The organism is Kitasatospora sp. NPDC054795 (genome assembly GCF_053611565.1).
On sequence record NZ_JBSHAP010000055.1, the window covers coordinates 1 to 57,671 of the forward strand.

Genomic DNA, 57,671 nt, shown 5'->3' on the forward strand with positions numbered 1-57,671 from the left:
AGGCTCAGGCTCAGGGCCTCAGGCATGGTGCGGCGCCGCCGGGGTGCCGTCGGGGCGGACTCCGGCGAACTCGTCCAGGACGGCGACCCGCAGCTCGTGGGCGCCGTCCGGCCGGCTCTGCTCGTAGTAGAGGTACCAGCGGCCGCGGGCCGGGACGAGGTCGGCGTACCGGATGTCCAGCCAGGGGCCGTCCGGGGTGAGGCGGTGCCAGCCGCGCAGGTCGGTGGAGGCGGCCAGGCCGCAGCGCTCCTCGTAGTTGCCGGCGGCGTCCGCCGAGCCGTCGTAGAGCGCGAGCCAGCCGCCCCGGCCGTCGGGCAGGACGGTGGTGATCCGGGACTCGTAGCCGTCCCAGGCGCCGGCCGGGCCGACGTCCAGGGCCTCGGCGGCGCGGCCCGGCGGGGCGGTGAAGCGCAGCCCGTCCGGGGACACCGCGAGCGCGGTGGGCTGGACGGTGAGGCCGGTGGTGTGGATGTCGGCGTCGGCGTGGGCGCGGTCCTGCTCCTCGGGGGTGAACGGCCGGGCGCGGGAGACGGTGGCGAACAGGTGGACGCCGGCGTCGGTTTCGAGCAGGTACGGGTCCTTGACGCCCTCGGTGCCGGTGGTCGCGGCGGTGAGGACGGGGGTGCGGGTGGCGAGGTCGAAGGACTCGGGGGCGTCGGCGCGCAGGGCGTCGACGCGCCAGCGGTTGTCGGCCGGGTCGACGTGGCTGAGGTGGAGCAGGTAGCCGCCGTCGCGGCGCAGCAGGGCGAGGCGTTCCATCGAGGGGGAGTCCAGTTCGTCGCGCCGGACGGACCACAGGTCGCGGAAGGCGATGCCGTCGGTGCTCTCGGCGACGGCGCAGCGCCAGCCCCGGTCGGGCCCGTGCGTCGCGCCGCGCGGGCGGCGCTCGCGGTAGGTGAGCAGGAAGCGGTCGAGGTCCGGCTCGTACCGGACGCCCGGGCAGCCGGCCCAGTAGCCGGGTTCGGGGCGCTCGGGGGCGCGGACGAGGTGGGAGGCGCCGAGGTCGGGCGCGGCGGGCAGGGCGGGGTGCGGCATGGATCCGTCCTTCGGGGGAGGAGTGTCGCGAAGTTTCTATCAGATCAATCAAAAGTCCGGGGCGGGCACGATGGGTCGTCGTCGACCGGCTGACCAGCGAGGTGGCCAGCTTCACCAGCAGGTCTTCTATGAAGGCGATGTTTCGCCCGATGGCGATCGCACGACACCGAACGGCCGAGCCTTGACCGTCCCCCGGAGATCGCGGCTACCTTCTTCTCAGAGTCGATCAAACATGGCCGACCAGGACCCGAGGAAGCCCCGCCCCGATGACCGCCCCCAGCACCGACGCACCCGGCTACGCCGGCCTGGGCCTGTACGTCGGCGACCTCCACAACCACTGCGGCATCAGCTACGGCCACGGGAGCATCGAGGACGCCTACGCCAACGCCCGGCTCCAACTCGACTTCGCCAGCGTCACCGGCCACGGCTGGTGGCCCGACCTGCCCGAGCGCACCCCCGAACTGGCGAGCCTGGTCGACTACCACACCGAGGGCTTCGCCCGGCTGGCCCGGGTCTGGGACCACGTCCAGGACGTCACCGCCGCCGCCCACGAGGACGGCCGCTTCGTCACCTTCCAGTCCTTCGAGTGGCACAGCCTCGCCCACGGCGACCACTGCGTGTACTTCGACGGCCCGCGCGGCGAGATCATCCGGGCGGCGGACCTGGACGAACTGCGCGCCCGGCTGCGGGTGCTCGCCGCCCAGGGCGTGCGCACCTGGGCGCTGCCGCACCACATCGGCTACGGGCCGGCCCGCCGCGGCATCGACTGGGCCTCCTACACCGAGGAGTTCGCCCCGGTGGTGGAGATGATGTCGATGCACGGCTGCGCCGAGTCCGACGAGGCGCCGCGCAGCTACCTGCACACCATGGGCCCGCGCGCCGGCGCCGCCACGGCCGTCCACGGCCTGCGCCTGGGCCACCGCTTCGGGCTGATCGGCTCCACCGACCACCACAGCGCCTTCCCCGGCAGCCACGGGCACGGCCGGGTGGCGGTCTGGGCCCCGGAACTGACCCGGGACGGCATCTGGAACGCCGTCCAGCAGCGCCGCACGTACGCGATCACCGGAGACCGCATCCTGCTCGCCACCTCCGTCAACGGCGCCCCGATGGGCGCCGAGGCCGCCTCCGCCGACCGGCGCCGGATCCACGTCACCGTCCAGGGCCGGGACGCGCTCGACCACGTGGAACTGCTCCGCAACGGCGTACCCGTCCACCGGGTCAGCCGGCCCGAACTCCTCGCCGGTGCCGGCGGATCGGACGCCTTCTCCGGCACCCTGGGCTTCGCCGTCGGCTGGGGCCGGCGCGGCGAACCCGTGCACTGGGACGTCGTGCTGCGGATCGAGGGCGGGCGGCTGCTGGACGTCCAGCCCCGGTTGCGCGGCCCGGAGACCGTCGCGCCGGCCGAGGCCGAGCCGGACACCTACCGGCCGTCCTGGTGGGAACGCACCGGGCCGGGCGAGCTCCGGCTGCGGACGGTCACCGACGGCAACCCCAACACCGCCACCGACAGCACCCAGGGCTTCTCGCTGCGGATCGAGGGCGACACGCGCACCCGGCTGGTCGCCGTCGTCAACGGCGTCGAGAGCGCCCACGCCGTCGGCGAACTCCTCGCCGGCACGCGGACCGGATTCACCGGCGGGTTCGTCTCCGGCGCCTACCGCTTCGACCGGGCCGTGCCCGACCGGGAGACGACCGCCGAATTCGAGCTGACCGACGAACGCCCCGGCGGCGACGGGGACTTCTACCACGTTCGGGTCCGGCAGCTGAACGACCAGTGGGCCTGGTCCAGCCCGACCTGGGTGGGACCGGCCGACTCCTGTCGCCGGGCCGGCTGACCCCGGGCGGGTCAACCGGCCCGGATCACCGGTCGCCCGTCCCCGAACCTCCAGAAGGAGAAGAACCATGTCCCGCCTCCCCGGCCGCCTCGCCGGCGCCGTGCTCACCGCCGCCCTGGCCGTGACCGCCGCCGCCCCGGCCCACGCCGCCGTCCCCGCCCCTGCCGCTCCCACCGCTCCCGCCCCGGCGTCCGGTACCGACGTCTTCGCCGACGACTTCGAATCCGGCACCGTCTCCGCCTGGACCCGCCAGCGCGTCGACGGCAACGGCAGCATCACCGTGGCCGGCGCCCCCGCCGGCGCCCCCGCCGGCGGCAGCGGCCGGGCCGCCCGCTTCGCCGTGCCGAACGACGGCGTCTCCTACCGCTCCGAGGTCGCCGTCAACTCCCTCGGCTGGGGCAGCTACCGCTTCGCCCTCGCCGACTACCTGCCCGCCGACTGGGTGCCGACCCCCACCGAGACGATCGTCGCCCAGTGGCACGGCTACCCGCTCGCGGACGGCAGCGACACCAAGCCGCCGATCGCCCTGACCGTCAAGGACGGCAGCTGGCGGCTCAAGGTGCACTGGCTGTCCGACCCCAGCACCGTCCAGGAGGCGGTGATCCCGCTCGGCGACGTGCAGTTCGGCCACTGGAACCAGTGGGCCTTCGACATCACCTGGTCCACCGACACCACCCCCGGCGCCGTCACCGTGTTCCGGGACGGCGCGCAGGTCGGCGCGTACAGCGGCCTCAACAACTACCACCAGAACCAGTCGCCGTACTTCAAGACCGGCATCTACCGGGCCAACTGGAACCCGGCCAAGAACATCCCCTACCCGACCGGCGGCCCCGACGTGGTGGCCTGGAGCGACAGCGTCGTCGTGACCAGGTACTGACCCGCGCGCACGGACCCCGGACCCCGAGAACCGAAGAGGTAGCACCACCATGAGCGACGCAGCCCGTCACCGCGGCCTGCCCCGAAGAGGCTTCCTCGGCCTGAGCGCCGGAGCGGCCCTGCTGGCGGCGGGCTGCCGCTCGGCCACCGAGGACGCCGCCGGCGGGGCCGCGGCCTCCGCCACCGCCTCCGCGCCGGACCTCCAGATCGTCTACGGCGCCGCCCCCGACCCCACCCAGCTGCTCCACCGCGGCCCGGACACCCCGGTGTTCGTCAACCTGGTGCTGGACCGGCTGGTCGACCTCGACCCGCAGACGCTGCAGCCCGTGCCCTGGCTCGCCACCTCCTGGGAGTGGAGCGCCGACCGCACCCGGCTGGTGCTCAAGCTGCGCGAGGACGTCACCTTCCACGACGGCCGCCCGCTCGACCCGGACGACGTCGTCTTCTCGCTCACCGGCGCCGCCAAGTCCTCCCAGGTCAAGCCGCTGCTGGAACGGCTCGCCGACATCAGGGCGAGCGCCCGCAACGAGGTCACGCTCACCCTCGCCAGGCCCACCAGCAACCTGTTCGACGCGCTCGCCTTCAACCCCGTGGTGGACGCCCGCAGTTACGTCGACGGCAAGGCCGCCGAGAAGGTCAACGGCACCGGGCCGTTCACCTGGCAGTCGTTCAAGGGCGGCAACCAGCTCGACCTGGCCCGCCACGACCACTACTGGCAGAGCGGGCGGCCCCGCTTCGAGCGGATCACCGTCCGGTCGGTGACCAGCAGCCAGGCCGCGCTGTCCGCCCTCCAGTCGGGGCAGTCCCACCTGATCGGCGCGGTGCCCGGACGCGACCTCAAGGTGCTGGGCGGGAACCCGGGCTTCGCCGTGCAGTCCGCCAAGTCCTCCTACCAGCAGGCGTTCCTCGGCGTGAACACCACCAGCAGGCCCTTCGACGACCGCCGGGTGCGCCAGGCCCTGCAGTACGCGGTGGACCGCGAGCGCATCGTCGCCCAGGTGTACGGCGGCCACGCCGAGGCGAGCAGCCTGCCCTGGCCGTCCAACACCCCCGGCGTCACCCCCGACCAGGTCACCCGCTACCCGCACGACCCCGAGAAGGCCCGCGGGCTGCTCCGGGAAGCCGGCGCCGAGGGCGCACGGGTGCCGCTCACCGCCGCCAACTCGCCGGTGTTCGCCTCCCTCGTGGAACTGGTCAAGTACGACCTGGAGCAGGCCGGCTTCGGCGTCGACGTGCAGCTGCTCGACAACGCCGCACTCCAGCCGAAGATCCAACAGGGCACGCTGGACGGACTGTTCATCGCCAACCACGGCATGGTCAGCGTCTCCCCGCTGAGCGGGATCACCGTCTCCGGCCCGCTCCAGGTCGGCCGGAACACCTCGCACGTCACCGACCCCGCCTACGCCGAACTCCAGTCCCGCGCCTTCGCCGCCGCCGACGAGCGGGCCCGGGCCGACGTCAACCACGAACTGTCCGAGTACCTGCTGGCCGAGTCCTTCCACATCACCCTCGCGCACGCCTGGGAGACCTACGCCTTCGCCTCCTCGGTCCACGGCGTGGCCACCAGCGCGCTCGGCTACCTGCGGCTCGACGACACCCGCCGCACCGCCTGACGCGCCGCAACGCGACCGCCGTCCCAGGGCGACCCCCACCGTCCTGGGACGGCGGCCCCCGCCCGCCCGACCATCCGGAGTACCCCCGTGCCCTACTGGACCAGAAAGGCGGCCGGCGCGCTGGCCACGCTCTGGCTCGCCTCCGTCGCCGTCTTCCTGCTGCTCCGCCTCGCCCCCGGCGACCCGGTGTCCGCCGCGCTCGGCGCCGAGGCCGACCAGGAGCAGCGCGACCGGCTCGCCGACAGCCTCGGCATGGACCGGCCGATGCCCGTCCAGTACCTGGGCTGGCTGCACGGGCTGCTCACCGGCGATCCCGGCAGCTCCTTCCACTACCGGGAACCGGTCACCCGCCTGATCGGCCAGAGCGTCGGCAGCACCGTTCAGCTCGCCCTCGCCGCCGGCCTGCTGATGCTGGTCCTCGGCCTGCTGCTGGGCGTCGCCCTGGCCTCCGAGCGGCGCGGCCGGCTCGCCCGGGTGCTCGACCCGGCGGCCACCGCCCTGCTGGCGCTGCCCGTGTACGTCACCGCCGTGCTGTTCGTCTTCGTCTTCGCGGTGCTGCTGCGCCTGCTGCCCGCCGGCGGCGAGCGGGACCTGTTCGCCGCGCCGGACCTCGCCGTCCAGTACCTCGCCCTGCCCGCGGTGGCGCTCGCGCTGCCGGGCTCGGCGGTGCTGGCCCGGCTGCTCGCCACCGAGCTGCGCCGCACCCGCCAGGAGGAGTTCGTGCTGACCGCCGTCGCCAAGGGGGCCTCGCCCCGGCGGGTCCTGGCCCGCCATGTGCTGCCCAACAGCCTGGCGCCGTTCTTCGTCGAGTTCGGCCTGCACCTGGGCGAGCTGCTCGGCGGCGCGGTGGTCGCCGAACAGCTCTTCGCCCGGCACGGCCTCGGCCAGCTGCTGCTGGACGCCATCAACCAGCGGGACTACCCGGTCGCCCAGACCCTGATCATGCTCGCCGTCGCCGTCGCCGTGCTCGTCCAGCTCGGCTCGGAGCTGCTGGTCGGCCGGCTCGACCCGCGGATCGCCCGCGCCGGCACCGGGGAGGACCGGTGACCGCCACGACCACCCCCGCAGTGCGCCGCCGGCGGCTCGCCCCGCCCGCCCTCCCGGCCGCACTGCGCACCCGGCGCGGCCGCACCGGCGCGCTGCTCGTCCTCCTGGTGGTGCTGCTGGGGCTGCTCGGCCCGCTGCTGGCCGCGGACCCCTACCGGCAGGGCCCGGACGCCCTGGCCGGACCGTCGGCGGCCCATCTGCTGGGCACCGACGAGGTCGGGCGCGACCTGCTCGCCCGGGCGCTGGCCGGGATCCGCACCGAGCTGCTGGTCTGCCTGCTGGCCGTCCCGGCGGCCGCCGTACTCGGCACCGCGCTGGGCCTGCTCGGCGGGCTGAACCGGCTGCTGGGCGAGGCCGTCCAGCGGCTGTTCGACCTGCTGCTCGGCCTGCACGGCGTCCTGCTCGGACTCGCGCTCGCCCTGCTGGTGCGCCCCGGAACCGGAACCGTGGTGGCCACCATCGTGCTCAGCGCGCTGCCCTCCTTCGGACGCCAGGCACGGGCGGCGCTGCTCGCCCAGCTGGCCCGCGACCACGTGGTGGCGGCCCGGGTGCTCGGTGTGCCGCGCGGCCGGATCCTGCGCCGCCACGTGCTGCCGAACGTCGTCGACGCCACCACCGCGCTGCTGGCCGTGGCGATGGCGCACGCCGTCAAGACCGAGGGTGGCCTGAGCGTGCTGGGCCTCGGCATCCAGCCGCCCGCCCCCTCGCTCGGCACGATGATCAACACGGGCTCCAAGTACCTCTTCCTCCACCCGGGTTACGCGCTGGCGCCGGTCCTCCTGCTCGGCCTGCTGGTGTTCGGCCTGACCCTGCTCGCCGACTCGTTCAACCGGGAGAGACTGCGTTGACCACGACTGATCCGGTGACCACGACCGATGCGATGGCCACGACCGATGCGCCGACGACGACCGGTGCGGTGGCCACGACCGGGACCGACCGGGCCCCGACCGCCGCCGCGGTGCCGGGCCCGCCGCTGCTGGAGGTGCGCGGCCTGCGCGTCACGGCGGGCGGCGGCGAGGCGGTGCGCGGGGTGGACTTCACCGTGCGGCCGGGCGAGATCCTCGGCCTGGTCGGCGAGTCCGGCTCGGGCAAGACCCTCACCGCGCTGGCCGTCAACCGGATGCTGCCGCCGGGCTGCCGCACCACCGGCGGCACCGTCCGGTTCGACGGCACCGACCTGCTCGCCCTGCCCGAACCCGCCGTGCGCGCGGTGCGCGGCCGACGCATCGGCATGGTCTTCCAGGACCCGCTGGCCCACCTCAACCCCCGGATGCCGGTCGGCCGCCAGCTCGCCGAGGCGGCCCTGGTGCACGGCGCGAGCCGCCGGGCCGCCCGCGACCGGGCGCTCGAACTCCTCGACCTGGTCGGCATCGCCGAGCCCGCGCGCCGTTACCGCGACCGGCCGCACGAGTTCTCCGGCGGCATGCGCCAGCGCGTGCTGATCGCCATGGCGATGGCCAACCGCCCGGACCTGCTGATCGCCGACGAGCCGACCACGGCGCTCGACCCGAGCACCCGGGTGGAGATCCTGGACCTGCTGGTCCGGCTTCGCGACGAGACCGGCACGGCCGTCCTGCTGATCACCCACGACCTCGGCGTGGTGGCCCGCAGCTGCGACACCGTCCAGGTGATGTACGCCGGACGGATCGTCGAACGGGCGTCCACCGCACACCTGTTGGCCGCACCCCGGCACCGGTACACCGCCGGGCTGCTGGCCGGCGTGCCCCGGCTGGACGGTCCGCCCGGTGCACCGCTCGCCGTCATCGGCGGACGCCCGCCGGCGGCCGGCCGGGCGCCGGACGGCTGCGCCTTCGCCCCGCGCTGCGCGGCCGCCGACGACCGCTGCACGGCCTCGGCGCCGCAGTGGACCGGCGAGCCGGACTCCGGATTCGCCTGCCACATCCCGGTGTCCCAGGCTGTGATGACGGAACGTCAGGACAGCGGGCGGCGACGGTCGAAGCGGGCCGCCGAGCCCGTCCTGGTCGCCGACCGCCTCACCGTCCGCTACGGCCGCCGCCGACCGCCGGCCCTGGAGGACGTGAGCCTGAGCGCCGCGCCCGGCCGGGCGGTCGGGGTGATCGGCGAGTCCGGCTCCGGGAAGTCCACCCTGGCCCGCGCGCTGCTCGGGCTGGTGCGCCCGCAGGCCGGGACGGTGCGGGTGGACGGCCGGTCCTGGGCCGAGGCCGACCGCGCCGAGGAGCGCGAGCTGCGCCGCCGGGTGCAGTTGGTCTTCCAGGACCCGTACGCCTCGCTCAGCCCCCGGATGACGGTGCGCGAGGCGCTGGCCGAACCGCCGGCCGCCCACGGGCTGCGGGACCGCGACCCGCGCGGGCTGTGCGAGCTGGTCGGCCTGCCGGAGGCGGTGCTCGACGCCCGGCCGCACCGGCTCTCCGGAGGCCAGCGCCAGCGGGTCGCGATCGCGCGGGCCCTGTCCGTCGGCCCGCAGGTGCTGGTCGCCGACGAGCCGACCTCCGCGCTGGACGTCTCGGTCCAGGCGCAGATCCTCAACCTCTTCGCCGAACTGCGCGAACACCACGGCGTCGGGCTGGTGTTCATCTCGCACGACCTCGCGCTGGTCCGGCACCTGTGCGACGACGTGCTGGTGCTGCGGCACGGCCGGGTGGTCGAACGGGCCTCCGCCGCCGAGCTGTTCGCCGCCCCCGCCCACCCGTACACCCGGGAGCTGCTGGCCGCCGCCGGCGCCCCCGGCCTGCCCCGCCCGTGACCGGACTCTGGAGCCCCATGCCTGCCGTGCCCCCTTCCCGTCGCCAACTCCTGCTCGGTACCGGTGCGGTGGCCGCGCTCTCGGTGCTCGGACCGGCCACCGGTGCCGCCGCCGCGCCGACGGGCCGGCCGTCGAACGGACCGGACGTGACCGAACTCGGCCCCGGGAACAGCGACTTCCCGCTGATGAGCGCGACGCTGATCGGCGACACCCTGTGGATCGGTTCGCGCAATCTCGCCCCGGCCCGGGTGATCGGCCACCACCTGCCGACCGGCCGGGTCACCGCCACCGTCGAGCTGCCCACCGGCAACTTCGTCCAGGGCTCGGCCGCCCGGGACGGCGTGCTCCACCTCGGAGTCACCGACGCCCCGGGCGCGGCCAACCTCTACCGCTACGACGGCACACTGACCGCGCTCGGCAACGTCCCCGGCGCCGACGTCCGCGACGTGGCCGTCGCACCGGACGGGACGGTCTACGCGACCGGACGGCAGAAGGGCCGGGCCGCCGGCCCCGGCCTCTACGCCTGGAGCCCGGCCACCGGCGCGGTCACCGAGGTCGCCTCCCCGGCGCCGGGCGCCACCCAGGGCCGCGCCGTGGCGGCCACCGCGACCCACGCCTACCTCGGCGTCGGCAGCAATCTCGCCGGGGGCGGCGGAGCGACCCGGGCGAGCCTGTACGCCGTCGAGCGGGCCACCGGCGCCGTCACCGACATCACCCCGCCCGACCTGCGCGGCGACACGATCATCCGCCGGATCACCGTCCTCGGCGACGACCTGCTGGCCGTCTCCACCGAGGGCGCGCCCGCCCACGTCGCGCTCCTCGACCCGGCCGGCCACCGGGTGCTGTGCTCCTTCGCCGTCCCCGGCACCAAGAGCGTCACCAACTTCCAGCGCCGCGGGGACACCCTCTGGTTCACCTCCACCGAGCACGGCGTGCTGTGGCGCCACGACCTCGCCACCGGCGCCCTCGACCAGTTCGCGGTGCCCGTGCCGGACGGCAACTCCTGGGGCCTCGGACGGCTCGGCGACACCCTGGCGGGCGTCACCGAGGGCGGCACCGTCTGGACCCTGGACCTCGGCACCGGGACCGTCACCACCCGGGACCTGGTCGAGGCCGGCGCGCCCGCGGCCCCCCAGCTCGGCATGTCGGTGGCGGCCCGCGCCGGGCGGGTGTACGTCGGCGGCAACGGCTCGATCGCCCTGCACGACCTGGCCGCCGGCACCGTCCGCAAGCTCCCGGTGCCGGGCGAGGCCAAGGACACCCTGGTCCTCGACGACGGCACCCTCTACCTGGGCGTCTACTCCTCGCAGGGCATCTGGCGCTACCGGCCGGGCGTCGACCGGGCACCGGTCGAGGAGGCGGCGCTGCCCCAGGAGCAGAACCGGCCCCAGGTGATCCGCCGGGACCCCGACAGCGGCCTGCTGCTGCTCGGCGTCCAGGCCGACACCACCGGCGGCGGCTCCTTCGTCACCTACCGCCCGGGCAGCGGCCGGCCCACCGTGCACACCGACCCGCTGGGCCCGGAGCAGATGGTGCGCGCCGTGGCGGCCGGGCGCGGACAGGCCTTCCTCGGGGGCGACAACGCCCGGCCCACCGGCCCGCGCGGCGACCTGGCCGGCTGGGACCCGGTGGCCGGCCGCGAACTGTGGCGCACCGCGACCGACCTGGGCGCGGGCGTCAGCAGCCTGGCCGTGCACGGGCACACCCTGTACGGGCTCACCGTGAACGGCCGGGCGTTCACCGTCGACCTGCGGGGCTCCGGGAGGCGCGGGTTCACCCCCGTGATCGGGCGGCGCGCCGACCTGGGGGCGGTGTCCGGCGCCAACCCGCGGCTGCTGGCCCTCGGCGGGGCCCTGTACGGGGTCAGCGAGCGCACCCTGTTCCGGCTGGACCGCGACACCCTGGCCGCGACCGTGCTGGTCGAGCTGGACGCCGAGTGGTACAGCGGCGCCCGGCTGGCCGCGGACGAGGACGGGGTGCTCTACACGCTGCGCGGGCGCGAACTGATCGCCGTCCGGCCGTAAACGGCGGGGAGCCGTAAACGGCGGGGGAGCCGTAAACGGCGGGGAAGGGGCCGGCCCGGGTGGGCCGGCCCCTTCGCGTCAGTGCGCGGCGTGCTGCTTCCCGGTGGCCCGCGGCTCCCCGGTGGCCGACGGTTCCCCGGCGGCCCGCGGGACGAAGCGCGCGAACGGGTCGGCGACCTCCGCGCAGTGTTCGGACAGCAGGGCCCGGAAGCGGTCGAGCAGTGCCGCGTGCCGGGCGTCGACCGCGAGGTTGACCAGTTCGCCGGGGTCGGCCGCGAGGTCGAAGAGCTGCTCCCGGTGGTCGCCCCAGGCGTAGCACACGTACTTGTGCCGCCCGGCGCGGACCATCCGGCCCAGGGCGTTGTTGAAGCCGGGGATCTCCCAGCGGGTCTCGACCACCACGCTGTCGTGCGGCCGCGAGGCGCGGACGCTGCGGCCGGGCAGCCCGTCGGGCCCCTCGATGCCGGCCAGGTCACAGAGCGTCGGGATGAGGTCCAGCCCGGCCGCGACCAGCCGTTCGTCGACGGCGCCGGCGGCCACCCCGGGCGCGGAGACCACCAGGGGCACCCGCACGCACTCCTCGTACAGGGCCCACTTCTGGTTCCAGCGGTGGGCGCCCGCGCCGTCGCCGTGGTCGGAGCTGAACACCACCACGGTCCCGCGGTCCGTGCCGCGCTCCGCCACGGCCTCCAGCAGCAGTCCGATGTGCCGGTCCACCCGCTCCACCAGGGCGTAGTAGGCGTGCCGGTAGCGGCGCCAGTCGTCCTCCCGCCACCCGGCGGTCGGATGGGTGTGCGGCTGGGCCAGCCGGGCCAGCCGGGGCAGCGCCGGATCGTACGGCCCGACCGGGAAGTTGGCGGGCAGCGGCGGGAGTCGCGGGACGGGCGGCGCGGGCGGGAGCGGACCGGTGCGCGGGTCCTGGCCGCGGGCCCACTCGCAGATGCCGTGCGGCTCCAGGAAGGAGGCGACCAGCAGGAACGGCCGCTCGCGCGGGGCGCGGACGAACTCCGCGGCCGCGCGGGCGAGTCCGGCGTCGTCCCCGCCCGCCGGGTGGATCCGGCGAAAGCCCCGGTCCGCGGGCAGGTCGAGCTCGGGCAGGTGCCACTTGCCGCCGTAGCCGCAGTCGTACCCGGCCCCGGTGAACAGCCGTCCGAGCAGCGGGTCCTCGGGGCCGCCGGTGTTGCCGGTCACCCCGACCGCGCTGGGCAGGCGGCCGGTCATCAGACTGGCCCGGGAGGGCGTGCAGAGCGGCTGGGCGCAGTAGGCGTTGGGGTAGCGGGTGCCGGCGGCGGCCAGCGCGTCCATCGCGGGGGTGCGCAGGTACGGGTTCCCGGCGGCGCTCATCGCGTCGGCGGTCTGCTGGTCGGTCAGGATCAGCACCACGTCCGGGCGGCTCCGGTTCAGGGGGTCGGGCACGGGTCAGGCCATCCGTTCGTAGGTGTGCGGGTCCAGCGCCCGGCGCAGCGGCGCTCCGCGCAGCCAGCGCTCGAACTCGTCGACGACCAGATCGCCGAGCCGGCGGCGCTCCAGCCCGCGGCTGCCCGCCAGGTGCGGGGTGACGACGACGTTGGGCAGGGTGAACAGTGCGGAGCCGGGCAGCGGCGGCTCGGGGTCGGTGACGTCCAGCACGGCGAAGAGGTCCGGTCGTTCGGCGAGGACGGCCAGCAGCGCGGGCTCGTCCAGGACGGCTCCGCGCGAGGTGTTGACCAGGGTGGCGCCGGGCTTCATCGAGGTCAGCAGCCGCCGGCCGACCAGGCCGCGGGTCCCGGGCAGCAGCGGGGTGTGCACGCTCACCACGTCGGCGGTGGCGAAGAGTTCCTCCGGGCCGACGGCCCGGACCCCGGGCGGCGGCGCCGGGGCGTACGGATCGTGCGCGAGGACCTCGACGTCGTAGCCGCGCAGCATCTCGCAGACCAGCCGCCCGGTCGCGCCGAGCGACAGGACGCCGACGGTGGAGCCGTACGCGCCCGGGGTGCGGGCGGCCGGGACGGCGGCGCGGGCGGCCCGGGCGGCGAGGACGTGGCGCCAGCCGCCCTTGAGGGCGTAGACGATCTGGGCCACGGTGAACTCGGCGACCGGGACGGCGTTGGCGTGCGCGGCGGTGACGATCGGGATGCCCGCCGCCCAGAACGCCTCGCCGGCGATCCGGCGCACCGAGCCGGCGGCGTAGAGCACCAGTCGCAGGCGGGGGAGCCGGGCCAGCGCGGCGGCGTCCAGGACGGGGCCGCCCCAGCCGGTGAACAGCACCTCGACGTCGCGCAGCGCCTGCGGTGCGGCGGCCAGCCGTTCGGCGCTCCACACCCCGTCGGGCGAGGCCGGGTCGGCCAGCACCTCGGCCCGGGCGGCGATCCGGGCGCGCGCCCGGGGGCCGTACACGTCGGGGAAGCGCTCCGGGTCCATCGCGAAGGCGGCGGTGGGCATCCGGTTCTCCTCGGGTCGCTGACACACAAGGAGTTTCTATCACAGTGAGAAATAGTGGCGGTTTCGTCGTGCGGGCGTCCTGTGGGCGTCCTGCCGGCGTCGTGCCCGTCACGCCTGGCCCGCGGGCCTCAGCGGGTGATGAAGGTCGCCCCGTCCGCGAGCCGCACCGCCGCCGAGGCCGCGCCGACCAGCTCGGTGGTGGTGCTGTGCACGACCACCAGACGCGGCAGCACCGGCACCCGCCCCTGCAGCCGGCTCTCGATCGCCGCCGGGAGCTCGCCCCCGCTCTCCCAGAACAGCCGCCCGCCCAGGGCGATCAGCTCCGGCGCCAACACCGCGCTCAGGTTGGCCACCACCAGCGCCAGGTCGTCGGTGAGTTCGCCGATCAGCCGGACCGCCGCCGGATCGCCCTCGCGGCCCAGCCGGAACAGGCCCGCCACCCGCTCCGCCGGGGTGCCGGACACCGTCAGGCCGGCCTCGGTGATCCGCCGGTCCACCGCGTGGTCGCCGATCCTCGCCTGGGTGTCGCCGGTCCGTCCGAGCGGCCGGTCCAGCGCCGCGTGGCCGGACATCAGATGGCCCAGCGCCCCGGCCGCGCCCAGCCGGCCGCGGTGCAGCCGGCCGTCCAGCACGATCCCGGCGCCGACCTCGATGCCCACCACGACGGCCGCCAGGTCGCCCACGCCGGCCGCGGCCGGCGACTGCCGCACCGCCAGCGCGACCAGGTTGACGTTGCTCTCGACCGCCACCGGGACGCCGTAGCGCTCCTGGAGCAGCACGCCCAGCCGCAGTCCGGGCCAGTCCAGGGCGGGCGCGAACTCCACCAGCCCGGTGCGGTCCCGGACCACCCCGGGCACGCCCACGACGAGGGCGCGCGGCGCCCCCGCGTGCCGCCCGGCCCAGTTCCGCAGGCCGTCCACCAGCGCGAGCAGGGGGCCGGTCAGGTCGCCGGCCGCGATCTCCCGCGCCCGGTCCGGGCCGGGGAACGCCCAGTGGTGCTCGGCCTCGTGCAGCACCGTGCCGTCCAGGGCGGCCACCACGCCGACGATCCGGCGCGGGCGCATCGCGATCGCCAGCACGGTCTGCGCGCGGGCGTTGTACCGGATCAGCTGCGGCGGCCGGCCCCCGCTGGACGGCGCCCGTTCCGTCTCCACCTCCACCAGCCCCTCGGCGCGCAGCACCTCGACCAGCCGGTGCACGGTCGCGGTGCTCAGCCCGCTCTCGGCGGCCAGTTGCTGCCGGGACAGCGTGCCGTGCCGCCGCAGCACCTCCAGCAGGACGGTCTGGTTCACCTGGGCGACGGTCTGCGTCGTGGCGGTGGCGGGGGTACGGCTCGGGGGCATCGCGGGCTCCTCGGCCCGGGTCGGGCCCGGGCGGTCAGGACTTTGTCTCAGCTTGAATATATCCTTGGCCCGGCCGTCCGGGGCCGCCCGACAAGCCATGGAGCCGCCATGCCGCTCGCCTACTCCACGCTCGGCGTCCCCGGGCTCCCGCTGGCCGAGGCCGCCCGGCTCGGCGCCGACCACGGCTGGGACGGGCTCGAACTGCGCTGCGCCGAGGGCGAGTCCGTCCACCCGGCGATGACCCCCGGGGAGCGCCGCGCCGCCGCCCGCACCCTCCGCGCGCACGGCCTCACGCCCCTCGCGCTCGCCTCCTACGTCGGCGTCGCCGCCCCCGGACCGGACGCCCCGGTGACCGACGCGCTCCGCTCCCACCTGCGGCTCGCCGCCGACCTCGGCGCGGGCGCCGTCCGGGTCTTCCCGCGCGGCGGCGACGGTCCGCGGGCCGAGGCCGACGGCCGGGGCGCCCGACGGCTCGTGGCGGTCGCGCGGGAGGCCCGGGCGCTGGGCGTCCGGGTGCTCGTCGAGACCCACGACTCCCACCGGGGCGGACGGTCGGTGGCCGGGCTGCTGGCCCGCGTCGCCCACCCGGCCGTGGGCGCCCTGTGGGACCTGATGCACACCCACCTCGCGGGCGAGACTCCGGCCGAGACCCGGGCCGCGCTCGCCCCGTACCCCGGCCACGTGCAGGTCAAGGACATCGCCGGCCCGCACGACCGCACCCCGCTCCCGCTGGGCGCCGGCGTCCTGCCGATCACCGACTGCCTGCGCCTGCTGCCGCCCGGCGCCTGGGTCTGCTGGGAGTACGAGGCGCCCTGGCACCCGGCGGCCGCGCCGCTGCCCCCGCTGCTCGCGTCCGGCGCGGCCTTCCTCACGGCAGCGGTCGAAGGAGTGTCGGGGCAGGGAGCTGTGCCTGACGGAGCGTCACCGGTACGAAGCGGTCCGGGCGTTGCCGTTCGGTGACACGGAATGCTCCATTCCGTCGACTGTTCGCACTAGTTTCGAATTGCACCCGGCGCCCGCCCTCCGGCCCACACAGGAGGGACGACCCGCACCGGCTGCTCCTCACCCGTACTGCGCTCAGGAGAACCCGCATGCCCCTCTCGACGATCCGCCGCGTGACCGCCATTCGTACGCTGGCCGGAACCGTCCTGGCCGCGGCCCTGCTGGTTCCCGCCGCGACGGCCTGCTCTCCCACCTCGGACACCCAGGGCTCGGCCGCTCCGACCACCGCCCCGACCGCCGCCACCGCACCGGCCACCACCCCCGCCGCCACGGCACCGGCCACGACGCCCGCCGCGTCCGGCATGCCCGCCACGCACGGCGCCACCGCCCCGACCGCCGCCCCCACCGGGCGCGCCGCGACGACGCCGGCCGCGCCGCCCAAGACGGCCCCGGGCGTCCGCACCGAGACCCTGGTGGACGGCAGCACGGCCGAGATCAAGGACCTCGGCAACATGCACTACGTCGCCAGGATCCTCAACAAGGGTCAGGTCCTCGCCACCATGGAGACGAAGGAGCACGACGACGGACTCGACGCCAACGGCATGTTCGTCATGCTCTCGCTGGACGGCCGGATCCACTCCTGGATGGGCGGGAGCCACCAGGGACCGGGCACCTTCAAGCTGGCGGGCGGCTGGACGGCCAAGGTCACCAAGCTCGGCGAGCTCCGGTACCGGGCGGAGATCCTCGGCAACGACAACGCCGTGTACGGCACGCTGGAGACGGACCAGCACGACGTCGGCGTCGACGCCAACGGCATCTTCATCGTGCTCTCCGCCGGCGGTGAGATCAGCGCCCACGCGTGAGTGTGTGCCGGCGGCGGGTTGGTGGCGCGGGGGAGCCGGTGCATAGGGTGGGGCCGATGTGTCGCCGTACCCGTGGAGAATCCGATGAATTCGACCCCTGTTTCCGACGGCCTTCTCCCGGTCGGGGTGATCGGGCTCGGTGACATCGCGCAGAAGGCGTATCTGCCGGTGCTCACCGCGCTGCCCGGGCTGGACGTCCGGCTGATGACCCGGGACGCGGCGAAGCTGGACAGGATCGGCGAGGCCCACCGGATCGCCCCCGAGCACCGCTTCACCGACCTCGGCGCCCTGATCGGCAGCGGGATCCGGGCGGCGTTCGTGCATGCCGCGACCAGTCAGCACGTGCCGATCGTGGAGCAGCTGCTCACCGCCGGGGTGGACGTCTACGTCGACAAGCCGCTCGACCAGACCCTGGACGGCGCCCGCCGGCTGGTCGACCTCGCCGACCGCACCGGCCGCTCGCTGATGGTCGGCTTCAACCGCCGCCACGCGCCCGGCTACGTCCAGGCCAAGGAGCGCCCGCGCGATCTGATCGTGCTGCAGAAGAACCGCGAGGGCCTGGCCGAGGCGGCACGCCCGCTGGTGTTCGACGACTTCATCCACGTGGTGGACACCCTGCGCTTCCTGGCCCCCGGCGAGATCGAGCACGTGGACGTCCGCTCGCGGGTCCGCGACGGCCTGGTCGAGCACGTCGTCCTCACCCTGGCCGGCGACGGTTTCACCGCCCTGGGCATCATGAACCGGGTCTCCGGCTCCACGGAGGAGGTGCTGGAGGTCTCCGGCGGCGACTCCAAGCGCGAGGTGCGCAACCTGGCCGAGGTGATCGACCACCGCGGCCAGCCGACCGTCCGCCGCCGCGGCGACTGGGTGCCGGTGGCCCGTCAGCGTGGCATCGAGCAGTGCGTGCTGGCCTTCCTGGCGGCCGTCCGCGCCGGGCACACCCTGGACGCCCATGACGCGCTGCGCACCCACGAGCTGTGCGAGCTGGTCGTGGAGCGGATCGGGGCTTCCTGGGAGTCGGCTGGGAGCGGGCTGTGAGGATTCCGGGCTGACCTGGTGTCAAGTCATCTCCGGGGAACCGACAGTTCACCGGCAGGGTCTTGTCGGGGCATTTTCTACGCGCGTATCTTGAGGGGCGCCGCGGGGGGTGGGTGTCCGTCCCCCGCTTCTTCTCTACGCGAGTAGCGCGCGCTCGAAGCGCGCCTCCGCCCGGACCGCCGTGCCACGCCAGTGCCGCACGACGGAGCTAGGAGTCCAGCCCCGGTGACCACCGCCCCCGCACCCCGCCCCCGCAGAGCCCTGCTGCGCGCCGCCCTGATCCCGGCCTCGCTGGCCGCCTCGCTGGTGCTCGTCCCGCTGCCGGTGGCCAACGCCGCCACGCCCGCGACCCCCGCCCCGACCGAGGTCGGCCCGCTGCGGATCCACGACATCCAGGGCGGCACCCGGATATCCCCGCAGACCGGCAAGCCCGTCACCGGCGTGCCCGGCATCGTGACCGGCGTGCGCGCGTACGGCAGTTCCAAGGGCTTCTGGCTCCAGGACCCGAACCCGGACGCCGACCCGGCCACCAGCGAGGGCGTCTTCGTCTTCACCGGCGGCAACCCGACCGTCAAGGTCGGCGACTCGGTGCTGGTCAGCGGCAAGGTCACCGACTACTACCCGAACTTCAGCGGCGGCTCGCAGTCCCTCACCGAGATCTCCGCCCCGGGCGTCACCGTCCTGTCGGCCGGCAACCCGCTGCCCGCCCCGGTGGTCGTCGACACCCGCAACATCCCCGGCACCTACGCCCCGCCGGCCGGTGCGGACGGCTCCGTCGACGGCGTGGCGCTCAACCCGGAGAAGTACACCCTGGACTTCTACGAGTCCCTGGAGGGCATGCTCGTCCAGGTCAAGGACGTCCGGGTGATCCAGGCGACCGACAAGTACAACGAGCTGTGGGTCGCCGCCGACCGCCAGGACCAGCGCAGCAAGCGCGGCGGCGTCCTGTACGAGTCCTACCGCGAGCCCAACGTCGGCCGCCTGATGATCCAGCAGCAGGCCGCGGTCACCCAGCAGCCCTTCCCGGTCGCCAACGTCGGCGACGAGCTGACCGGCACCACCACCGGCCCGCTGGACTACAACAACTTCGGCGGCTACACCCTGGTCGCCGGCACCATGGGCACGCTGAAGGACAACCACCTCCAGCGCGAGGTCACCGCCCAGGCGACCGACCGCGAGCTCACCCTCGCCACCTACAACGTGGAGAACCTGGCCCCGGGCAACCCGGACGCCAAGTTCGCCGAGCTGGCCCAGGGCGTCGTCACCAACCTGCGCTCGCCCGACATCGTCGCCCTGGAGGAGATCCAGGACAACAACGGCGCCAAGAACGACGGCACGGTGGACGCGAGCCAGACCGTGGCCAAGTTCATCGCCGCGATCAAGGCGGCCGGCGGCCCGGCCTACGACTGGCGCTCGGTCGACCCGCAGGACGGCAAGGACGGCGGCGAGCCCGGCGGCAACATCCGCCAGGTGTTCCTGTTCAACCCGCAGCGGGTGTCCTTCACCGACATCCCCGGCGGCGCCGCCACCTCCGCCGTCGGCGTGACCGGCACCGGCGCGAGCACCGCGCTGACCGCCTCGCCCGGCCGGATCGAGCCGAACGACGAGGCCTGGACCAACAGCCGCAAGCCGCTGGTCGGCCAGTTCTCCTTCCGCGGCAAGAAGGTCTTCGTCATCGCCAACCACTTCAACAGCAAGGGCGGCGACCAGGGCATCGACAGCCGCTTCCAGCAGCCGGTCCGCAGCTCCGAGGTGCAGCGGATCAAGCAGGCCACCGTGGAGCAGGCCTTCGTCGCCCAGCTGCTGGCCGCCGACAAGGAGGCCAAGGTCGTCTCCCTCGGCGACTTCAACGACTACCAGTTCTCGCCCGCGCTCGGCGCGCTCACCAAGGACGGCGTGCTGCGCGACCTGGTGAACGAGCTGCCGGAGACCGAGCAGTACTCCTACGTCTACCAGGGCAACTCCCAGGTGCTGGACCACATCCTGGTCAGCCCCGAGGTCGGCTACGCCAAGTACGACGTGGTGCACATCAACGCCGAGTTCGCCCAGCAGGCCAGCGACCACGACCCGCAGGTGGTCCGCATCAAGCCGTAGGGCCGCACGGAGCCGTAGGGCCCCGGGAATCCGGGGGCCCCGGCGCGGCTATCCTGCCTCCGCCGCCGGTGATCACCGGCGGCGGAGGCAGTGTCGTGCGACGGGGAGACCATGGACTACCGGATCGAGCGGATCGGGCGCGCGGACTGGCAGCGCCTGCGGAAGGTGCGGCTGGCCCAACTCCTCGACACGCCCCTGGCCTTCGGCGAGACCCACGAGGACGCGAGCCGCCACGGCGAGGGCGAGTGGATGGCCCGGTGCGGCTGGGTCAACGAGCCCGACCGCCTCGGCCTGGTCGCGGTGGACGCCGCGGGGGAGTGGGTCGCCACCATGCTGTCCGTCCCGAACCGGAGCCAACCCGGCGCGCTCGACCTGATCGGCGTCTGGGTGGACCCGGCGCACCGCGGCCGGGGCCGCGGCGTCGCCGACGCCCTGCTGGACGCGGTGCTCGCCTGGGCGCGGGTCCGGGGCGCCGGGCGGATGCTGCTCGGGGTGCACGAGGCGAACCCCCGCGCCGCCGCCTTCTACCTGCGGCGCGGGTTCGCCTACACGGGACAGGAGACGCCGTACGTGCTGGACGCCTCGGCGCGGATCCTGGAGATGGCGCTCCCGCTCGGCCGGGCGGGAGCGGAGCGGCCCCGGTAGGGCGCGGCTCGGCTACGGCTCGGGTACGGCTCAGCCCAGGTACTGGGCCAGCGCCTCGCCGGTCGGCGTGGAGCGGGCGGCGACCAGGTCGGCCGGGGTGCCCTCGAAGACCACCCGTCCGCCGTCGTGGCCGGCCCCCGGACCGAGGTCGATGATCCAGTCGGCGTGCGCCATCACCGCCGGGTGGTGCTCGATCACGATCACCGACTTGCCGGACTCGACCAGCCGGTCCAGCAGCCCGAGCAACTGCTCGACGTCGGCCAGGTGCAGCCCGGTGGTCGGCTCGTCCAGCACGTAGACGCCGCCCTTGTCCGCCATGTGGGTGGCCAGCTTGAGCCGCTGCCGCTCGCCGCCGGACAGCGTGGTGAGCGGCTGGCCCAGGCTGACGTAGCCGAGTCCGACGTCGGCGAGCCGCTCCAGGACGCGGTGCGCGGCCGGGAGCTTCGCCTCGCCCGAGCCGAAGAACTCCTCCGCCTCCGTCACCGACATCGCCAGCACCTCGGCGATGTCCCGCCCGCCCAGGCGGTACTCCAGCACCGCCGGCTGGTACCGCTTGCCCTCGCAGTCCTCGCAGGTGGTGGCCACCCCGGCCATCATCGCCAGGTCGGTGAAGACCACCCCGGCGCCGTTGCAGGTCGGGCAGGCGCCCTCGGAGTTGGCGCTGAACAGGGCCGGCTTCACGCCGTTGGCCTTGGCGAAGGCCTTGCGGACCGGTTCGAGCAGACCGGTGCAGGTGGCCGGGTTGCTGCGCCGGGAGCCCTTGATCGCCCCCTGGTCGACGGAGACCACGCCCTCCTCGCGCGGGATCGAGCCGTGGATCAGCGAGCTCTTGCCGGAGCCCGCCACCCCGGTCACCACCGTGAGCACCCCGAGCGGGACGTCCACGTCCACGTCCCGCAGGTTGTGGGTGCCCGCGCCGCGGATCTCCAGCTTCCCGGTGGGCTTGCGGACGTCCTCCCGCAGCGCCGTCCGGTCGGAGAGGTGACGGCCGGTCACCGTGCCACTGGTGCGCAGCCCCGGCACGTCGCCCTCGTAGCAGACCGTGCCGCCGGCCGTGCCCGCCCCGGGGCCGAGGTCGACCACGTGGTCGGCGATCGCGATGGTCTGCGGCTTGTGCTCCACCACCAGCACCGTGTTGCCCTTGTCCCGCAGGCGCAGCAGCAGCTGGTTCATCCGGTCGATGTCGTGCGGGTGCAGGCCGGTGGTGGGCTCGTCGAAGACGTAGGTGGTGTCGGTGAGCGAGGAGCCGAGGTGACGGACCATCTTGACCCGTTGGGCCTCGCCGCCGGAGAGGGTGCCGGAGGGGCGGTCGAGCGAGAGGTAGCCGAGGCCGATCTCCACGAAGGAGTCCAGGGCCTGCCGGAGCGTGCCGAGCAGCGGCGCCACCGAGGGCTCGTCGAGGTCGCGGACCCAGGCGGCGAGGTCGCTGATCTGCATCGCGCAGGCGTCGGCGATGCTGATCCCGGCGATCCGGGAGGATCGGGCGGCCGCGCTGAGCCGGGTGCCCTCGCAGTCGGGGCAGGCGGTGAAGGTGACGGCCCGCTCCACGAAGGCCCGGATGTGCGGCTGCAGCGCGTCCTTGTCCTTGGACAGCATCGACTTCTGGATCTTGGGGATCAGGCCCTCGTAGGTGAGGTTGACGCCGTTGACCTTGACCTTGGTCGGCTCCCGGTACAGGAAGTCCCGCATCTCCTGCTCGGTGAACTCGCGGATCGGCTTGTCCGGGTCGAGGAAGCCCGAGTTGGCGTAGACGCCGACCGTCCACCAGCTGTCGGTCTTCCAGCCGGGGATGGTGAACGCGCCCTCGGAGATCGACTTGCCGTCGTCGTACAGCTGGGTGAGGTCGATGTCCGAGACGGTGCCGCGGCCCTCGCAGCGCGGGCACATGCCGCCGGTGATGCTGAAACTGCGCTGCTCCTTGACCGTCTTGCCGGCGCGCTCGACGGTGACGGCGCCGGCGCCGCTGATCGAGGGCACGTTGAAGGAGAAGGCCTTGGGGGAGCCGATGTGCGGGGTGCCGAGACGGCTGAAGAGGATGCGCAGCATCGCGTTGGCGTCGGTGGCGGTGCCGACGGTGGAGCGCGGGTCGGCGCCCATCCGCTGCTGGTCGACGATGATCGCGGTGGTCAGGCCTTCGAGGACGTCCACCTCGGGGCGGGCCAGGGTGGGCATGAAGCCCTGGACGAAGGCGCTGTAGGTCTCGTTGATCAGCCGCTGGGACTCGGCGGCGACGGTGTCGAAGACCAGCGAGCTCTTGCCGGAGCCGGACACCCCGGTGAACACCGTCAGCCGGCGCTTGGGGATGTCGACGCTGACGTCCTTGAGGTTGTTCTCCCGTGCGCCGTGCACGCGGATCAGGTCATGGCTGTCGGCGAGGTGCGGCTGCGCGTCCGTCCGCTTGGGCATCGTTCTCTTCGCTCCCTGGCTCTCGGCGGTCTGTGGAGGGGCCTGCTGGGCGGGCCCGCCCAGCGGCCGCCGTCGGTGTGCTCGAACCGTTCGATCCAACCATCGTTCCGGCCGGGATCGAACGGGTTTCGAGTGCGACGACGACGGGCTGGGCGGGCCCGGCGCCCGTGGGACCGGCTCAGCCCAGTTCGTTGAAGCGGACCATGTTGCCCGCCGGGTCGCGGAACGCGCAGTCGCGGACGCCGTACGGCTGCTTGGTCGGCTCCTGGACCAGCTCGGCGCCGCCCGACTTCAGTCGGTCGTAGACGCCGTCCAGGTCGCGGGTGCCCAGGACGACCCGGGCGAAGGTGCCCTTGGCCATCATCTCGGTGATGGTCCGCTGCTCCTCCTCGGTGCGGCCCGGGTCGGCGGACGCCGGCTCCAGTACCAGGGAGACGTCGGGCTGGCCGGCGGGGCCGACGGTGATCCAGCGCATCGGGCCGCCGCCGACGTCGCTGCGCACCTCGAAGCCCAGCAGATCGCGGTAGAAGGCGAGGGAGGCCTCGGGGTCGGTGTGGGGGAGGAAGGTCCAGTGAATGGTGATGTCGCTCATGACTGCAACGCTAGGCGCGCACCCCGGCCGGGCGCTTCTCGAATCCTGATCGGTCCGGGCGGCCGCGAATCTCGTCGGGTAGAGCGGCCGTGCAAAGCGGCTGTGCCGGCCGCGGGCCCAGGGGGAGGGGCTGCGGCCGGCACGGCCGGAACGGGTCCTGAAAGGGTTCTGAACAGGTCCTAGCAGTCGGGGATGGTGGTGCCGTTGTTGTCCTTGGCCACGTCGTTGCCCCACCGGGACAGGTAGAGCGCGGACACCCACTGGCCGGCGGGGCCGCCGTCCGAGTCGGTCTTCAGCCACCAGTGGTTGTAGCCGGCGCCGCTGGACATCTCGCGGCCCCAGGCCTTGCAGTAGACGTAGTTGGTCCCCTGGTACAGCGTCCCGGTGGCGTTGGTGGAGGTCGGCGAGGCGTAGACGTTCGCGGTGGAGTTGGTGTCCACCCAGTACTTGCCGGTGGCGGGCGGGGTGCCGCCACCCGGGCAGTCGGGGATGGTGGTGCCGTTGTTGTCCTTGGCCACGTCGTTGCCCCACCGGGACAGGTAGAACGCGGACACCCACTGGCCGCCGGGGCCGCTGTCCGGGTCGGTCTTCAGCCACCAGTGGTTGTAGCCGGCGCCGCTGGAGACCTCGCGCCCCCAGGCCTTGCAGTAGACGTAGTTCGTGCCCCGGTACAGCGTTCCCGTGCTCGTGGTGGAGGTCGGGGAACCGTACACCGGCGCGTTGGCGTTGGTGTCCACCCAGTACTGGCCGCTGTTCGACGGAGGCGGGGTGGCGGGCGGCGTCGTCGGGGAGGTGCTGCCGGGGCCGTACAGCCGGATCGCGCCGTAGTAGTCGCCGTGCGAGGAGAGCGCCGCCACCTGGACGTAGCCGCCGGAGTAGGGGGCCTCGACGATCCAGCCCTGCCCGAGGTACATCGCGACGTGGTGGATGGTGGAGGCGGTGTTGCCGAAGTACACCAGGTCGCCGGGGAGCAGCGGCGCGGTCCCGTCCGCCCGGTAGTAGCGGGCGACCGCCCGGGAGGTCGGCCACTGGGTCCGGGTGGTGCCGTTGATGACGTCCGCGCCGACCGCCAGGTCGTAGGCGTAGCGGACCATGCCGGAGCAGTCCAGGCCCCGGACGTTGCAGTCGTTGGGGGCGCCGTTGGCGGGGTCGCAGAGGCCGTACGTCGGACCGGGCTGCGAGCCGTGGCCGCCGCCCCACGAGTACGGGGTGCCTATCAGCCCGCAGGCGGAGCGGACGGCGGCGGTCGCCTGCGGCGCCGCGCCGGTGGAGAGCACCCCGCAGGCGGGTGCCGCCTGAGCGGCTCCGGCCCCGGCGAAGAACACGCCGACCGACACCAGCACCGACAGCAGAGCCGCCCACCGCAGCGGGGCGACCAGCCACCGCGACAGAAGGTTTACGCGCGTAGTCATGGTCGCGAATCCTTCCGGAGGCGCTGACTCCGGGTCAATGGTTCGGCGGCACACGGATCCTGGGGTTCCGGTAGTTGCCGGTTCGCTGGTCACGGGCACGGAAACCGGCAACTGCGCGGCAGGCGGCGAGGGCGTTGCCGGGGTGATCCGCCGAGGGCCGGGGGCCCGTCGCGTCCGCGGAAGTCGCGGGGGAAATACGACAGAGGATGTCGGGTTCTGCGGAGACAGTGGGGTCACCGGCCGGCGCCGTGACGGTGACGGCCGGGACGACACACGGAAAGACGCACGGAACTCGCACGGAAGAAGGACCCCCCATGCGCGAAACACCCGACGAGCTGCGCCGGCTCCAGGCCCTCCTCGACACCTCGCTCTCCCGCTCCACGACGCACCTGCGGTCGATCATCAGCAGCGAGCGCACCCTCACCGCCGGGCAGCTCACCGGCGTGCTGACCGGCATGTGCACGCTCGCGCTGTCCACCGTGACGGCGAAGGGCGAGCCCCGGATCAGCGGCGTGGACGGGCACTTCCTGCACGGCATGTGGCACTTCGGCACCGCCCGGGGCGCCGCCAAGGCGCGGCACCTCGCCGCCCGGCCCGCCGCCAGCGCCGCGCACCTGCGCGGGGAGGACCTGGGCGTGTTCACCCACGGCACCGTGGAGGTCCTCAACCCCCACGACGGCGAGCCGGCCGCGGACTGGCCGGACCTGCTCGCGTACTTCCGGGACTTCTACGGCGCCGACGCCTTCGACTGGGACAATGACGTGGTCTACTACCGGCTGCACCCGCAGTGGATGGCCGTGTTCGCCTCCGACCCCGCCAGGCTCGGCGAGGGCGCCGAGGGCGGCGAGGTCGGCGGGAGGGCGGGGGAGGCGTGACCCCGCTCGCACCGGACCCGCTCGCACCGGACCCGCTCGCGGAGGACCCGCGCGCACCGGACCCGCGCCCGGCGAGAATGGTGCCGGCGCCGCCGTGGGACCACCGGGCGCACGACGGAGACGGACGGGCGAAGGGGGCGACGTGCGGGCGAGCCGGGCCATCGCGCTGCTGCTGCTCCTCCAGTCCCGGCGGGAGATGACCGCCGCGGAACTCGCGGGCGAGCTGGAGGTCTCCGAGCGCACCGTGCAGCGGGACGTCGCCGCCCTGGTCGAGGCCGGGGTGCCGGTGTACGCCGAACGCGGCCGGGGCGGCGGCTACCGGCTGGTCGACGGCTACCGCACCCGCCTCACCGGCCTCGAACGCGCGGAGGCGGAGGTCCTGCACCTGGCCGGCCTCCCGGGCCCGCTGCGCGACATGGGCCTGGCCGGGCGGGCCCTGGCCGCCCGGCTGAAGGTCGCCGCCGCGCTCGGCGACGCCCCCGCGGCGGCCGTCCAGCGGTTCCACCTCGACGCACCGGCCTGGTTCCGTGAGGCGGAGACGCCCGCGCTGCTCGCCGAGGTCTCGCGCGCGGTGTGGGAGGACCGCGTGCTCCACGCCCGCTACGCGGCGCGCGGCGGCACCCGGGACCGGCGGCTGGAGCCGTACGGCCTGGTCCTGAAGGCCGGGCAGTGGTACGCCGTGGCGCGCGGGCCCTCCGGCCGGTTCGGCTCGTACCGCGTGGACCGCTTCGAGACCGCCGAGGCCGGCGAGGAACGGTTCGAGCGCGACCCGGAGTTCGACCTCGCCGAGCACTGGGCCGCGGCGGCACGGGAGTTCACCCGCGCCATGCTGCGCGAGCGGGCCCTGGTGCGCCTGAGCCCGTTCGCCGTGGAGAACCTCGCCGCCCTGCTGGAACCGACCGCCGCCGCCGACGCCCTCGCCACCGCGGGCCCGCCGGACGCCGACGGCTGGGTCACCGTGACCCTGCCGGTCGAGAGCTGGGACATCGGCTGCTTCGAACTCCTCCGCCTCGGCCCGGAGGCCGAGGTCCTCCAGCCGCCCGAATTCCGCGCCCGCCTCGCCGAGGCCACCCGCCGCGCCGCCGCCCTCTACACCTGACGGGCCGCCCCCCCCGGGGAAGCGCCCGGCCGTCCGTGGCCGACCGTGACCGCGGCCGACGGGGGTCCGTTCAGCCGGTCCGTTCAGCCGTCGTTCTTGATGATCTTCATGGTCAGGTGCGAGTCGACCCGGGCGACGGCCGGCAGCCCCATGAGCCGGGCCGTGAGGAAGCCCTCGTAGGCCCCCGGCGGGACGCTCGCCCGTCCCGTTCCACCCCCCGCGCTTGCCGCCGAAACGAACCCCGCCGAAACGAACCCCGCCGAAACGAACGCCGCCGCGCCGACCGCCCGGAACGACCTGGCAGCCGCGCTCCGGGACTCCGGCTCCGTCGGCCTGGGCCTGTTCCCGCTCGGCATCGCGTTCGGCGTGCTCGTCGTCCACGCGGGACTGAGCTGGTGGTGGGCCACCGCCTTCACCGCGCTGGTCTACGCCGGGTCGCTGGAGTTCCTGCTGATCGGGCTCGTCGTCGCGGTCGCCCCGCTCGCGCAGATCGCCCTGACGGCGTTCCTGGTGAACTTCCGGCACGTCTTCTACGCCCTGTCCTTCCCGCTGCACCGGGTCCGCGGCCGGTTCGGCCGGGCGTACAGCACCTTCGCCATGACGGACGAGGCCTACGCCCTGACCACCGGGCGGCAGGCGCGCTCCTGGAGCGGGCGGCGCATCATCTGGCTCCAGGTGCTCTGCCAGCTCTACTGGGTCGGCGGCGCCACCGCCGGCGCGCTGTTCGGGGCGCTGGTGCCCGCCCGGCTGGTCGGCCTGGACTTCGCGCTCACCGCGCTGTTCGTCGTGCTCGCCGTCGATGCCCACCGGGCCCGGCGCGACGTCCCCACCCCCGCGCTGGCCCTGGTCTGCGCACTCGCCGCGCGCTTCCTGTTCCCCGGCCAGATGCTGCTCGCCGCCACCGCGCTGTTCACCGCCGGGCTGCTGGCCCGGCGCGCCCTCGCCCGGCCCCGCACCCCCGCCCCGAAGGAGCCGACCGGTGCCTGACGCGCCCTACCTGCTCGCCGCCATCGGAGTGTCGGCCGCCGTCACCTGGGGCCTGCGCGCGCTGCCCTTCGCCGCCCTCGCCCCGCTGCGGGCCAGCGCCGTGCTGCGCCACCTGAGCGAGCGGATGCCGGTCGGCGTGATGGTGATCCTCACCGTCTACGCCCTGCGCGACCTCCCCCTCTCCAGCCCGCCGCGGGCGGCTCCCACCGTCCTCGCCCTGGCTGCCACTCTCGGTCTGCACCTGTGGCGGCGCAACGCCGTCCTGAGCATCCTGGGCGGCACCGCCGTCCACGTCGCCCTCGCCGGCACGGTCTTCGCCCACCCCTGAGCGCGGCCGCACCACGGCCGCACCCGCCGCAGGAGTGTTCGCGGCGGGCGAGGGAGCGGGTGCCGGGGCGGAACCGCTCGGGCTCGACCCGGGCGGTCCGACCGGCAGGTGTGTCCCGCCGTGGCGAGCACATTCCCAAGAAACAAGCAAGCATGATTGCTTTTTTCTGTCAACGGTGCCACGCTGCTGCCCGGTGGCGCCCGTCCGAGGGCGTGCCCAACTCACCGGCAGGGGAGGCGCCTTGGTGCGCGACGGCACGGTACTGCGGATCGGCAACGCCTCGGGGTTCTACGGGGACCGCTTCGCCGCGATGCGGGAGATGCTCACCGGCGGGCCGCTGGACGTGCTCACCGGGGACTACCTGGCCGAGCTGACGATGCTGATCCTCGCCCGGGACCGGCTGAAGGACCCGTCGCTCGGCTACGCCCGGACCTTCCTGCGCCAGATGGAGGAGTGCCTCGGCCTGGCCCGCGAGCGCGGCGTGAAGATCGTGGTCAACGCGGGCGGCCTCAACCCGGCCCGGCTCGCCGAGGAGCTGCGGGCGCTGGCGGGGCGGCTCGGGGTCGAGACGGCCGTCGGCCATGTCGAGGGCGACGACCTGCTTCCGCGCCGGGCCGAACTCGGCCTGCCGGGCGGTCTGCTGGCCGCCAACGCCTACCTCGGCGGGTTCGGCATCGCCGCCTGCCTGGCCGGTGGCGCCGACGTGGTGGTGACCGGCCGGGTGACCGATGCGGCACTGGTCGCCGGCCCCGGGATCGCCCACTTCGGCTGGACCCCGGAGGACCTGGACGCCCTGGCCGGCGCCGTGGTGGCCGGGCACGTCCTGGAGTGCGGCGCCCAGGCGACCGGCGGCAACTACGCCTTCTTCCGCGAGCACGACGTCACCCGGCCCGGCTTCCCGCTCGCCGAACTGCGCGCCGACGGATCCAGCGTGATCACCAAGCACCCGGGCACCGGCGGCGCCGTCACCACCGGCACCGTCACCGCCCAACTCCTGTACGAGACCGGCGGACCGCATTACCTCGGCCCGGACGTCACGGCCCGGCTGGACAGTGTGCGGCTCACCGTGGAGGGCCCGGACCGGGTCCGGATCGACGGCGTGTGCGGCGAGGCCCCGCCGCCCACCCTGAAGGCGGGCCTCAACCGGCTCGGCGGCCACCTCAACGAGGTGGTGTTCGTCCTCACCGGCCTGGACATCGAGGCCAAGGCCGAGCTGGTGCGGCGGCAGTTCGCCGACGCCCTGCCGCCCGGCGCCCGGCCCGCCGAACTGCGTTGGACCCTGGCCCGCACCGACCACCCGGACGCCCCGACCGAGGAGGGCGCCTCCGCCCTGCTGCGGCTGGCCGCCCGCGACCCGGACCCGGCCAAGGTCGGACGCGAACTCGGCAAGGCAGCCGTCGAGTTGGGTCTCTCCGGGTACCCGGGCTTCCACCTCACCGCCCCGCCCGGACCGGGCGCGCCGTACGGCGTGTTCAGCGCCGCGCACGTCGACGCGAAGGCCGTCGAGCACACCGCCGTGCTGCCGGACGGCCGCCGGATCGCCGTACCGCCGGCGCCCGTCATCACCGGGGCCCAACAGCCCCACCAGGCCCGCTCGGTGGAGGCCGAGCTGCCCGAACCGCTGCCGGCCGGCCCCACCCGGCGGGCCCCGCTCGGCCTGGTGGCCGGCGCCCGCAGCGGCGACAAGGGCGGGGACGCCAACCTCGGCGTCTGGGCCCGCTCCGCGGACGGCTGGCGCTGGCTGGCGCACACCCTCACCGTCGAGCGGCTGCGCGAACTCCTGCCGGAGACCGCCGGGTTGAGCGTCACCCGGCACGTCCTGCCGAACCTGTACGCGGTCAACTTCACCCTCACCGGTCTGCTCGGCGAGGGCGTCGCCGCCCGGCACCGCTTCGACCCGCAGGCCAAGGCCCTCGGGGAGTGGCTGCGCTCGCGCCACCTCGACATCCCGACCCTGCTCCTGGACAGCCCGGAGGCCCCGCTGTGACCGTCCTGACCACCCGTGTCGACCCGGCCGGGCCCGATCACGCCGAGCACCGCGCCGCGATGGTCGCCAAGCTCGCCGAACTCGACGCCGAGCACGCCAAGGCGCTGGCGGGCGGCGGCCCCAGGTACGTGGAGCGCCACCGCAAGCGCGGCAAGCTGCCGGTCCGCGAGCGGATCGAGCTGCTGGTCGACCCGGACTCCCCGTTCCTGGAGCTGTCCCCGCTGGCCGCGTGGGGCAGCGACTACCCGGTGGGCGCGGCCCTGGTCACCGGGATCGGCACGATCGAGGGCGTGGAGTGCGTGATCACCGCCAACGACCCGACGGTGCGCGGTGGCGCCAGCAACCCCTGGACCCTGCGAAAGGCCCTGCGGGCCAACGAGATCGCGCTGAACAACCGCCTCCCGCTGGTCAACCTGGTCGAGTCGGGCGGCGCCGACCTGCCCAGCCAGAAGGAGATCTTCATCCCCGGCGGCGCCCTGTTCCGCGACCTCACCCGGCTGTCCGCCGCCGGAATCCCCACCGTGGCCGTGGTGTTCGGCAACTCGACGGCCGGCGGCGCCTACGTGCCGGGCATGTCCGACCACACCGTGCTGGTCAAGGAGCGCGCCAAGGTGTTCCTCGGCGGCCCGCCGCTGGTGAGGATGGCCACCGGCGAGGAGGCCGACGACGAGTCGCTGGGCGGCGCCGAGATGCACGCCCGCGTCTCCGGCCTGGCCGACCACTTCGCGGTGGACGAGGCGGACGCGCTGCGGATCGCCCGCCGGATCGTCGCCCGGCTCGACCACCGCAAGCCCGGCCCCGGCCCGGACCGGCTCGCCGAACCGCCCGCGTACGACGAGGAGGAACTGCTCGGGATCGTCCCCGGCGACCTCAAGGTGCCCTTCGACCCGCGCGAGGTGATCGCCCGGATCGTCGACGGCTCCGACTTCGACGAGTTCAAGCCGCTCTACGGCACCAGCCTGGCCACCGGCTGGGCCCGCCTCCACGGCTACCCGGTCGGCGTCCTGGCCAACGCCCAGGGCGTGCTGTTCAGCCAGGAGTCCCAGAAGGCCGCCCAGTTCATCCAGCTGGCCAACCAGCGGGACACCCCGCTGCTCTTCCTGCACAACACCACCGGCTACATGGTCGGCAGGGACTACGAGCAGGGCGGCATCATCAAGCACGGCGCGATGATGATCAACGCGGTCGCCAACTCGAAGGTCCCGCACCTGTCGGTCCTGATGGGCGCCTCGTACGGGGCCGGCCACTACGGCATGTGCGGGCGGGCCTTCGAGCCGCGGTTCCTGTTCGCCTGGCCGAGCGCCAAGTCCGCGGTGATGGGCCCGCAGCAGCTCGCCGGAGTGCTGTCGATCGTGGCCCGGCAGTCCGCCGCGGCGAAGGGACAGCCCTACGACGAGGACGCGGACGCGGCGATCCGGGCGATGGTCGAGCAGCAGATCGAGGCCGAGTCGCTGCCGGTGTTCCTCTCCGGCCGGCTGTACGACGACGGCGTGATCGACCCACGCGACACCCGGACGGTGCTCGGCCTGTGCCTGTCCGCGATCCACAACGCGCCGGTCGAGGGCGCGCGCGGCTACGGCGTCTTCCGACTGTAAAGGACCCCCGAGACGATGATCACCAATCTGCTGGTCGCCAACCGGGGTGAGATCGCCCGTCGGGTCTTCCGCACCTGCCGGGAGCTCGGCATCGCGACCACCGCCGTCCACTCCGACCCGGACGCCGGCGCCCCGCACGTTCGCGAGGCCGACGCGGCCGTCCGGCTGCCCGGCGCCGCGCCCGCCGACACCTACCTGCGGGCCGACCTGATCGTCCGGGCCGCGCTCGCCGCCGGGTCCGACGCCGTCCACCCCGGCTACGGATTCCTGTCCGAGAGCGCGGACTTCGCGCGGGCCGTGCTGGACGCGGGACTGCTCTGGGTCGGCCCGCCGCCGGCCGCGATCGCCGCGATGGGCTCCAAGACCGCCGCCAAGGAGCTGATGGCCGCGGCCGGGGTGCCGGTGCTCGGCGCGCTGACCGAGCCCACCGAGGCCGACCTGCCCCTGCTGGTCAAGGCCGCGGCGGGCGGTGGCGGGCGCGGCATGCGGGTCGTCCGGAGCCTGGCGGACCTCCCCGGCGAACTGGCGGCCGCCCGCGCCGAGGCGGCCAAGGCCTTCGGCTCGGACGAGGTGTTCTGCGAGCGCTACCTGCCCGCCGGACGGCACGTCGAGGTCCAGCTGCTGGCCGACGCCCACGGCACCGTCTGGGCGGTCGGCGACCGCGACTGCTCGCTGCAGCGGCGGCACCAGAAGGTGATCGAGGAGGCCCCGGCCCCCGGCCTGCCCGCGGAGGTGCGCGCCGGCCTGCACGCGGCGGCCCGCGACGCGGCCAGGGCGATCGGCTACACGGGCGCCGGCACCGCGGAGTTCCTGCTCACCGGGGACGGCCGGTTCTTCTTCCTGGAGATGAACACCCGCCTGCAGGTCGAACACCCGGTCACCGAGGCCGTCACCGGGCTGGACCTGGTGGCGCTGCAGCTCGCCGTCGCCGAGGGGGAGGCGCTGGCGCCCGAGCCGCCGGTCCCCGCCGGCCACGCGATCGAGGCCCGGCTCTACGCCGAGGACCCGGCCAAGGACTGGCAGCCCGCGACCGGGACCCTGCACCGGCTCGAACTCGCGTTCCCGTACCAGGAGTTCACAGGAGCAGGAGCAGGAGCAGGAGCAGGAGCAGGGGCAGGAGCCGGCGCAGGAACGGGCAGGGGCACCGGACTGCGGCTGGACTCCGGAGTGGAGGCCGGCAGCGAGATCACCCCGCACTACGACGCGATGCTCGCCAAGGTGATCGCCTGGGCGCCCACCCGCGCGGCCGCCGCCCGCCGGCTCGCCGACGCGCTCGCCCGCGCCCGCATCCACGGCCCGGCCACCAACCGGGACCTGCTGGTGCGCGCCCTGCGCCACCCGGCCTTCCTTGCCGCGGAGCTGCACACCGGTTTCCTGGCCGAGCACGCGGCCGAACTCACCGCCCCGGACAGCAAGGGCGTCGACCGCGCCGCGCTGGCCGCCGCCCTCGCCGACGCCGCGGGCCGCCGCGGCGCCCTGCCCTCCGGGTGGCGCAACCTGCCCTCGCAGCCGCAGCTCAAGTGCTACCGGGCCGAGGACGGCACCGAGTCGGCCGTCCGCTACCGGCTGACCCGCGCAGGTCTGCTGGCCGGGGACCACCCGGGCGTCGAGCTCGTCGAGGCCGCGCCGGACCGGGTGGTGCTGTCCGAGGACGGGCTGCGACGCACCTACCGGGTCGCCCGCTACGGCGACCGGGTGCACGTCGACACCCCGGCCGGCGGCACCGTGCTCACCGCCCTGCCGCGCTTCCCCGACCCCACCGTCCGCACCGAGCCCGGCGCGCTGCTCGCCCCGATGCCCGGCACCGTCGTCCGGGTCGTCGCCGCCGTCGGGGACACCGTCACCGCCGGCCAGCCGCTGCTGGTGCTGGAGGCGATGAAGATGGAGCACCGCGTCGCCGCCCCGGCCGACGGCACCCTCGTCGAACTGCGCGCCACCCCCGGCCGGCAGGTCGAAACCGGCACCCTGCTGGCCGTCGTCCAGCCCATCGAAGCCTGAGGAAGGACCCGCATGTCCACCATCGGCAGTCAGCTCCTGGAGACCCCCGAACGCCAGGCCCTGCGCCGGGCCGTCGGCGACCTCGGCCGCCGCTACGGCTCCGCCTACTACCTCGCCAAGGCCCGGGCCGGCGAACCCGCCGACGAGCTGTGGGCGGACGCCGGCAAGGCCGGATACCTCGGCGTCAACCTGCCCGTCGAGTACGGCGGCGGGGGCGGCGGCATCACCGACCTCGCCATCGTCCTGGAGGAGCTCGGCACCGCCGGCTGTCCGCTGCTGCTGCTCATCGTCTCCCCGGCGATCTGCGGCACCGTGATAGCCCGCTACGGCACCGAGGAGCAGAAGCGCCGCTGGCTGCCGGGCCTGGCCGACGGCAGCCGCCGGATGGCCTTCGGCATCACCGAACCGGACGCCGGCTCCAACTCCCACCGGATCTCCACGGTGGCCCGCCGGGACGGCGAGGACTGGCTGCTGACCGGCCGCAAGGTGTTCGTCTCCGGCATCGACCACTGTGACGCGGTGCTGTTCGTGGCCCGTACCGAGACTGTGGACAACGGTGGGGGCCGCACCGGCAAGCTGAAGCCCTGCCTGTTCGTCGTCCCGCGCGAGACCCCCGGCTTCGAGTTCCGGGCGATCCCGATGGAGCTCGTCGCCCCGGAGAAGCAGTTCCAGGTCTTCCTGGACGACGTCCGGCTGCCCGCCGACGCCCTGGTCGGCGACGAGAACGCGGGCCTGCTGCAGCTGTTCGCCGGCCTGAACCCCGAGCGCATCCTCACCGCGGCCTTCTCGCTCGGCCTCGCCCGCCAGGCCCTCGGCAAGGCGGTCGAGTACGCGAAGACCCGCACGGTCTGGTCCACCCCGATCGGTGCCCACCAGGGCCTGGCCCACCCGCTCGCCCAGTGCGCGGTGGAGATCGAGCTGGCCCGGCTGATGACCCAGAAGGCCGGGCTGCTCTACGACGCGGGGGAGGACCTCGCCGCCGGGGAGGCCGCCAACATGGCCAAGTACGCGGCCGGCGAGGCCGCCGCCCGTACCGTCGACCAGGCGGTGCAGACCCTCGGCGGCAACGGCCTGACCCAGGAGTACGGGCTGGGCGCGCTGCTGGCCGCCACCCGGGTCGGCCGGGTCGCCCCGGTCAGCCGCGAGATGGTGCTCAACTACGTGGCCCAGCACACCCTCGGGCTGCCGAAGTCGTACTGATGCACGAGACCTCGCCCAGGTGTGCGAACGGGCCGGTGGTGTCCCCGGTGCGCGGCGGTCGGTCCGAGGGCGGTCGCCGGGGCGTCGGGCGCGAGCGCGGGGAGCCGGATCCCGGGTGAGTGGCGCGGCGGGCGGCGGTGCTCACCCGGACGGTCCATTCGAGCCCGTGGTGCACACCGTCCCGTCGGGCGCCCCCCGGAAGCAACCGCGCCACGCACGGACCGTCATGGGTTCCCCACAATGGCCGAGCCGGACCCCCGACTGTCCGTATGCTCCTGAACGCGCCCCGCACGGAACTGCTCGCCGGTTTTGTTGCTACGTCAACTTCCTTACTGGAGGCTCACCTTGGTGTTCCGCAGCGAGTTCCCCGACGTCTCCGCGGTCGACCGGCCGATCCACGAGGCGGTACTCGGCGCCGCGCACAGGTACGGCGACCGCCCGGCCCTGATCGACGGCGTCACCGGCGAGAGCACCAGCTACGCCCAACTCGCCGCCGCCGTCGAGCGGGTGGCCGCCGGGCTGGCCGAGACAGGCGTGCGCCGCGGTGACGTCGTCGCCCTCTTCAGCCCCAACTCGACCGCCTACCCGATGGCCTTCTACGGCGCGACCAGGGCCGGCGCCACCGTCACCACGGTCTCCTCCTTCGCCAAGCCCGCCGACCTGGCCGGCCAGCTGCGCGACAGCGGCGCCCGCTGGCTGGTCACTGTCTCCGCCTTCCTGTCGACCGCCCGTGCGGCCGCCGAACTCCTCGCCGAACAGGGCCACCCGCTGGCCGGGACCGTCGTCCTGGACGGCGCCGAGGGCCACCGCTCGCTCGCCGACCTGCTGGCCGCCACCGGCCCCGCCCCCGAGGTCGCCATCGACCCGGGCGAGGACATCGCCGTGCTGCCGTACTCCAGCGGCACCACCGGCCTGCCCAAGGGCGTGATGCTCACCCACCGCTCGATCGCCACCAACCTCGCCCAGTGCGACGCCCTCTACCGCCCCGCCGAGGGCGAACGGGTGCTCGCCGTCCTGCCCTTCTTCCACATCTACGGGCTGGCCGCGCTGCTCAACCAGCCGCTGCGCTGCGGCGCCACCGTGGTCGTGCTGCCCCGCTTCGACCTGGAGCAGTTCTGCCGCACCGTCCAGGACCACCGGGTGCAGGCCCTGGTGGTCGCCCCGCCGATCGCCCTCGCACTGGCCCGGCACCCGATCGTGGACCGGTACGACCTCTCCTCCGTCGAGTACCTGCTGTGCGCCGCCGCCCCGCTGGACCACGAACTCGCCGACGCCTGCGCCCGGCGCCTGGGCCTGCCGCACCTGCTCCAGGGCTACGGCATGACCGAGCTCTCCCCGGTCACCCACGTCGTCTCCCCGCGCGAGGGCGACCCCTCGCCCGGCTCGGTCGGCCGGATGGTCCCCTCCACCGAGCTTCGGATCGCCGCCCTGGACGGCTCCGACGGCGACCTCGGGCCCGGCGAGCGCGGCGAGCTGCTGATCCGCGGCCCGCAGGTGATGAAGGGCTACCTCGGCCGCCCCTCCGAGACCGCCGCGGTGGTCGACGCCGAGGGCTGGCTGCACACCGGCGACGTCGGCTTCGTGGACGAGCGCGGCTACCTGCACATCGTCGACCGGGTCAAGGAACTCATCAAGTACAAGGGCTACCAGGTCGCCCCCGCCGAGCTGGAGGCCGTCCTGCTCGGCCACCCGCAGATCACCGACGCCGCCGTGATCGGGGTCCCGGACGCCGAGGGCACCGAGTGCCCCAAGGCCTTCGTGGTCCGCGCCCCGGGCAGCGCCCTGACCGAGGAGGAGGTCACCGGGTACGTCGCCGGGCAGGTCGCCCCGTACAAGAAGGTCCGCGCGGTGGAGTTCGTGGACGCCGTCCCCAAGTCCGCGGCCGGCAAGATCCTCCGCCGCGAACTGCGCGCCCGCGAGGCCGGGCGCGCCGGCGTCCGCTGACCGGACCGGGCCGCCCCGGCGGCCGAAGACCGGCGCCCGTCTGTGAGGATCTTCCTGCCGCGCCCCGACCGGGACCCGCCGCGCCCCGATCGGAACAGGAACCGCCCGCCGCCATGACCAGCCACCCCGCCGCCCGCGCCCCGCAGCAGGACCGCAGCCGAGCCACCCGGGCCCGGCTGCTCGCGGCGGCCGTGGAATGCCTGGCCGAACTCGGCTGGCACGGCTCGACCGTCACCGTCGTCGCCGAGCGGGCCGGGGTCTCCCGGGGCGCGGCCCAGCACCACTTCCCGACCCGCGAGGACCTCTTCACCGCGGCCGTCGAGCACGTCACCGCCGAGCGGCTGGCAGCCGTCCGCGCCCACGCGGACGAACTGCCGGCCGCCGGGCCGGACCGCACCGGGGCCGTGGTCGACATGATCGTGCGCCTCTACACCGGCCCGCTGTTCCGCGCCGCCCTGCACCTGTGGACCGCCGCCGCCACCGAGGAGGCGCTGCGTGAGCGGATCATCGCCCTGGAGGGCCGCGTCGGCCGGGAGGCCCACCGGGCCGCCGTGGAGTTCCTGGACGCCGACGAGAGCCGCCCCGGCGTGCGCGAATCCGTGCAGGCCACACTGGACCTCGCCCGCGGACTGGGCCTCGCCAACCTGCTCACCGACGACAGCCACCGACGTTCCGGAGTGATCCGGCAGTGGGCGGGCGTTCTGGAGAGTACGCTGCGGCCGGTACGCCCATGACGCCCGTACAACCGGAGCGGCCGGACGCCCCCTGACCAAGGGGTCGCCGGGCGGCCGATGTCCGTGCAGTCTGGAGAAGAATCCCGGCCGGCACGGACCGCGAGGCCCCCGGCCGGGCACGAGCCGAACCGGGGTGCTGCCTGATCATGCACGGACACGAGTGGGACGCGACCGACGCCGCCCCGGCACCGGGCGGCAATCCCGGACGTTCCGACGGCACGTACCCCGAAGGCCATCGGCTCGTCCCGCTCGCTACGGCGCTGCTCCAGGACGACGGACTGATCCTGCACTGGAGCGAGGACGCCGAGGCCCTGCTCGGCTACTCCTCCGAGGAGGCCGTCGGCAGCTACGCCGCCCAACTGCTCACCGACGACTCCGACCGCTCCGAGGTGCTCGGCCTCTTCGAGCGGATCATGGGCGGCAGCGGCTGGTCCGGCGTCTTCCCGGTGCGCCACCGCGACGGCCACAAGGTCGACCTGGAGTTCCGCACCTACCCGATCGCCGTCCCGGGCGGCACCCTGCTGCTGCTCGCCACCGCCTCCGACATTCGCGCCCTGCACGCCGTCGAGGCCGACCTCGCGGTGCTGGACGGCGTCTTCGACCGCTCGCCGATCGGCATGGCAGTCTACGACACCGAACTGCGCTACATCCGGATCAACGAGGCGCTGGCCCGGATGAACGGGGTGCCGGTCGCCGCCCACCTCGGCCGCCGGATATCCGCCGTGCTGCCCGGCATCAACAGTGCCGAGATCGAGCAGATCATGCGTCAGGTGCTGAGAACCGGCAAACCCGTGGTGGACGCCCGCTCGCACGGAAGGGTCCCCGGCGACCCCAAGCGGGACCACGCCTGGTCCGCCTCCTACTTCCGGCTGGAGGACTCCACCGGCCGGATCTTCGGGGTCTGCTCCTCGATCATCGACGTCACCGAGCGCTTCCAGGCCGAGGCCCGCGCCGCCCGCGCCCAGGAACGGCTCACCACCATCGCCGAGGCGACCGCCCGGATCGGCACCACCCTCGACCTCCAGCGCACCGCCGAGGAGCTGATCGAGGCGGTCGTCCCCCGGTTCGCCGACTTCGCCACCGTCGACCTGCTGGAGCCGGTGCTGCGCGGCTCCGAGCCCACCGTGATCCCCTCCGACCGGAACATCACGCTGCGCGCCGTCGCCGTCGGGGAGTCCTACGAGAGCGGCCTCGCGCACGCCGTGGACGTGATCGGCGAGACCTCCGAGTACTCCCCGGACCGCAGCTACGTCCAGTGCCTGCGCAGCGGGAAGCCGCTGCTGCGCTCGCACGTGGACGAGGAGGCGCTGCGCGGACTGGTGGCCAGCGAGGACCGGGTGGCCCCCGGCATGGCGGCGGGCATCCACTCGTACCTGATGGTGCCGATCACCGCCCGGGGCATGGTGCTCGGCGGCTCCGAGTTCATCCGGATGCGCAACCCCGAGCCGTTCACCGCCGCCGATGTCGCCCTCGCCGAGGAACTGGTCGCCCGCACCGCGCTGGCGCTCGACAACGCCCGGCTCTACCGCCGCGAGCGGGAGACCGCGCTCACCCTCCAGCGCAGCCTGCTGCCGCAGGAGGTGCACCGCACCCTCGGCCTGGAGATCGCCTACCGCTACCTGCCCAGCAGCGTGGTCAGCGAGGTCGGCGGCGACTGGTTCGACGTGGTGCCGCTGTCCTGCGGACGGGTCGCCCTGGTGGTCGGCGACGTGATGGGCCACGGCATCCGGGCCGCCGCCACGATGGGCCAGCTGCGCACCGTCGCCCGGACCCTCGCCACCCTCGACATGCCGCCCGAGCAGGTCCTCACCCGGCTGGACGAGACCGCCACGCAAATCGGCGAGGGCCAGTTCGCCACCTGCGTCTGCGCGGTGTACGACCCGCTGGAGCGCACCGTCCAGATCGCCTCGGCCGGGCACCTGCCGCCGGTCCGGGTGGGCCCCGACGGCATCGCCGCCCGGGTGGACGTGCCGCCCGGGGTGCCGCTGGGCGTCGGCGGGGTGGCCTTCGAGTCGATCGAGTTCGACATTCCCGAGGGCGGCATGGTCGCGCTCTACACCGACGGCCTGGTCGAGCGGCGCGGCCAGGACCTGGACGCCGGAATCGACCTGCTCGCCCGCACCCTGTCCGGCCCCGGCCGGACCCTGGAGGAGAACTGCGACGCCGTCCTCGCGGCGCTGGTCACCGACGGCACCGAGGACGACATCGCGATGATCATGGCCAGGGTGCTGCCGCTGCCCGCCGACCGGATCGCCACCCTGCCGCTGTCCGGCGGGGGCCGGGTGCCCGGCAAGGCCCGCCGCTTCACCCGCGTCACCCTGGAGGCCTGGGGCCTGTCGGCGCTCACCGACTACGCCGAGCTGCTGGTCAGCGAGCTGGTCACGAACGCCCTGCTGCACGCCGACGCCCCGCGCCGGCTGCGGCTGTTCCGCGACCGGGTGCTCACCGTGGAGGTCTCCGACGCCGGTGGCCAGACGCCCCAGCTGCGCCCGTTCGCCGAGCAGGACGAGGGCGGACGCGGGATGTTCCTGGTCAGCGAGCTGGCCCAGCGCTGGGGCAGCCGGCTGACCCGGGACGGCAAGGTGGTCTGGGCGGAGCTGGAGCTGCCCTTCGGGGCTTCCTAGGGCCTGTCTTCAAACCCCCGCTCCGACAGACGGGAACGGCCGTTCCCCCGGGGGAAACGGCCGTTCCCGGGCACTGCTACGCGGTGACCTTCGGCTGCTCGGCCGGTGCGTCGACCGCGCCCTGCGAACCGGTCGCCGCCCCGGGCTTCGGCTCGGACAGCCCGCGCAGCAGCCGCCAGGCCATCACGGCCGCACCGACCAGCAGCGCGGCGGCCAGCAGCCCGGCGCTGTTCATGCCGTTGACGAAGGACTCCCGGGCGCTCGCCAGCAGCGGCCGGGCGAGCTCCGGCGACAGGCCCTGCGCCGTCTCGACGGCCGAGCCCAGCGATTCGCCGGCCCGGGCGGCGGCCGCCGGGTCCGTCCCGGCCGGGACCGCCAGCCCGCTCGCGTAGATCGAGCCGACCACCGAGCCCACCAGGGCGATGCCGAGCGCGGTGCCCAGCTCGTACGCCGTCTCCGAGACCGCCGAGGCGGCCCCGGCCTTGTCGGCGGGCGCGGCGGTCAGCACCAGGTCGGCGCCGAGCGTGTAGACCACGCCCTCGGCCGTCCCGACCAGCAGGAAGGAGGCGGCCAGCAGCAGGTAGGTGGTGTCCTGCGACAGCCAGCCGAGCGCGCCCACGCCCAGTCCCATCGCCAGCAGGCAGGCCGTCAGCGCCTTGCGGGCGCCGAAGCGCCGGGCGATCGCGGCGGTGAGCAGACCGCCGGCCACCGAACCCGCGAAGGCCGGCAGCTCGGCCAGGCCCGCCTGGAGCGGCTGGTAGCCGCGGACCAGCTGGAGGTACTGCGAGACCACGAAGATCACGCCGGAGAGCCCGACCAGGGAGATCAGCGAGGCCGAGACGGCCGCCGTGAACCGCCGGTCGCGGAACAGCCGGACGTCGAGCAGCGGGGTCTCCAGCCGCAGCTGGCGGCGGACGAAGAGGAACAGCGCGGTGGCGCCGAGGACGAAGGTGACCGGCACGTCCCAGCGGTCCACGCCGTGCGCGGCGGCCTCCTTGATCGCGTACACCGTGCCGATCACACCGGCCATCGACAGCAGCACGCTCAGCACGTCCCAGCGGCCCGGCTTCGGGTCCTTGGACTCCGGCAGCAGCCAGGCGCCGGATACCAGCAGCAGGATCAGCACCGGGATGTTCAGCAGGAACACCGAACCCCACCAGAAGTGCTCCAGCAGCACCCCGCCGACCACCGGCCCGAGGGCGGCGCCGGCGGTGGCGGCCGCGCCCCAGATGCCGATCGCGGTGGCCCGCTCCCGGTCGTCCGGGAAGAGGCCGCGGATCAGCGAGAGCGTGGAGGGCATGATCGTCGCCCCGGCCACGCCGAGCAGCGCGCGGGCCAGGATCAGCCAGCCGGCGCTCGGCGCGTAGGCGGCCAGCAGCGAGGCGGCGCCGAAGGCGGCGGACCCGGCCAGCAGCAGCTTCTTGCGGCCGATCCGGTCGCTCAGGGCGCCCATGCTGACCAGCAGGCCGGCCAGCACGAAGGAGTAGGAGTCGCCGATCCAGAGCAGCTGGGTGCCGCTGGGGCGCAGCGTCTCGCTGATCGACGGGATGGCGAGGGAGAGGACGGTCGCGTCCAGGGCGACCACGGTCACGGCCAGGACGAGGACGGCGAGGCCGGTCCAGCGCTGGCGGGCGGTCAGGGTGCTCACGCTCCCACCTCGCTTCGCTCGGCAGGCGCTTCGCACAATGCGCGCCTTTTGATGATTCGCTCGCTTCGCTCGTTCATGGTCTATCGGTGTCCGGCCCGTGGTCGGAAGTGCTGTGGACAGGGGTGGCGGTGCTGCCGGCGGTGGCGCCGGCGGGGGTGCGGGTGTCCGGTCTGCGCAGCGCGCCGCCGAGGAACAGCTCGGCGAGCGAGAAGGCGGCGTCGCGCGGGGCGAGTCGGCCGTCCTGGATGGACCAGCCGACGCCGGCCACCAGGTCGAAGAAGGCCTCGCTCAGCCAGGCGGCGCTCAGTTCGATGCGGAACACGCCCTGCTGCTGGCCGCGCAGGAAGAGCGCGTGCAGCCGGGCGATCTGGACCTCCCAGAGGTCGTTGATGTCCTCGTTCTCGTAGAGCTGGTTCTCGCCGGCCAGGAAGGCGCAGAGCATGGCGTCCGGGACGGAGGCGTCCACCAGGCGGCGCAGCGCGGCCTCGGCGTCGCCCCGCTCGACGTCGGCGGTGTCCAGCGCGGAGGCGAAGCGGCGCAGCCCGAGCAGGCCGACCTCGCGGATCAGCGCGTCGCGCCCGGGGAAGAGCCGGTGCAGCGTGGCGCGGCTGATGCCGGCGGCGCGCGCGATCTCGTCCAGGTGGGCGGTCGGGCGGCGGGAGAGGACGCCGACGGCGGCTTCCAGGACGGTGTCGCGATCGGTGGCCATGCATCGAGTCTAGTTCATGTGAGACGTGGATGTCTCATTCTTTTGTTCCAGCTCTCAGGTGAGGCGTCGGGTCTCGGTGGGCAGGCAGCAAAAAACCGGGGACGGTGGGTGTACCGTCCCCGGTCCGGGGTGCCGCCGTGCGGCCTCAGCTCAGCTCTGGTTGTAGAAGCCGGTCTCGTCCATCGGGCGGTCGATCACCATGACCTCGACGTCGGCCGGGGTGAGCAGGAAGACCCTCCGGGCGATCCGCTCGATGCCGCCCCTGGTGCCGAAGATCAGCCCGGAGGCGAAGTCGACCATGCGCTTGGCCTCGGCCTCGCTCATCTCGGTGAGGTCCATGACCACCGGGATGCTCGCCCGGATGTGCTCACCGACCGTCCGGGCCGCCTCGAAGCCCGTCGGCCGCAGGGAGACGATCTTCGTGGGCGCGGGGGCGGCCGGAACCGTCTCCTGATCCACCCACTCGTCGTCGTACACCGCGGCCGGGTAGTTCCCCGAGGGCATCAGCCACCCGTTGTGGTGCTCGTCGCGAAGTGCTCCCATGCCGCGCCTCCCTGCCTCGTCCCGTCCTGGTCCCCCGGGGTCGCGTGCCGTTCTTGACACGTCATCCACTCGTCGGAACTGTCCGAGTATCGCACTGTTCACCGGTCCCGTGCCCGCTCGCAACCCCCGTACGAGTCGTGCCGCGCCGGAAACCCGGGCGAACCCGGGCACTTCCAGTGACGCGGCGCGGCACCGTACGGTTGCGCGCGTTGACCTTATCGGTCGCGGTCACGGCTTAATTGACCTTCTGTCAACAATGAGGAAACGATTTCACCCGTCGCGTCACTCGCCGGTCGCGCCGTCGATCAATTCGCGCAGAAGATCCGCGTGGCCGTTGTGTCGCGCGTACTCCTCGATCATGTGGGTGAGGATCCAGCGCAGCGTCACCGGCTGTCCCCGGCGCGGGTTCTTGCCGACGGTGTCCAGCGGCAGGCCGGCGACGGCGAGGCGGGCGGCCTCGACCTCGGTGCGCCAGGTGGCGAAGTCGGCCGCGACGTCGGCGGTGTCGACGTCGTCGAAGTCGGCGTCCTCGTGCTCCTCGGTCCAGAAGTGCCCGGTGATCTCCCGGCCGAGCAGGACGGACTGGAACCAGTACAGCTCCACCTCGGCCATGTGCCGGACCAGGCCCAGCAGCGAGAGGTTCGACGGCGGGACGGAGCGCAGCCGCAGCTGGTCGTCGGTCAGATCCTCGCACTTGAGGGCGAGGGTGCGGCGGTGGTAGTCGAGGAAGGCGGTCAGGGTGGCGGCCTCGTCGGCCGTCATCGGCGGGTCCACCCGCGGGTCCGGTTCGGTCATGCGCGCCATCCTGGCGTCCGGCCGCGCGCGGGCGCGAGCGATTTTGCTCCCGGCTCTGCTCCCGGCCCCGTGGAGCGGCTCAGCCGGCCGTCGCCCGGCGGCGGGTACGGACCGTCCGCCAGAGGCCCACCACGCTGCCCAGCACCAGCAGGGCGATCACCCCCGCCGACAGCAGGAAGGCCGCCGAGCCCGGCCGGCCCGCGCTGGCCGCGGCCGTGACGTACACCGCGGTGGTCGGCACCACGCCGATCGCGGTGGCCAGCACGAAGGGCAGGAAGCGGACCCCGGAGAACGCGGCGCCGTAGTTGGCCGCCTGGAACGGCATGCCGGGCAGCAGCCGCAGTACCAGCACGCTGCGGAAGCCCTGCTCGGTGAACCGCCGGTCCAGCGCCCCGAGCACCTTCCCGCGCAGGTACGGGCGCAGCGCCTCCCGGCCGAGGCCCCGGCCGAGCCCGAAGGCCAGGGCCGCGCCCACGGTGGTGCCGAGCACCGCCAGCAGCACGCCCTGCTGGATGCCGAGCAGCAGACCGGCGACCGCGTTCAGCGCAGGCCGGGGCACGAAGGCGAGCGTCCCCACCGCGTAGACCAGGGCGAACAGCGGGCCGAACCAGTACCCCGGCATCCGGTCCGCCAGCCCGCCGGACAGCAGCTCCGTCGGGCTCCACAGCAGCAGCGACCCGGCCGTCGCCGCGAGCACCGTCACCAGCAGCGCGAACCGCCACCACGGGGAACGCGGTGCGACGGTGGGCGCCTGCGGCACGGCGGGCGGCACGGGAACGGCATCGGGCTCGAACACCGCCCGAGCCTAACCGGTGCCCGGGCCCCGCCGGCGCCCCGGGCCGACCCGCGGGACGGCCCTCAGGCCGGTCGGGAGAGGAACTCCAGCAGGCGCTGCCACGAGTCGCGGGCCGCGTCGGCGTGTTCGACGGCGGCGAGCTCGAAGAAGTTGTGGGGTGCCCCCGGATAGCTGACGAACTCGTGGGGGCAGCCGGCCGCGGTGAGTGCCGCGTCGAAGGCCTCGACGGTGGCGGCCGGGATGTGCTCGTCGGCGCCGCCCCAGAAGGCGAGCACCGGGGCGGTCAGCCCCCCGGCCAGTTGGGTGGGCCCGGGGGCGCCGTTGAGGGTGTCCGGGTAGCCGTAGTAGCCGACCGCGCCGGCCAGGCCGAAGCGCGGGGCGGCGGTGCGGAAGGCCTGCCGGCCGCCGAAGCAGAAGCCGAGCGCGACCACCTCGGCGGGCCCGGCGGCGCGCAGCCGTTCCAGTGCGGCGGTGATGTCGGCGTCCAGTCCTCCGGGGGTGAGCGCGAGCAGGTGGGGGAGCAGGTCCGGCATTTCGCCGAATTCCGCCGGGCGCTTTTCCGGGGCGGCTCCGGCGGTGCGGCCGTAATAGTCGAGGACGAGGGCCGGGTGGCCGTTTTCGGCGAGCCGGGCGGCGGTCCGGCGGTAGAACGGGGAGAGGCCCCTGTTGTCCGGCAGGACGAGCACCCCGGGTCCGGTGACGGTCTCCGGCCGGGCCAGGAAGGCGCCGAACCGGGTGCCGTCGGCCGAGGTCAGGGTAAGTGGGGCGGCCTCGGCCAGGGGCCACGGGGCGGGGCCGAGGGCGGGCGGGGCGGCGTCCGGGTCGTAGCACACGGGGGAATTCCTCTCGCGGAGCACGAAAACCGCCGGGCGCGGTGTGCGCCCGGCGGTTCGAGACCTTAGCGGGAAATTCCCTCAGGAATTCATCATCATATCGCGGAGAGATCTTTTCCGGAAGGCTTTTCCGGTGACATTGCGGTCACGTTCTCGCCGCCGGAATTCCGTTCGGCCAGCCGCAGCGCCCCGGCGCTCAGCAGCAGGGCGCAGGCGAGTGCGGTGACCAGGCCGAAGGAGACGGTCAGCGAGGTGGCCTGGGCGAGGGCGCCGATGACCGCGGGGGCGATCAGGCCGGAGGTGTAGGTGACGGTGGCGACGCCCGCGATGGCCTGGCTGGGGTTGGTGCCGATCCGGCCGGCCGCGGCGAAGGCGAGCGGGACGATCACCGCGATGCCGATGCCGATGAGGGCGAAGCCGGGGATGGCCAGTGCCGGGCTGTCCGCGGCGACCACCAGCAGGCCGCCGGCGGTGGCGACGGCGCCGCCGATGCGGGTGGTGCGGACGGCGCCGAGGCGGCGGATCGCCGCGTCCCCGGCGAGCCGGCTGACCGCCATGGTGAGCGAGAAGGCGGTGTACGAGGCGGCGGCGACGGTGGCCGAGGCGCCGGTGACGTCCCGCAGGTAGACGCCGCTCCAGTCCATCGAGGCGCCCTCGGCGAAGACCGCGCAGAAGCCGACCAGTCCGATCACCAGCGAGCTGCGCGGCGGCAGTGCGAACCGCGGCGGCTCCTCCGCGCCCTCGTGCGCCCGGAGGTCGGGCAGGCCGCGGCAGACGGGCTGGGCGAGCGCGAGCAGGACCAGCGCGGTGACGGCCAGCTGGATCCGGGCGTCGAGGTCCAGGTGGGCGGCGAGGATGCCGAAGGGGGAGGCCAGCAGGCCGCCCGCGCTCCACATCCCGTGCAGCCCGGACATGATCGAGCGGCCGAGCCGCTCCTCGATCTCCACGCCCTGGGCGTTCATCGCGACGTCGGCCATCCCGGAGGTGGCGCCGTACACCAGCAGCGCCGCGCACAGCACCGGCAGCGAGGGGGCGAGCGCGGGCAGGGCGAGGGACAGGCACCAGAGCGAGATCAGCCCGCGCACCGCGGCCCGGCCGCCGTAGCGGTGCACGAAGCGGCCGGCCAGCGGCATGGCGAGGGAGGAGCCGACGGCGGGCATGACCAGGGCCAGGCCGAGCTGGCCGGCCGAGAGGTCGAGGTGGTGCTGGATCCAGGGGATGCGGGTGACGAAGCTGCCGGTGACGGCCCCGTGCACCAGGAAGGTCAGGGCGATGCTCCTCCGGGCCCGGCGGGGCGCGGTCAACGGCTCCGGCGGTGGTGGTGCGGTGGTTCCGCTCATGGGTTCTTCCCTCCCGGTCGCGCGGTGAGGGGCGCGACAGTGCCCTGTGACGGTCGCTAAATTATCAGGAAGGGACCCTGATAGAAATGCTCTGGAAGGATGAGCTGCCATGACCACCGCGCGTACGGCCACGCCGAGCACCGCCCGGGCGATCAACGACCGGTTGGCGCTCAACCTCCTGCTCGAACAGGGCCCCCTGACCGCGACCGAGCTGCGCGACCTCACCGGCCTGTCCCGGCCGACCGTCGCCGACCTGCTCGAACGCCTCCAGCGCACCGGACTGGTGGCCGTCGTCGGCGAGCGCGGCGAACAGCGGCGCGGCCCCAACGCCCGGCTCTACGCGCTGGTCGCCTCCCGGGCCCACCTCGCCGCCTTCGACGTCCGCTCCGGCGGCGTCGGCCTGGTCGTCGCCGACCTGGCCGGGCGCGGCCTGGCCACCGCCGAGGTCCCGGTCGAGGGCGACGGCGGGCCGGACACCGCCGGGACCATCGTCGCCGCCCTGCTGGACACCGCGCGCGGCGTCGGCGTCGACCGGCTGCACACCGTCGCGGTCGGCGCCCCCGGACTGGTCGACCAGGCCACCGGCCGGCTGCAGAGCACCGGCAAGCTCCCCGCCTGGCACGCCGAACTCCTCGCCGCGCTGCGCGAGCTGCCCGGCACCGAGGTGATCCTGGAGAACGAGGTCAACCTGGCCGGGCGGGCCGAGTACCGGGTCGGTGCCGCGCGCGACCGCGACACCTTCGTGCTGCTGTGGCTCGGCCACAGCGTCGGCGCCGCCGTGATCCTGGACGGGCGGCTGCGCCGGGGCTTCTCCGGCGGCACCGGCGAGATCTGCTTCCTGCCCGTTCCCGGCACCGTCGCCCTGCCCAGCGCCGACAGCTGCGAGGGCGGCTTCCACAGTCTGGTCGGCAGCGCCGCGATCTGCGCGCTGGCCCGCGCCCACGGGCTGCCCGCCGGCCCGGCCGGGGACGCCCCCGCCGCCGAGGCCGCCGTACGGGCCGCCCTGGCGGCGGGCGCGGCGGGCGAGGTCTTCCTGGACGAGCTGGCCGAGCGGATCGCGATCGGTGCGGCGAGCGTCTGCGTGGTGCTGGACCCCGGCTGCGTGGTGCTCGGCGGCGAGGTCGGCCGGGCCGGCGGGCCGGAGCTGGCCGGGCGGGTCGAGCGGCGGCTGGCCCGGCTCTCCCCGCTGAGCACCGAGGTGCGGGCCGGCACGGCGGGCGGCGGCGCGGTGCTCGCCGGGGCGGTGCTCACCGCCGGGGACGCGGTGCGGCGCGACCTCTTCGGCGAGCCGTGACCGCCCTCGCGTGATCATCCGCGCCGTCCGTACGGCAGGATGGCGCAGGGGCACTCGCCCCGGGAACCCGAACCACCGTCAGGAGACGCTCATGGGCCAGCCCGAGGTGCCGGCCAACCCGTACCGCATCGGCGAGGCCGCGGCGCTGCTCGGCGTCAGCGCCGACACCATGCGGCGCTGGGTGGACGCCGGGCGGGTCGCCGCCGCGCGGGACGAGCACGGGCACCGGATCATCCCGGGGGCCGAGCTCGCCGCCTTCGCCCGGGAGCTGGCCCGGCCGGAGAACTCCGAGGCGGAGGGCCGGCCGTCCTCGGCGCGCAACCGCTTCCCGGGGATCGTCACCCACGTGGTGCTCGGCGACGTGGCCGCGCAGGTGGAGATCCAGGCCGGGCCGTTCCGGGTGGTGTCCCTGATCAGCCGGGAGTCGGCGGAGGAGCTGAACCTGGTCCCCGGCGCACCCGCCACGGCGGTCATCAAGTCCACCAATGTGATGGTCGAACGACGCTAGCCGGGGCCCGTCGCCCGAGCACGGGCCGCCCCGGCCCCACGAGCCCCACGAGTCCCGGAACCGAAGGAGAGGCCCGGATGACACCCCCGCACCTGCCGACCACCCAGAGCGCCGTGCTCGCGATCGAGGCCGTGGCCGACCGGCACGGCCGCACCGTCCGCGCCCAGCACGACATCGGCCGCGACCGGACCTTCGCCGGGCTGGTCGGCCCGTCCGGCCCGGGCGGCCCGGACGGGGAACCGGACGCCGTCCCGCACGAGGCACTGCTGGAGTTCGACGGCCGCCCCGCCGTCACCGTCCGGCTGTTCACCCACGACGAGGTCACCGTGACCGTCGAGGGCATCGCCTTCGACGTCGACCGCGACCGCGTCCCCGGCTTCCTGAACGCCCTCTGGTCCGACCTGGTGCACGTCAAGGCGCGCACCTTCCCGCCGTCCACCACGCTGATCGTCACCGTCCCGGGGGAACCGAGCCACCGCGAGGCCATCGGCGTCCACGACCTCACCCCCTGGCTCGCCGGAAGGATCCGTTGAACGCCATGGCCAAGCCGCTCGCCGTCGCCCACCGCGGCGACCCCTACCGCCACCGCGAGAACACCCTGCCCTCCGTGGAGTCCGCGCTCGCCGCCGGGGCCGACGCCGTCGAGGTGGACGTCCGGCTCACCCGCGACCGGGTGCCCGTACTGCTGCACGACCCCACCCTGGAGCGGCTCTGGCGCGACCCGCGGTCGATCGACCGGGTCACCGCCGACCAGCTGGAGGAGCTGCGGCAGGGCCCGCTGACCGTCCCCACCCTCGCCGAGGCGATCAAGGCGGTCTCCGCCGTCGACGGCCGCAGGCTGCTGATCGACCTGGACGACGCCGGACCGGCCGCGGCCGCCTGGTCGGTGGTCACCGGGCTCGGCGCCGAACGCGCGGTCGCCTTCTGCGGCCCCACCGCCGCCATGCTCGCGGTGCGCGAACTGAGCCCGGACGCCGAGATCGCCCTCACCTGGAAGCAGCCCGGGATGCCCGTGCGCGCCCTGCTGGACGACCTGCGCCCGCGCTACCTCAACCCGCCGTTCGGCCTGGTCACCCCCGCGTTCACCGCCGCCGCGGCGGAGCAGGGGCTCGCCGTCTCCACCTGGACCGCCGACCTGCGCCGCACCATGCGCCGGCTGCGCGAGAGCGGCGTCGCCTCCATCACCTCCAACCGGATCGGCGTCCTGCGCTCCGTGCTGGACGGCCGCCGGTGACCGGACCGGTCCTGAGCCGACGGGCGCTCGGCCGGGCCCTGCTGGCCCGTCAGCACCTGCTCGCCCGCACCGACCAGCAGCCCGCCGCACTGATCCACCACCTCGGCGGCCTCCAGGCCCAGGCCGCACCCCAACCGCCCTACCTCGGACTGCTGGCCCGACTCGGCGGCTTCACGCCCGAGCGGCTGAGCACCCTGATCGAGCAGCGGGCGGTGGTCCGGACCGCCCTCCAGCGCGGCACCATCCACCTCGTCACCGCCGAGGACTGCCTGACGCTGCGCCCGCTCCTCCAGCCGATGCTGGACCAGGCGATGCGCACCACCTTCGGGAAGCAGCTGACCGGCCTGGACCTGGACGGGCTCGCTGCCGAGGCCCGCACCCTGGTCGAGGAGCGGCCGCGCACCTTCCAGCAGCTCGGCGCGCTGCTCGCCGCGAGCCGCCCGGAGCGCGACCCGGCCGCCCTCGCCCAGGCCGCCCGCTGCCGGCTGCCGCTGGTGCAGGTCCCGCCGCGCGGACTGTGGGGGCGCGGCGGACCGGCCGCCCACACCACCGCCGAGGCCTGGCTCGGCCGCCCGCTCGACCCGCCACCCGGCCCGGACGGCCTGGTGCTGCGCTACCTCGCCGCGTTCGGCCCCGCCTCCGCGGCCGACCTGCGCCAGTGGTGCGGCCTGGCCGGCCTCGCCCCGGTGCTGCGGCGGCTCGCACCGAGCCTGCGGGCCTTCCGGGACGAACAGGGCCGGCAGCTGTACGACCTGCCCGAGGCGCCCCGCCCCGACGAGGACACCCCCGCGCCGGTCCGGCTGGTCGCCCCGTTCGACAACCTGCTGCTCTCGCACGCGGACCGCACCCGGGTGCTGCCCGAGGAGCACCGGGGCCGGGTGATGACCCGCAACGGCATCGTGCACGGAACCCTCCTGGTGGACGGGTTGGTCGCCGGGATCTGGCGGCTGACCGGCGACCGGGAGGTGACCGTCGCCCCGTTCGCCCCGCTGCGCCCGGCCGACCGGCGGGCCGCCGAGGCCGAGGCGCAGCGGGTGCTGGCCTTCGCGGGGGCGGGCGAGGACGGCGCGGTGCGGTTCGAGGCCCCCGGGTAGCTCGTTCGGGTGCTCCCGGCCGATCTGCCGCGCGGGCCGTCGAAACCTCTGCTGAGCTGAGGCGGTCCGGAATCGTCGAGACCCCGGCGGAGGCGACCGTGTCCGTGGAGCGCGCGCCCGGCGAGGAGCGGCGGCCGGACCACCGCAGGCCGTACCTGATGCTGCCGCCCGCGCTGCGGCAGGCGGCGGCCTGGTCGCTGGCGGTGATCCTGCTGATCGCCGTCGCCTCGCTGGTGGTCTTCGCGCTGGTCGAACTGCGGGCCGCGACCGTGCCGTTCCTGGTGGCGCTGCTCGGGACATCGCTGCTCTACCCGGTGGTGCCCTGGCTGGTGCGCCGGGGTGTCGGGCGGGGCCTGGCCGCCGGGCTGACCTGCACGGTGCTGGTCACGGCGGCCGGCGGGGTGATCGCCCTGCTGGTCAACTCCCTGGTGCACAGCGCTCCGCAGATCGCCGCGTCGCTCCCGGAGGCCGGGCGGCGGCTGGCCGGCTGGCTCGGCCCCTTCGGGTCGAAGATCCAGCACGCGCTGGGCAACGCCAAGGGCGAGACCAATTCGCTGGTGTCCACCCTCACCAACGGCGTGCTCTCCGGGCTCGGCCTGCTCACCCAGCTGATCACCGGCGGGGTGCTGGCGCTCGCCCTGGTGTTCTTCTTCCTGCGGGACGGCCACCGCACCGGCGACGCCATCCGCTCCTTCCTGCCCGAGCGCAGCGCCACCACCGTGATCGCCTGCGCCGGGCGGGCCTTCGACGCGATGGCCGGGTTCATGCGCGGCACCACCCTGATCGCCCTGATCGACGCGAGCTTCATCACCGTCGGCCTGCTGGCCCTCGGTGTGCCGGGCGCGCCGGGGCTGGGCGCGCTGGTCTTCATGGGGGCCTACATCCCCTTCGTCGGCGCGTTCCTGTCCGGCACGGCGGCGGTCCTGGTCGCCCTCGCCGACGGCGGCATCGGCACGGCGCTGTGGGCGCTCGGCGTGGTGCTCACGGTGCAGATGATCGAGGGCAACATCCTCCAGCCGGTGATCCAGAGCCGCACGGTGGAGCTGCACCCGGCCACCATCATGGTCGCCGTGGTGGCCGGCGCCGGTATCGCCGGCATCATCGGCGCCCTGCTGGCCGTCCCGGTCTGCGCGGCCGGCATGGGTGTCATCTCGGTGCTGCGCGGGGATCCGGACCGGTCGGCGGCGCCGGACCGCTGAGCAGCCGGCCGGCCGGGCGGAGCGGAAAGCGGGTTGCCGTCGGTCGGGGGATCATGTGAGCATTGCTAATGCGACAAGGATCGCAATAGTGTTTCGGGAGGGGTCGCATGGAACTGTTCGAGGTGGCCGAGGCGGGGGCCGGACCGTACGGGATCGCCGTGGGGTCCGACGGGGGTGTCTGGTTCACGCTGGTGCACAGCGGGGAGATCGGGCGGCTGGACCCGGACGGGACGGTGCGGCGGTACGGCCTCGGGGCGCCGGGCTGCGGGCCCGCGGTGATCACGGCGGGGCCGGACGGGGCGCTCTGGTTCAGCCGGATGCGGGACCACCGGATCGGGCGGATCGACGTCCACGGGCGGGCCGGCTCGTTCGAGCTGCCGGGCGAGGACCCCGGCCCGTACGGGATCGCCGCGGGGCCGGACGGGGCGCTCTGGTTCACCGAGCCGAACGCCAACCGGGTCGGGCGGATCACCGTGGACGGCGAGGTGACGCAGTACCCGCTGCCGGTCGACGGGGCCTTCCCGTCGCTGATCACGGCCGGGCCGGACGGGGCACTGTGGTGCACGCTCAACCAGGCCGACGCGGTGGCGAGGGTCGGCACCGACGGCGCGGTGACCGTCCACCGGCTGCCCACCGAGGGCACCGCGCCGGTCGGGATCACCGCCGGGACGGACGGCGCGCTCTGGTACGTCGGGATCGGCGGCGGGCTGGTCGGGCGGATCACCGTGGACGGGAAGGTGACCGAGCATCCGCTGGCCGACCGCTCGGCCAGGCCGCACGCCGTCGCGGCCGGGCCGGACGGGGCGCTCTGGTTCACCGAGTGGGGCGCCGGCCGGATCGGGGTGCTCACCCCGGACGGGCGGCTCGACGGCCACCCCGTCCCGGGCGCGGGCGCCGAGCCGCACGGCATCGCCGTCGCCCCGGACGGCACGGTGTACGCGGCGCTGGAGCGCGGGCAGATCGCCCGGCTGACCCCGGCCCGGGACGGGGTGGGTGCCCGGGGTGCTCAGGGCTGACGGCGCAGCAGCTCCTCCAGGTCGGCGAGCAGACCGAGGGCGGCGGCGCGGTCGGGGGCCCGCGTTGCCGGGGCGGGGGAGCGCTCGGCGATCACCCGCAGGGCGGCCGCGGCCTGGCGGGCGAACATCGCCAGCAGGTCCAGCTCGGGCAGGCTGGCGCGGGCCTGCGGGGCCGGGTCCAGCACCTCCAGGACGCCGAGCACCCGGCTGCCGTGGGTGAGCGGCGCGGCCATCAGGGCGGTCGGGACGTACGCGGTGGACTCGGCGAAGTCCCGGTCGAAGGTGCGGTTGGCGCCCAGGTCGTCCACCACCATCGGCTCGCCCGAGGCGGCCACCCAGCCGGCGATCCCCCGGCCGGCCGGGAAGCGGCGGCCCACCAGCGACTCCTCGCCGCGCCCGGAGACGGCCTGGAAGACCAGCTCCCCGGCCGCCTCGTCGAGCAGGCACACCGAGCCCGCCTGGGCGCCGAAGATCGCCCGGGCGACGTCCACCACGGACTGGAGCAGCTCGCGGGCCAGCGGGTCGACGGCGGGGTCAGTGCTGAGGGTCATCGGGCGCCTCCGGGGTGGGGGTGGAAGGGACCTGGACGTTGGCCGCGGTGAGGTAGAGCGCGCTCTTCAGCTGGAAGGTGGTCAGCCTCGGCCGCCGGGACAGGATGCGGGCGCAGAGCCCGGCCACGTACGGGGTCGCGAAGCTGTTGCCGGTGGTGCGGATGGTGGCGCCGCCGAGCCAGGGCACCCGGACGTTCTGGCCGGGCGCGAAGAACTCCACCGGCGGGGCCGGGTTGTACAGGTGCAGCCGCGGGTCGTCCTCCTGGTGGCTGCCCACCGAGATGACCGAGGAGAACCGCCACGGGTAGCTCTCCACCGGGGTGTTGTGGGCGGAGGCGACGATCGCGGTGCGGGCGAAGAAGGCGTCGTCGGCGATCGCGTGCAGCTCGTCCAGGAAGCGGGTCCGGGTGGTGGAGAGGCTGAGGTTGATCACGTCGAAGCGCTGCCCGACGGCCCAGCGCAGCCCGGCGATCAGCATGTCGCCGGTGCCGGTGAAGCGCTCGCCGAGGACCCGCACGCTGTAGAGCTCGCAGTCCGGGGCGGTGCGGCGGATGATGCCCGCGCAGGCGGTGCCGTGCCCGCAGGTGTCGCCGGCGGAGTCCGGGCGGACGACCAGCTCCCTGGTGGCCGGGTCCCTGGCCACCGCCCAGGAGCCCTGCACCGGCCCGATCAGCGGGTGGTCGGGCTCGATCCCGGAGTCGACCACGCAGACCCGTACGCCCTTGCCGGTGCCCCCGCCCCCGCCGGTGCCCCCGCCGCTCTCCTCGCCGTCGGGGGCGACGGCGTCGGCGAGCACCGGCAGGTCGGCGGGGGTGCGGTCGCGCAGGCTCCAGGTGAGGCCGGCCGGGCCGCTCACCGGGTGCCCCCGAGCCGCTCGGCGCGCCGCACGCCCGGCAGGTGGCCCTTGGCGGCGAACCGGTCCCGGGCGGTGGCGGCGGCCACCGCGGCCTCGGCGGGGCGGTCGAGCAGCAGCAGGGCGTGCGCCCGGTCGAGCGCGGTCAGCGCCTGCAGCAGCAGCGACTCGGTGGCCTCCGCGGCGGCCAGGGCGGCGGCGGTCAGGTCCAGGGCCGGCGCGGCCTCGCCCCGGGCGGCGGCGAGCCGGCCGCGCAGCGCGTCCAGTTCGATCGCGAGCACCGGCGGCAGCGCGGCGAGGGCGTCCGCGCCGTCCAGGTGCCGGGCGGCCTGGGCCGGGCGGTCGGTGTCCAGCAGGACCCGGGCGGTGGTCAGGGCGAGGCGCGGCAGCGGGGCGGGGCTGCCCTGGTGGCGGGCGATCTCGGCGGCGTCGGCGAGCAGGTCCAGCGCCTGGCCGCTCTGGCCGAGGGCGGCCGCCGCCTGGGCGGTCAGCGCGGGCAGCGCCACCATCGCCTCGGCCAGCGACAGCTCCCCGGCCAGGCTGTTGGCTTCGGCGAGCAGCAGCTCGGCCTCCTCGGGGCGCTCGCGCAGGGCCAGCAGGACGGCCAGCGGGCCGTTCAGCGCGACCCGCACGGTCCGCCGGCCGGTGCCGTGCTCGCCGAGCAGGGCGCGCAGCCGGAAGGTCGCGTTGGGGACGGGCTCGGGGCCGGCCAGCAGGGAGGCGGCCAGTGCGGCCAGCACGGCGGCCCGGTCCAGCTCGGCGTCGGTGCGGCAGACCCGGTCGAGGGCCTGGTCCAGCAGCCGCTCGGCCTCGGTGTGCCGGCCGGCCAGCAGCTGCTCCTCGGCCAGCCGCAGCCCGGCCCGGGCCCGGCCGAGGTCGTCCCCGGTGTCGGTGAACAGCGGCAGGACGGCGCGGGCGGTCGCGGCGGGCTGGTCCGGGCCGGGCGGCAGGCCGCGGGCGGCCAGCGCGAGCCGGGCGTGCGCGGCGTCCAGCGGGTCGGCGGCCGCGTCCCGCACCTGGGCGAGGACGGGCAGTGCCTCCTCGGTGCGGCCGAGCGCCAGCCGGGCCTCGCCGAGGCGGCGCAGCGCGGGGCCCGCGGCGCGCTCGCCCGGGTAGTGCAGCCGGACGGCGCGCTCCAGCAGGTCGGTGGCGGCGGGCAGGTCGGCGCGGGCCAGCGCGCCGGCCCCGGCGGCGCCGAGGGCGGCGGCCGCGCGGGTGCGCAGCACGTCGGTGCGGGTGTCCAGCAGGCCGAGTTCGAGCCGGTAGCGGTGGGCGCGTTCCAGGTGGCCGCCGATGACGGCGTCCCCGGTGGAGCGGACGGCCGGCAGGTCGGCGGCGCGCTCGTGGCGCTCGGCGCGGGCCCGCTTGGACATCGACTGGTAGACGGACTCCTGGACCAGGCCGCTGCTGAACCGGTAGCCGGCGCCGGCCGGTTCGACCAGCCGCAGCTCGGCCAGCCGGGCCAGCGCGGCGTGCAGCCGCGGCGGGGTGTCGTCGCCCCCGGCGGACGGGCCGGCCGGCAGCCCGTCGATCGGGCCGGTGAAGACGTCGTCCTCCGGGTCGGCGAAGGCGTCCTGGTCGCTGCCGCCGTGGGCGAGTTCGGCGAGTTCGGTGGCGGTGAAGGCGCGGCCGAGGACGGCGGCGAGGTCGAGGGTGGCGCGCTCGTCGCGCTCCAGCCCGTCGATCCGGGCGCTGAGCAGGGCCCGTCCGGTGGGCGGCAGTTCGTCGCTCAGGACGGGGCCCTCGGTCTCGGTGAGGGCGGCCAGCAGCTCCTCCAGGTGCAGCGGGTTGCCCTCGGCGCGCTCCAGCAGCCGGGTGGGAACCGCGTCCTGGTGGGCGCTCAGTTCGGTCAACTGGGCGGCCAGCAGGGCGGATTCGTCCCAGGACAGGCCGCCGACCGGCAGCGCCGGCAGCTCCGGGCGGGCGGCCGGGAGCTCGGGGCGGGTCAGGCAGAGCAGCAGCACGGGGGCCGCGCCGAGCTCGGCCGTCAGCCACCCGGCGGCGTCCACCAGCGCCGGGCCGGCCCACTGGCAGTCGTCCAGGACCAGGACGGCCGGGCGCTCGACGGTGCGGCCCCGCAGGATCGCGGCCAGCAGCTCCAGCGAGCGGCGGGTGTCGACGCCCGGCGCCGTCGCCTCGTCCAGCCGGGCCAGCGCCTCGGCCGGAGCGGCGCCCCCGGGCTCGTCCAGCAGGGTCCGGACCGCCTCGGCGATCGGCGCCAGCGTGCCCTGCTCGCCGAAGCTGCGGCAGCGGGCGGTGCCGCAGCGCGCGGTGCGCCGGCCGACCCGCTCGCGCCACTCGCGCACCAGCCGGGTCTTGCCGATGCCGGCCTCGCCGGCGACCAGCAGCAGCTCGGCCCCCGAGCCGCCCGCCACCCGCGCCAACGCGGCGTCCAGCTGAGCCAGTTCGCGATCCCGGCCGACCAGCGGGACGTCGAAGCGGCGCAGCAGCTCCGGGTCGTCCTCGTCCAGGGCGACCAGGCGGTAGGCGGTGACCGGCTCGGCCTTGCCCTTGAGGTGCAGCGGGCCGACTTCGTCCACCTGGGCGGCCGGACCGGCCGCGCGCAGCGTCTGCGGGCCGATCAGCACCTGGCCGGGGGCGGCCCGGGTCTGCAGCCGGGCGGCGATGTTCACGGTCTCGCCGGAGATCAGAGCCTGGCGCGCCGAGGCGTCCGAACCCGCCACCACCTGGCCGGTGTTGACACCGATCCGGACGTCCAGGCGGACCCCGAGGGTGGCGTCCAGCTCGGTGTTGAGGTCCTCCAGGTCCTCCAGCATGGCGAGGGCGGCGGCCAGCGCCCGGTGGGCGTCGTCCTCTCGGATCACCGGGACGCCGAAGACGGCCATCACGGCGTCCCCGATGAACTTCTCCAGGGTGCCGCCGTGCGCCTCGATCCGGCGGTGCATCCGCTCGAAGTAGCGCAGGATCACCTCGCGCAGGGTCTCCGGATCGAGCGCGCCGGACAGGGCGGTGGAG

General features: G+C 74.8%; 47 protein-coding genes (1 of these 47 running past the window's edge). 30 read left to right on the forward strand and 17 right to left on the reverse strand.

Features of this window, described 5'->3' with window-relative positions:
* Window positions 1-18: 18 nt before the first annotated feature.
* A complete protein-coding gene (locus ACWGJO_RS20760; RefSeq protein WP_452185692.1) occupies window positions 19-1,035 on the reverse strand; it encodes a hypothetical protein in 1,017 nt (338 codons plus the stop codon).
* A gap of 266 nt (window positions 1,036-1,301) precedes the next feature.
* Between ACWGJO_RS20760 and ACWGJO_RS20765 the strand changes: the two genes are divergently transcribed.
* From ACWGJO_RS20765 to ACWGJO_RS20795, 7 genes are all read left to right on the forward strand, one after another.
* Window positions 1,302-2,870, forward strand: a complete 1,569-nt coding sequence (locus ACWGJO_RS20765) for a DUF3604 domain-containing protein (RefSeq protein WP_452185694.1) — start codon at window positions 1,302-1,304, stop codon at window positions 2,868-2,870.
* A 67-nt stretch (window positions 2,871-2,937) separates the two neighbouring features.
* The gene (locus ACWGJO_RS20770; protein WP_452185696.1) at window positions 2,938-3,747 is read left to right on the forward strand and encodes a heparin lyase I family protein; all 810 of its coding nucleotides are present in this window, start codon (window positions 2,938-2,940) and stop codon (window positions 3,745-3,747) included.
* Window positions 3,748-3,796: 49 nt separating this feature from the next.
* Window positions 3,797-5,359: an ABC transporter substrate-binding protein gene (locus ACWGJO_RS20775; RefSeq protein ID WP_452185698.1), complete on the forward strand. Its 1,563-nt coding sequence runs from the start codon at window positions 3,797-3,799 to the stop codon at window positions 5,357-5,359.
* A gap of 87 nt (window positions 5,360-5,446) precedes the next feature.
* Window positions 5,447-6,406 (forward strand): ABC transporter permease, encoded by a 960-nt coding sequence (locus tag ACWGJO_RS20780; RefSeq protein WP_452185700.1) that lies wholly within the window; start codon window positions 5,447-5,449, stop codon window positions 6,404-6,406.
* Window positions 6,403-7,254 carry an ABC transporter permease gene (locus ACWGJO_RS20785; protein ID WP_452185702.1) on the forward strand — a complete coding sequence of 284 codons (852 nt, stop codon included), beginning with the start codon at window positions 6,403-6,405 and terminating at the stop codon, window positions 7,252-7,254. Before ACWGJO_RS20780 ends, ACWGJO_RS20785 begins: the two co-directional genes overlap by 4 nt.
* Before the next feature lie 14 nt (window positions 7,255-7,268).
* Window positions 7,269-9,131, forward strand: coding sequence for a dipeptide ABC transporter ATP-binding protein (locus ACWGJO_RS20790; RefSeq protein WP_452185704.1), 1,863 nt, complete (start codon window positions 7,269-7,271; stop codon window positions 9,129-9,131).
* A gap of 26 nt (window positions 9,132-9,157) precedes the next feature.
* Window positions 9,158-11,155, forward strand: coding sequence for a hypothetical protein (locus ACWGJO_RS20795; RefSeq protein ID WP_452185706.1), 1,998 nt, complete (start codon window positions 9,158-9,160; stop codon window positions 11,153-11,155).
* 78 nt (window positions 11,156-11,233) lie between these two features.
* Here ACWGJO_RS20795 and ACWGJO_RS20800 read toward each other — a convergent pair whose 3' ends face one another.
* From ACWGJO_RS20800 to ACWGJO_RS20810, 3 genes are all read right to left on the reverse strand, one after another.
* On the reverse strand, window positions 11,234-12,571 hold the full coding sequence (locus ACWGJO_RS20800; protein ID WP_452185708.1) for a sulfatase family protein: 1,338 nt from the start codon (window positions 12,569-12,571) through the stop codon (window positions 11,234-11,236).
* A gap of 3 nt (window positions 12,572-12,574) precedes the next feature.
* Entirely contained in the window at window positions 12,575-13,576 is a 1,002-nt protein-coding gene (locus tag ACWGJO_RS20805; RefSeq protein WP_452185710.1) for a hydroxyacid dehydrogenase, read from the reverse strand.
* A gap of 128 nt (window positions 13,577-13,704) precedes the next feature.
* The gene (locus tag ACWGJO_RS20810) at window positions 13,705-14,919 is read right to left on the reverse strand and encodes an ROK family protein (RefSeq protein WP_452185712.1); all 1,215 of its coding nucleotides are present in this window, start codon (window positions 14,917-14,919) and stop codon (window positions 13,705-13,707) included.
* 108 nt (window positions 14,920-15,027) lie between these two features.
* On the opposite strand from ACWGJO_RS20810, the gene ACWGJO_RS20815 reads away from it, so the two are divergent.
* The 5 genes from ACWGJO_RS20815 (at window position 15,028) to ACWGJO_RS20835 (ending at window position 20,501) form a co-directional block, all read left to right on the forward strand.
* Window positions 15,028-15,879, forward strand: a complete 852-nt coding sequence (locus ACWGJO_RS20815; protein ID WP_452185714.1) for a sugar phosphate isomerase/epimerase family protein — start codon at window positions 15,028-15,030, stop codon at window positions 15,877-15,879.
* 131 nt (window positions 15,880-16,010) lie between these two features.
* Window positions 16,011-16,724, forward strand: a complete 714-nt coding sequence (locus ACWGJO_RS20820; RefSeq protein ID WP_452185715.1) for a hypothetical protein — start codon at window positions 16,011-16,013, stop codon at window positions 16,722-16,724.
* Window positions 16,725-16,808: 84 nt separating this feature from the next.
* Window positions 16,809-17,762: a Gfo/Idh/MocA family protein gene (locus tag ACWGJO_RS20825; RefSeq protein WP_452185718.1), complete on the forward strand. Its 954-nt coding sequence runs from the start codon at window positions 16,809-16,811 to the stop codon at window positions 17,760-17,762.
* A 225-nt stretch (window positions 17,763-17,987) separates the two neighbouring features.
* On the forward strand, window positions 17,988-19,856 hold the full coding sequence (locus ACWGJO_RS20830; RefSeq protein ID WP_452185720.1) for an endonuclease/exonuclease/phosphatase family protein: 1,869 nt from the start codon (window positions 17,988-17,990) through the stop codon (window positions 19,854-19,856).
* Between the two features lie 111 nt (window positions 19,857-19,967).
* Window positions 19,968-20,501 carry a GNAT family N-acetyltransferase gene (locus ACWGJO_RS20835; RefSeq protein WP_452185722.1) on the forward strand — a complete coding sequence of 178 codons (534 nt, stop codon included), beginning with the start codon at window positions 19,968-19,970 and terminating at the stop codon, window positions 20,499-20,501.
* A 30-nt stretch (window positions 20,502-20,531) separates the two neighbouring features.
* On the opposite strand, the gene ACWGJO_RS20840 is transcribed toward ACWGJO_RS20835, so the two are convergent.
* From ACWGJO_RS20840 to ACWGJO_RS20850, 3 genes are all read right to left on the reverse strand, one after another.
* Window positions 20,532-22,907 (reverse strand): ATP-binding cassette domain-containing protein, encoded by a 2,376-nt coding sequence (locus ACWGJO_RS20840; RefSeq protein ID WP_452185724.1) that lies wholly within the window; start codon window positions 22,905-22,907, stop codon window positions 20,532-20,534.
* Between the two features lie 178 nt (window positions 22,908-23,085).
* A complete protein-coding gene (locus tag ACWGJO_RS20845) occupies window positions 23,086-23,499 on the reverse strand; it encodes a VOC family protein (protein WP_387731480.1) in 414 nt (137 codons plus the stop codon).
* A 179-nt stretch (window positions 23,500-23,678) separates the two neighbouring features.
* On the reverse strand, window positions 23,679-24,911 hold the full coding sequence (locus ACWGJO_RS20850) for a C40 family peptidase (RefSeq protein WP_452185726.1): 1,233 nt from the start codon (window positions 24,909-24,911) through the stop codon (window positions 23,679-23,681).
* Window positions 24,912-25,225: 314 nt separating this feature from the next.
* On the opposite strand from ACWGJO_RS20850, the gene ACWGJO_RS20855 reads away from it, so the two are divergent.
* The 11 genes from ACWGJO_RS20855 to ACWGJO_RS20905 all read left to right on the forward strand — a co-directional run bounded on the left by ACWGJO_RS20855 (window position 25,226) and on the right by ACWGJO_RS20905 (window position 40,282).
* A complete protein-coding gene (locus ACWGJO_RS20855; protein ID WP_452185728.1) occupies window positions 25,226-25,786 on the forward strand; it encodes a pyridoxamine 5'-phosphate oxidase family protein in 561 nt (186 codons plus the stop codon).
* A 142-nt stretch (window positions 25,787-25,928) separates the two neighbouring features.
* Window positions 25,929-26,885 (forward strand): helix-turn-helix transcriptional regulator, encoded by a 957-nt coding sequence (locus ACWGJO_RS20860; protein ID WP_452185729.1) that lies wholly within the window; start codon window positions 25,929-25,931, stop codon window positions 26,883-26,885.
* Between the two features lie 297 nt (window positions 26,886-27,182).
* Window positions 27,183-27,872, forward strand: coding sequence for an AzlC family ABC transporter permease (locus ACWGJO_RS20865; RefSeq protein ID WP_452185776.1), 690 nt, complete (start codon window positions 27,183-27,185; stop codon window positions 27,870-27,872).
* Window positions 27,865-28,200 carry a branched-chain amino acid transporter permease gene (locus tag ACWGJO_RS20870; RefSeq protein WP_452185731.1) on the forward strand — a complete coding sequence of 112 codons (336 nt, stop codon included), beginning with the start codon at window positions 27,865-27,867 and terminating at the stop codon, window positions 28,198-28,200. Before ACWGJO_RS20865 ends, ACWGJO_RS20870 begins: the two co-directional genes overlap by 8 nt.
* Before the next feature lie 244 nt (window positions 28,201-28,444).
* Complete coding sequence (locus tag ACWGJO_RS20875) at window positions 28,445-30,187, forward strand: acyclic terpene utilization AtuA family protein (protein WP_452185733.1); 1,743 nt, start codon at window positions 28,445-28,447, stop codon at window positions 30,185-30,187.
* Complete coding sequence (locus ACWGJO_RS20880; protein WP_401043617.1) at window positions 30,184-31,782, forward strand: acyl-CoA carboxylase subunit beta; 1,599 nt, start codon at window positions 30,184-30,186, stop codon at window positions 31,780-31,782. The genes ACWGJO_RS20875 and ACWGJO_RS20880 overlap by 4 nt, the downstream gene beginning before the upstream one ends.
* Before the next feature lie 15 nt (window positions 31,783-31,797).
* A complete protein-coding gene (locus ACWGJO_RS20885; protein WP_452185735.1) occupies window positions 31,798-33,780 on the forward strand; it encodes an acetyl/propionyl/methylcrotonyl-CoA carboxylase subunit alpha in 1,983 nt (660 codons plus the stop codon).
* Between the two features lie 12 nt (window positions 33,781-33,792).
* The gene (locus ACWGJO_RS20890) at window positions 33,793-34,980 is read left to right on the forward strand and encodes an acyl-CoA dehydrogenase family protein (protein WP_452185737.1); all 1,188 of its coding nucleotides are present in this window, start codon (window positions 33,793-33,795) and stop codon (window positions 34,978-34,980) included.
* 345 nt (window positions 34,981-35,325) lie between these two features.
* Window positions 35,326-36,924, forward strand: a complete 1,599-nt coding sequence (locus ACWGJO_RS20895; RefSeq protein ID WP_452185739.1) for a 4-coumarate--CoA ligase family protein — start codon at window positions 35,326-35,328, stop codon at window positions 36,922-36,924.
* A gap of 113 nt (window positions 36,925-37,037) precedes the next feature.
* On the forward strand, window positions 37,038-37,658 hold the full coding sequence (locus ACWGJO_RS20900) for a TetR/AcrR family transcriptional regulator (RefSeq protein WP_452185741.1): 621 nt from the start codon (window positions 37,038-37,040) through the stop codon (window positions 37,656-37,658).
* Window positions 37,659-37,804: 146 nt separating this feature from the next.
* The gene (locus ACWGJO_RS20905) at window positions 37,805-40,282 is read left to right on the forward strand and encodes a SpoIIE family protein phosphatase (RefSeq protein ID WP_452185743.1); all 2,478 of its coding nucleotides are present in this window, start codon (window positions 37,805-37,807) and stop codon (window positions 40,280-40,282) included.
* A gap of 76 nt (window positions 40,283-40,358) precedes the next feature.
* Here ACWGJO_RS20905 and ACWGJO_RS20910 read toward each other — a convergent pair whose 3' ends face one another.
* From ACWGJO_RS20910 to ACWGJO_RS20940, 7 genes are all read right to left on the reverse strand, one after another.
* Window positions 40,359-41,930 carry an MFS transporter gene (locus ACWGJO_RS20910; protein WP_452185745.1) on the reverse strand — a complete coding sequence of 524 codons (1,572 nt, stop codon included), beginning with the start codon at window positions 41,928-41,930 and terminating at the stop codon, window positions 40,359-40,361.
* A 73-nt stretch (window positions 41,931-42,003) separates the two neighbouring features.
* Window positions 42,004-42,639, reverse strand: a complete 636-nt coding sequence (locus tag ACWGJO_RS20915; RefSeq protein WP_452185747.1) for a TetR/AcrR family transcriptional regulator — start codon at window positions 42,637-42,639, stop codon at window positions 42,004-42,006.
* A 150-nt stretch (window positions 42,640-42,789) separates the two neighbouring features.
* Complete coding sequence (locus ACWGJO_RS20920) at window positions 42,790-43,182, reverse strand: cell division protein SepF (protein WP_452185749.1); 393 nt, start codon at window positions 43,180-43,182, stop codon at window positions 42,790-42,792.
* Between the two features lie 282 nt (window positions 43,183-43,464).
* A complete protein-coding gene (locus tag ACWGJO_RS20925; RefSeq protein ID WP_452185751.1) occupies window positions 43,465-43,977 on the reverse strand; it encodes a DinB family protein in 513 nt (170 codons plus the stop codon).
* Between the two features lie 79 nt (window positions 43,978-44,056).
* The gene (locus tag ACWGJO_RS20930; RefSeq protein WP_452185753.1) at window positions 44,057-44,773 is read right to left on the reverse strand and encodes a TVP38/TMEM64 family protein; all 717 of its coding nucleotides are present in this window, start codon (window positions 44,771-44,773) and stop codon (window positions 44,057-44,059) included.
* Window positions 44,774-44,835: 62 nt separating this feature from the next.
* Window positions 44,836-45,606, reverse strand: a complete 771-nt coding sequence (locus ACWGJO_RS20935) for a dienelactone hydrolase family protein (RefSeq protein ID WP_452185755.1) — start codon at window positions 45,604-45,606, stop codon at window positions 44,836-44,838.
* Window positions 45,607-45,701: 95 nt separating this feature from the next.
* A complete protein-coding gene (locus ACWGJO_RS20940) occupies window positions 45,702-46,946 on the reverse strand; it encodes an MFS transporter (RefSeq protein ID WP_452185757.1) in 1,245 nt (414 codons plus the stop codon).
* 109 nt (window positions 46,947-47,055) lie between these two features.
* On the opposite strand from ACWGJO_RS20940, the gene ACWGJO_RS20945 reads away from it, so the two are divergent.
* The 7 genes from ACWGJO_RS20945 to ACWGJO_RS20975 all read left to right on the forward strand — a co-directional run bounded on the left by ACWGJO_RS20945 (window position 47,056) and on the right by ACWGJO_RS20975 (window position 53,291).
* Window positions 47,056-48,240 carry an ROK family transcriptional regulator gene (locus ACWGJO_RS20945; protein ID WP_452185759.1) on the forward strand — a complete coding sequence of 395 codons (1,185 nt, stop codon included), beginning with the start codon at window positions 47,056-47,058 and terminating at the stop codon, window positions 48,238-48,240.
* Window positions 48,241-48,331: 91 nt separating this feature from the next.
* Window positions 48,332-48,748, forward strand: a complete 417-nt coding sequence (locus ACWGJO_RS20950) for a TOBE domain-containing protein (protein WP_359913640.1) — start codon at window positions 48,332-48,334, stop codon at window positions 48,746-48,748.
* A 77-nt stretch (window positions 48,749-48,825) separates the two neighbouring features.
* Entirely contained in the window at window positions 48,826-49,281 is a 456-nt protein-coding gene (locus ACWGJO_RS20955) for a hypothetical protein (RefSeq protein WP_452185761.1), read from the forward strand.
* A 5-nt stretch (window positions 49,282-49,286) separates the two neighbouring features.
* Window positions 49,287-49,982 (forward strand): glycerophosphodiester phosphodiesterase, encoded by a 696-nt coding sequence (locus ACWGJO_RS20960; RefSeq protein WP_452185763.1) that lies wholly within the window; start codon window positions 49,287-49,289, stop codon window positions 49,980-49,982.
* Window positions 49,979-51,076, forward strand: a complete 1,098-nt coding sequence (locus tag ACWGJO_RS20965) for a winged helix DNA-binding domain-containing protein (RefSeq protein ID WP_452185764.1) — start codon at window positions 49,979-49,981, stop codon at window positions 51,074-51,076. Before ACWGJO_RS20960 ends, ACWGJO_RS20965 begins: the two co-directional genes overlap by 4 nt.
* A gap of 98 nt (window positions 51,077-51,174) precedes the next feature.
* Window positions 51,175-52,275, forward strand: coding sequence for an AI-2E family transporter (locus ACWGJO_RS20970; protein ID WP_452185766.1), 1,101 nt, complete (start codon window positions 51,175-51,177; stop codon window positions 52,273-52,275).
* 107 nt (window positions 52,276-52,382) lie between these two features.
* Window positions 52,383-53,291: a Vgb family protein gene (locus ACWGJO_RS20975; RefSeq protein ID WP_452185768.1), complete on the forward strand. Its 909-nt coding sequence runs from the start codon at window positions 52,383-52,385 to the stop codon at window positions 53,289-53,291.
* Here the strand turns inward: ACWGJO_RS20975 and ACWGJO_RS20980 are convergent.
* The 3 genes in view from ACWGJO_RS20980 to ACWGJO_RS20990 are tightly spaced (each overlapping or abutting the next) and all read right to left on the reverse strand, a layout consistent with a single transcriptional unit that may run on beyond the window.
* The gene (locus tag ACWGJO_RS20980) at window positions 53,282-53,842 is read right to left on the reverse strand and encodes a GAF domain-containing protein (RefSeq protein ID WP_452185770.1); all 561 of its coding nucleotides are present in this window, start codon (window positions 53,840-53,842) and stop codon (window positions 53,282-53,284) included. The two genes, ACWGJO_RS20975 and ACWGJO_RS20980, sit on opposite strands and share 10 nt — an antisense overlap.
* Window positions 53,826-54,698, reverse strand: a complete 873-nt coding sequence (locus ACWGJO_RS20985; protein WP_452185772.1) for a S8 family peptidase — start codon at window positions 54,696-54,698, stop codon at window positions 53,826-53,828. Before ACWGJO_RS20985 ends, ACWGJO_RS20980 begins: the two co-directional genes overlap by 17 nt.
* Window positions 54,695-57,671, reverse strand: partial view of an adenylate/guanylate cyclase domain-containing protein gene (locus tag ACWGJO_RS20990; protein ID WP_452185774.1) — the 3' portion only. 140 nt of this gene lie beyond the right edge of the window; only the last 2,977 of its 3,117 coding nucleotides appear in the window; the start codon falls outside the window, past its right edge — the gene reads right to left on this strand; it ends in the stop codon at window positions 54,695-54,697. The genes ACWGJO_RS20985 and ACWGJO_RS20990 overlap by 4 nt, the downstream gene beginning before the upstream one ends.

What these genes read in the sequence shown, in the direction of transcription:
- ACWGJO_RS20760 (WP_452185692.1), bottom strand. Translation starts at nt 1,035, where the DNA reads ATGCCGCACCCCGCCCTGCCCGCCGCGCCCGACCTCGGCGCCTCCCAC.
- ACWGJO_RS20765 (WP_452185694.1), top strand. Translation starts at nt 1,302, where the DNA reads ATGACCGCCCCCAGCACCGACGCACCCGGCTACGCCGGCCTGGGCCTG.
- ACWGJO_RS20770 (WP_452185696.1), top strand. Translation starts at nt 2,938, where the DNA reads ATGTCCCGCCTCCCCGGCCGCCTCGCCGGCGCCGTGCTCACCGCCGCC.
- ACWGJO_RS20775 (WP_452185698.1), top strand. Translation starts at nt 3,797, where the DNA reads ATGAGCGACGCAGCCCGTCACCGCGGCCTGCCCCGAAGAGGCTTCCTC.
- ACWGJO_RS20805 (WP_452185710.1), bottom strand. Translation starts at nt 13,576, where the DNA reads ATGCCCACCGCCGCCTTCGCGATGGACCCGGAGCGCTTCCCCGACGTG.
- ACWGJO_RS20810 (WP_452185712.1), bottom strand. Translation starts at nt 14,919, where the DNA reads ATGCCCCCGAGCCGTACCCCCGCCACCGCCACGACGCAGACCGTCGCC.
- ACWGJO_RS20815 (WP_452185714.1), top strand. Translation starts at nt 15,028, where the DNA reads ATGCCGCTCGCCTACTCCACGCTCGGCGTCCCCGGGCTCCCGCTGGCC.
- ACWGJO_RS20820 (WP_452185715.1), top strand. Translation starts at nt 16,011, where the DNA reads ATGCCCCTCTCGACGATCCGCCGCGTGACCGCCATTCGTACGCTGGCC.
- ACWGJO_RS20825 (WP_452185718.1), top strand. Translation starts at nt 16,809, where the DNA reads ATGAATTCGACCCCTGTTTCCGACGGCCTTCTCCCGGTCGGGGTGATC.
- ACWGJO_RS20835 (WP_452185722.1), top strand. Translation starts at nt 19,968, where the DNA reads ATGGACTACCGGATCGAGCGGATCGGGCGCGCGGACTGGCAGCGCCTG.
- ACWGJO_RS20840 (WP_452185724.1), bottom strand. Translation starts at nt 22,907, where the DNA reads ATGCCCAAGCGGACGGACGCGCAGCCGCACCTCGCCGACAGCCATGAC.
- ACWGJO_RS20845 (WP_387731480.1), bottom strand. Translation starts at nt 23,499, where the DNA reads ATGAGCGACATCACCATTCACTGGACCTTCCTCCCCCACACCGACCCC.
- ACWGJO_RS20850 (WP_452185726.1), bottom strand. Translation starts at nt 24,911, where the DNA reads ATGACTACGCGCGTAAACCTTCTGTCGCGGTGGCTGGTCGCCCCGCTG.
- ACWGJO_RS20855 (WP_452185728.1), top strand. Translation starts at nt 25,226, where the DNA reads ATGCGCGAAACACCCGACGAGCTGCGCCGGCTCCAGGCCCTCCTCGAC.
- ACWGJO_RS20885 (WP_452185735.1), top strand. Translation starts at nt 31,798, where the DNA reads ATGATCACCAATCTGCTGGTCGCCAACCGGGGTGAGATCGCCCGTCGG.
- ACWGJO_RS20890 (WP_452185737.1), top strand. Translation starts at nt 33,793, where the DNA reads ATGTCCACCATCGGCAGTCAGCTCCTGGAGACCCCCGAACGCCAGGCC.
- ACWGJO_RS20900 (WP_452185741.1), top strand. Translation starts at nt 37,038, where the DNA reads ATGACCAGCCACCCCGCCGCCCGCGCCCCGCAGCAGGACCGCAGCCGA.
- ACWGJO_RS20905 (WP_452185743.1), top strand. Translation starts at nt 37,805, where the DNA reads ATGCACGGACACGAGTGGGACGCGACCGACGCCGCCCCGGCACCGGGC.
- ACWGJO_RS20915 (WP_452185747.1), bottom strand. Translation starts at nt 42,639, where the DNA reads ATGGCCACCGATCGCGACACCGTCCTGGAAGCCGCCGTCGGCGTCCTC.
- ACWGJO_RS20920 (WP_452185749.1), bottom strand. Translation starts at nt 43,182, where the DNA reads ATGGGAGCACTTCGCGACGAGCACCACAACGGGTGGCTGATGCCCTCG.
- ACWGJO_RS20925 (WP_452185751.1), bottom strand. Translation starts at nt 43,977, where the DNA reads ATGACCGAACCGGACCCGCGGGTGGACCCGCCGATGACGGCCGACGAG.
- ACWGJO_RS20940 (WP_452185757.1), bottom strand. Translation starts at nt 46,946, where the DNA reads ATGAGCGGAACCACCGCACCACCACCGCCGGAGCCGTTGACCGCGCCC.
- ACWGJO_RS20945 (WP_452185759.1), top strand. Translation starts at nt 47,056, where the DNA reads ATGACCACCGCGCGTACGGCCACGCCGAGCACCGCCCGGGCGATCAAC.
- ACWGJO_RS20950 (WP_359913640.1), top strand. Translation starts at nt 48,332, where the DNA reads ATGGGCCAGCCCGAGGTGCCGGCCAACCCGTACCGCATCGGCGAGGCC.
- ACWGJO_RS20955 (WP_452185761.1), top strand. Translation starts at nt 48,826, where the DNA reads ATGACACCCCCGCACCTGCCGACCACCCAGAGCGCCGTGCTCGCGATC.
- ACWGJO_RS20960 (WP_452185763.1), top strand. Translation starts at nt 49,287, where the DNA reads ATGGCCAAGCCGCTCGCCGTCGCCCACCGCGGCGACCCCTACCGCCAC.
- ACWGJO_RS20975 (WP_452185768.1), top strand. Translation starts at nt 52,383, where the DNA reads ATGGAACTGTTCGAGGTGGCCGAGGCGGGGGCCGGACCGTACGGGATC.
- ACWGJO_RS20980 (WP_452185770.1), bottom strand. Translation starts at nt 53,842, where the DNA reads ATGACCCTCAGCACTGACCCCGCCGTCGACCCGCTGGCCCGCGAGCTG.